Source organism: Methanolobus sp. (genome assembly GCF_016278365.1).
GTDB lineage: Archaea > Halobacteriota > Methanosarcinia > Methanosarcinales > Methanosarcinaceae > Methanolobus.
Genome location: NZ_JADQBZ010000004.1, coordinates 237,723 through 286,541, shown reverse-complemented (window position 1 = coordinate 286,541; position 48,819 = coordinate 237,723). Strand labels below are relative to the sequence as shown.

Below are 48,819 nucleotides of genomic sequence, written 5' to 3'. Positions count from 1 at the left end.
CAGTTTCCTGCGTCGCAGGTATTGCACCTGCAAATCCTAGTAATTGATTATACTATATAAATATATCTATACTATTAAATATAATTATTATCATCATTATGAGAAAACTCATTTATACAGTGCACGTTTCAGGAGATAGAAGAAATAACAGTAGCACCAAAAATATTGCAAGGCATCCCCCATGATCAAATCAGCATATATTGCAGACTAGTATCAAGTGTCTGAAAAAGAGAAATGCCAATCATATTGCTGCAGATACCGAGCGCATCGATTACAGGCAGAGGGCTTTTCAGGAGACCACATACGTTGCTTGCCGTGTGGCGAGGAATATATTACAAAAGACCAGCCTGACTGAACATGTAGGCGAATATTCCTCCAAATGTGACAGTCTCCACCAGGCTCTGACCGCATGGGAGGGGGCTTATTGACGCATATATTACAAAACTGGCTAACACACCAATAGCAATCGTACAAATAATCATATCTTCTATTTCCATTTTGGTACCTGCCTGATCTGTCCCGCGCAATGATCGGATGCTATAAAGCCCTGACCATCAAGTCTCAAGTGCAGACAGTTCTGATATTTTACGATATATTCTATATACTAATAAGCCAATTGTATAGCAATATCCGGTAGAGGTTAATCGGGATGAAGGGATGGATTCTTTACAAATATGCCCAGAAAGAACTGTGGCCTGATGCTTATGAGATTCATCGCCTGATAGAAACAGCACACAAAAGGAACATAGAGATACAGGTTGTAAGACCAGAGCAGATAGACCTTATTGTTACCAGAGAGGATCGGAAGAGCATACTTCTCGATGGCGAGATAGTATCGCTACCGGATTTTCTGCTTCCACGTACAGGAGCAGGGACCACATATTTCGGGATGGCGGTCATCAGGCATCTTGAAAGGCTTGGTGTCCGCACATTTAATTCAGCCCATAGCATAGACACTGTCAAGGACAAACTCTATTCACAGCAGATACTTGCACAGAGTAATATTCCGGTTCCAAAAACCATGCTTGCTAAATACCCTGTAAATGTGGACCTTGTGGAAAAATACCTGGGATTTCCCCTTGTCATAAAAACTATTTCGGGATCCCGCGGGAAAGGTGTATATCTCTCGGAGAACAAGGCAAGTTTTAACGACCTGATGCCTTTGATACACTCAACTGATCCTAAGCTGAATATAATACTCCAGGAGTTCATACAGACGAGTAAAGGCAGGGACCTTCGGGTCTTTGTTCTTGGGGGCCGGCCCATAGCCTGTATAGAAAGGACATCCATGAACGGGAACTTCAAGGCAAACTTCTCAACAGGAGGGCGCGTCAAAAGTTACGGGATGACGCCTGAAATAGAGTGGCTTGCTACCGAGACCGCACGCATCTTCAATCTGGATATAGCTGGTATAGACCTGCTATTTGATGGGAACCACTTCAGGGTATGTGAGGCAAATTCCTCGCCCGGCTTCCAGGGAATCGAGAGCTGTTGCGACATAGACATAGCTGATGAGATATACAATTTCATTAAAATAAGACTCGGAGTTTTCGATGACTGAGCCAACTATAGAAGAAGATAAATTAAAAAAGTAGAAGTTTTCCGGACATATTCCTGCGTACTGCTTAAAGGAAATCACCTGATACATGGTATCCGCAGCCGGGACAGAAATAAAACAGGTTCATGCCAAGCATCTGTCTCCGAAGGATCCTTTTACATTTAGAGCAAGATTTTCGTTCTCGTACTTCCACTTTCCCACCTTATGCAAATATCATTATCGTATCCAGTCTGGCCGTCCCTTTCCGGGTCCAATATCCACATGTCTCACAATGCTGCATATTTTTGTCCGTGTCATGCAAGCGTGCCTTACACTCAGGACATTCTTTTAGCTGCTTCAATTATTCACCCCACTCTGTTCAGGAAATGCACCTGTTCCCCACCCATTAATAAGGATCATTAGGGTGCCCCCGGGAACTTCATCCTGACATTTAAGATATAACCACACGTTTTTATTTAATCTAAACCGTGCTTAAATTCAAGAGCTTGTCTCAAATCATGAGGCTTTGAATATTCTGACAACACTTAATCATAGACTGTCAGGGATTATGGCTTTAGCCTGAAAAGGAACACTGTCAAATAGCTCTAAACAAAATGAGTGTAAGGAGCTAAATAAATGATCCGGAAATTCATGACTAAGATACCCTTGATTTCCAGCACGGCATTCATTACAGATTCCGCAGAGATAATCGGGGATGTGCAGATCGGAGAGTTCTCGAGTGTATGGTTCAATGCAGTCATCAGGGGAGACATGGGAAAGATAAGCATCGGTGACAGGACCAGTATCCAGGATAATGTGGTCATCCACACTGACCCTTCCATGATAACGGAAATAAAAGACAATGTGACAGTAGGTCATGGAGCGGTCCTTCATGGTTGCAGAATAGGTAACAATGTAATAATCGGAATGAACGCTACTGTCCTGAATGGCGCTGTCATCGGGGACTATTCCATTATTGGAGCTAATGCGCTGGTAGCGCCCGGTAAGGTGTTTGCTGAGAGAAGTGTCATTATGGGTATTCCCGGCGATTTCAAAAGACAGATAACAGACAGGGAAAAAGAACACATTGAAGAAAATGCTGCTTCGTATGTGGAGCTTGCAAAGAATTACAGGAGCATGTTGCAGGAGTAATTAATCAATTACTGCATCCCGGACATTATACACATCACTTGAACGGATGTAGAATCAAGCAGCTCCTGCCTGTTATTCTACCTTCCTTCCATATATGAATGCTGCTCCTACTATCATCGTCACTGGAAAGAGTATTGTTGGAAACTCTGGTATCTCTGAAACAGGACCTTCATTGGTTCTGATCCCGAAATAGTGTAGCCTGTGTTCATCATCACATGTCTGGGAGATACTATCATTGAATGCAACTACTTTTCCGATGCTTGAGAACTGTCCTTCCTGAACGCTGACTGAGCTTACGAAACGGATGGTTTCCCCCGCATCGAGTGATTTATATTCTCCAATTTCCCCGAACAACGTGTCTGAGATAATAACATTATCAAATACGGAATTACCAGTATTAGTAACGCAGTACTCTATCGTGACCTGCGAACCTGAAACAAGCTCAGGACCCGGGAAGATACTTTCATCCTGACCATTCAGAAGGATCACCAGATCTACATCAGCATCCAATGATCCATTTCCTGCATGCTCCCTGGCAATGGTTGATACATAACTGTGCCCTTTATGAAGCCACCAGCCGGGTTCTCCGGAGTTATCTTCCGGATTAGCGGGACCGTTATCCGGAACAGATCTTAATGATGCAGGAACTGTGTTATTATCAGTGATATCCGGAATGTATTCATGTTGGAGATTTAAACCTGCAATTGCAAGAAACAGTGCTACAAGAGATAGTAAAAGCAAATAACTTATTTTCATGTTATCCCGACATTAGTTCTTTGCACCATTATTACAAACATCCCTGCAGATAAGGACATGTCGCATACGTCACATTCCTCAAAGTATATCCCTGATTCTTTGTTAAGTAAGAATATTACCTAAAACTATATAGAGTTTTATCGGGATTAGTTATTCAGGGGTAGTGAGTGGGAGAACTCAATATGCATACCCCTGGATAAAGAATATAGGAGGTTTATTGAACATGGGACTCAAGAAAATAGCCATCATGGCCATCGCTTCATCAGTTGTAGCTGCCTTGTTTAAAAGAAAGAAATAAGCAACTTGAACAATTGCTCGTCTTTGGTATCAGTGCGGAACTGGATTCCTTGCCTTCAATCCTTCAATTAATGATGATCAAAGATACCTAAGGTTTTAGGAATCTAATTTTGGAGAACACATGGTTGAGTTCACTGCGTTTGGCCTATCCGTAATAGTAGTGGGAGCTATATTCATGGGGCTGATGTTATGGCTGTGGAACAAAAAGGATGTGGCACTACAAAAGAAAGGATATATCACTTTATTCCTGCTGGCAGGCCTGGCAGGAGTGATATATGCTTCCTTTGCTTTTACACTGATATCCATTGACAATGCATCTTATTATGGCGAGGGGCGGAATCTGGGCACTATTGATTACAATCAGATGATATCAAGTGCAAGGCAAGCGGGATACATAGTTGAGGGTCCCATGTATATTGATTCTGATTTGTTTGAGGCAAGTGGGATCTGGTCTCCCAGAGTCTCTCAGGTCAGGGCATACCTGGGAGATAGCTTCTGGGTCAGTTCCTTAAACTACTATTTTCCAGAAGGAACACCGATAGAAGTAAGATTTGAAAGTGAGGCTACAATCCTCAATTTACATAACGAGACATGGCAAGACCAGTCCTTCCTGCAGTTTGAGACAGAGCACCTGCCAGACAATGAAGTGATGATCGAGCGAATCATGGTTATTTTCGGAGTGAATGATGCAGCAGCACAGACATACCTGAACCTTTTAAAGAAAAACATCGAAAAAGAGGACAGCGCCACTGCCACATTGATAGTCACTCATCCACCGGATTTTAATTCAACATATACGGATATGAAGAACATGAGTGACACATTTGTCTTTACAGAGACTACCGGCACCGGTTCAACAAGACAGGTATTCTATGAGGATAACAGGATAATCGGAAGTATCGGTTATATCCTTCCGAACTCAAAAATAATATATCGGCAAAGTGGAAACGATTATATTATGCAGGCTGACCCTCTGGGAGGAGTCAATCTTCAGGTCCGGCTCGCAGCAGGGGCAGAAATACCGGAGGATGAATACAAAAGTGTTTTCAGGGAAATGTTCTCTGATCTCGGCCTGAATCCAGAGGAAGTGGATCATTTTGATTTTGAGTATTCTCCATCTTCATGGTGACGTGCTCAGGGTTTCCCTTCCCGACGTATGTGTTATCAGTATCAGGCTGCTGTCGTGAAGACTTCTGGATCTCCCTGAACATAACCCTTAGCACCCGGTCCCTGATCATGTTCCGCTCTTTATATGTGCACTTGTAGTGTACCCTTATTTTCATGCCTTCCTTATCGGAATCCAATCTCAGCGCAACTCGTGTTGATACAGTCTTTCCTATTTCGCCGGACATCCGTTCCATCAATCCATCAAGGTCAAGGGATATTTTAGCCATATCAGCCGGCATATTTTTCAGGTAAAGGTCAAACTCATTGCTGAAACGGCTTCTTCCATAGTTATGGATTGGTTTCTCCAGAAATATCTTATTGGGTACTTTGTAGAAATCCTCATAAGTTTCAGGAGAGTCATCCAGCAGCACATAGAACATCCCTATATGCTTGACAAGCCCTTCCACTCCCTCGATACTTATATAATCACCTATCTTGAAGGGTTTTTTAGTGAGGAGGATGAACCATGCAATGTACGAAAGGATAACGTCCCGGATAGCAAATGCAAAACCGCTCGCGATCAAACCAAAGAAGATCGCTATGTTCTGGACTGTTATTCCTAACTGCACAAAGATAAAGACCGTCGCTATGGAATAGAGCAGCCCGATGTATGCTTTTGTGAGCAGGATCTTCTGTTCAGGTTCAAATGTGTCACCAAAGAAGTCTATAATACTATTTACTGTCAGTCTGGCAGCAACAGATGCAAGCGCATAGGATAGAAGAATAGTAATGACCAGTTCCACATATTCCATGATGGCCTGGGGAATATTGATGAGATTTTGCTGGTTGGCAAGCACAATGGATGCCATTACCATGCTCAGGAGTAAAAATAATAATATTGTCCTGTTCAGGAAAGTATGTTTCAGCCGCCCCTTGAACTCACTAAGCGAATTACCGTTTTTCTTCCCATTGGGTGGTTCTGTGACCATACAAGTACCTTTTTTAAAGCCTTTTAGCCTATTCATGGCTTTAGTGCATATATATCTTTGTCAAATATATGGATATATAAGCTGCAGGCTAACTATTCAAGGTACATCTTATGGTTAGTAGCAGAGGTGTGTCGTGGAAACTGGGTGTGGAATGTGGGGGGTGGTACGTTGAGAACAAACACACCTCTTGCTAAAACTCTAACGAATTCTTATAATAGACCATTCCTTTAAAGCCTTGCGGACGACATTACACTATTTCTTATGCATGGCATAAGTTGTTCATGTAGTCGCACATAATCTTGCTGCGAGCTAATACATAAAAAATATAAGTATGTAGTTAAGGCAACATTCCATACATGAAGCAAAAAGCCACATTATTAGTCACACATTGCTTTTTTCCATTGTTCCAGCTTTTCGCTGAATTTCATAACCCTTGCAGAACTTGAAGACGGGACAGTGAAGATCATGACCCCAGCAGGCACCTTACAATACCTTATATATTCCCCGGCCATGCTGCCATTGCAAATGATCCTGCGGATATGGGTCAGGCCTGAAAGATCGTTGTATATCTCATTTTGGATGTTGCTGTCAAGGCTGCCTTTCCTCTGGCAGCCTTTCAAAGTATCCCACAGACCTATCTGGTGTTCCTGTAAAATCCGTAGCCTCTCATCATAATCCAATTCCACAAGATCAACACCAAGGACACAGCCCACCAGCTTCCAGAAATGGTTCCTCGGGTTGCCGTAATACTGGCCAGAACTCAGAGATATCTCTGAAGGATAACTCCCTACGATCAATGTGTCAGTATACCGATCAATTACAGGCTCCATTTCCATCTGTCCAACATTGTCCCATGCTCATATAAGTATGCAGGGCCGGGCAATATACCACGAACCTAGTTTTTGAACATTGGTTCAAAAATGATAAGGGATATCATCCTGATAATCAAATTATACATCAAGATTGGGAAACTGGATAGAAGGGGAAGTATCAAATGATCATTAAAAAGACAGCTATCATCTGTTTTTTGAGTATATTGCTTGTGGTTATCACAGGTAACGTTGCGGCGCAGACTGAAGGCAATGAGACACCGGTAACGATGGGAGAATCAGACCAGAACGATCCTGCGATATATGCAGATACAATCGTGTGGACTGACTGGAGCACTGCTAACAACTCATCCGATGAACTGATTGTATGGAACGCGGACATATACATGTATAACACTTCCCTGGGCGAGGAAGTGCAGATAACCTCAAACGAATCGGTACAGATCGGACCTTCAATATATGAAGACAGAATAGTCTGGACAGACATACGTAACGGAAATGCTGACATATACATGTATAATATCACATCAGGGGAGGAGACACAACTGACAGACAACGAGTCTGATCAGTGGTATCCTGCCATTCATGGTGACCGGGTAGTCTGGGAAGATATACGCAACGGGAATGCAGACATATATATGTATAACATCACATCCGGAGAGGAAATCCAGATAACATCCAATGAGTCATTGCAAATAGATCCCGTGATATATGGGGACATTATAACCTGGACGGATACCCGTAATGCAAACATACCAGAAGATGACCCGGACTTGAAACTGCAGGACCTGCTCCGATCAAATGTAGATATCTACATGTATAATCTGTCCTCAGGGGAAGAAACACAGGTAACTACCAACGAGTCATGGCAGGAAGGACCCGCCATTCATGGTGACAGGATAGTCTGGACAGACATGCGTAATGCAAACCTGACACCCGATGACTGGATGCAGTGGAATGTAGACATCTACATGTATAACCTTACTTCAGGAGAGGAGACACAGGTTACAACCGACGAGTCTAACCAGTTACTTCCTGCAATATACGGTGACAGGATAGTGTGGGAGGATTACAGGAATCATGCCGCATCATCAACGGATATGAACACAACGTTAGTAATGCAATGGAATTCGGACATATATAGTTACAATATTTCCTCCCAAGAAGAGGAACAGATAACTTCAGATCCGTTCCCGCAGGAATATCCGGCAATATACGAGGATACGGTAGTATGGGTGGATATGCGCAGCGGGTACTTTGATATATACATGATTGATCTTGCAGGAGAGACCTAAAGGAATAAGACAGGAACGATCTTAAAAGAACGGTCATAAATCAAAAACTAAATGGCAATAAAAACAAAAGAGTGAAGAAGGAATCTAAAATTCATCTTCACTCGGATATTGCCCGGAGGAAGTCTCTCTCAGTGATTATCCCTACAAGGAAATCACCCTCCATCACAGGCAGCGAACCAATATTGTTGTCTACCATAATGTTAGCTGCCTCACCCATTTCTGTTTTCGGGCTTATCTTTACTGTTTCCTTTGAGATCAGGGATAGGACAGGTTCATCAAATGCTTCGTGGATATTGCCTGTGGTGAGTTTATCAAAGGCACCACCATTACCCAGGAAATGCATTATATCAGAGGCAGTTACCATGCCGAGAATCTTCCCGTTGTTGACTATTGGAATTCTCCTGAAGCCGTTGTCAATCATGATCCTTGCCGCCTGTCCAATGCTTGTATCGGGAGTTGTGGTCTTAACTTTCCTGCTCATATACTGATCTACCTTCTGTGTTGAAGCAATGCCTGCTGCAAATCTTATCAGGTCCTTTTCGGTGCATATAGCCACAACCCTGTTTCCACTGTCAACAATGGGAAGTCCGCTTGTATTATGCTCCAGCATGGTCTTTATTGCTTCATCGACGCCGGCATTATCACTTATAGTGACAACATCAGTCTGCATGATCTCACGCACCTGTGAATTGATTGCTGCCAGCAGGTTTCCCTTGTGCCGCTCTTCAACAAGAAGATTCTTACTGCCGCCCCCCAGAAAGTCGATTATGTCCACAGATGTCACGATACCTTCCAGCCTGTTCGTGCCGGCATCTGTAACCGGGATACGCCTGAAACCATTTTCCGTCATGGTCCTGATGGCATTGATGATGCTTGTGGTAGGCGACATGGTTACTGCATCTCTGCTTGCCAGTGCCATGATGCCACCTTCATGTTGTGATATCTTTTCATCGAAGTCAATAGGTCCGGTCTTTATCATACGGCTATTATTGTACAATGCAGAGCCCTTTTGCTGAATGGTCCTGTCATTAGCGTGCAGCTTTCCACGCACTCTTGCCTCATTTTCTGTAACCCTTATATTATCCCTTGTACTCAATATATCACCACACTTTTTGATACCTTGATGCCCATTGAAAAAAGAAGATGGGAGTGAAAATCTACAATTTATATATACAGTCTGGTCCGGGCAGTCAGCCCGGATATTGTCATAAACCGGTTCCTTCTAAACAAGCCTTCAGCAGATCATGCCTGTCCACAATGCCCAACAGTTCGCCTCCGTTGGTAACGCTGATCCTACCGATATCATTACGAAGCAGTTCACCGATGGCTTCACTTATAGATGTTGCCGGAGGTACCGAATATAAAGGAGTGGACATAACTTTTTCCACTTTCATAGAACCGCCCGAGCTCCTGCCGTGCATATTGGTGGTACCTATCCTGGCATAACCGGCCTTTATTATATCAAGTCGGGTAACGATTCCCATTGTTTCTTTTTTATGGGACACCACGGGTATACCGGTATAATCCCATTGAAGCATGTTTTCCCATATCCTGGAAATGCTATCATCCGGAAATGCTGTCTCGACCTTTGTGGTCATGATCTCTCCAACATTACGGGGAGAACCTTTTGTTGGCTGAATGTGCCGCAGGAGATCCGCATTGCTAAGTATCCCTGCAATGGTCCTGTCGGAAGGTGAAATGACCACCGGTGAGAGGGGCTGTTTTGCGTCAATTAACAATCTAGCGGCTTTCCGGATATCCATTTCCGGTGTGATCAAAGGTGATTCACTTATATAACCACGGACAGTCACATTGGATTTACTGGACCTGATGTTGAGTATGTCCTGATCTGTAAGGATACCCAGTACTCTGTTCCCTTCGTCCACCACAGGAAGACCCCTGAGAAAATTGTCCCGTAAGATCTGCCGGGCATGGGTCATATAGTCGTCCTCCCTTATGGATATAGGGTCCTTTGACATTATTTCTCCAACTGTTATTCTTTCACTCCCTGGGGTACAAAGTCGATGCTACAGTACCTTTCCCCAAAGAAAAAATGAATCCGCAACTATTTAAATGCAACCTCTGTAAGACAAAAAAGATATTTGGAGGCCTGCCAGACAGGCTTCCGGATGACTTTTCCGGGCAGGCATTTCCTGTTCAGGATGAACTTACTGTAAGCCGATTATTTTCCAATGTTCCTTGAGGCAAGGAACATGGAGAGCATCTCAAGATCTTCATAGGGGATCTGCATTTCCAGAAGGACCGGCTTAGAATGGAACTCCAGCAGTTCCAGCTCGTATGATTCCACATTCCTTTGCCACTCCTCGATCAGTCCGGACCTTTCCCCGGGAGAAATATCAGACGTTGAGATGGTATCAATTATCCAGGAGGCAAAGTCCCTGATTATCAAAAAACCCACCGGGCATGGCTGTAACCCGACTGTGGTACCCGAAGTATTGACCTTGAAAGGATACATGCCGCAGACCGTAGGCCTTCTTTCATATACATGGCACCTTCCTATGTCATTAAGGAACGAACATGGAGCCTGCATGAGATACAAGCTGGGCGAATTAATATCCGCGATAATGTTTCCCGCTCTTGCATGATCAAGGGATGACAACACTTTCAGTTCATCCTCGAACATATGTATCTGCCCTTTACTGCAACAGTGCGATTGGCATGAGGAAGGGCATTCATAGTGTCTGAGAATGTTCTGTATAATATCATAACGAATAGCCCTTTTTACGGCCAGGCTGATACCTACACTGTCTCTTATTATCTGTTTTCACCGACTGTATCTTCGTTTACAAGGAGTATAAGGAGCTGGATAATAGACAGGAGGGATATAATGGTTTTGCTGGCAACGATGGATATAAGGATTCCCGAAGATTAAATCTTTACAAGGGTGCTAATACCCTAACATAGGTGAATAAGACTTCTTTTTTCATGATGCTCACTTAGTATTCTTCATTCTTTCATTTTTTTCTCATCGCTAAGTAAACTACCATCTTTGAATGTGATCACCCTGTCAACATAATCAGTGTGCCATGGTTCATGCGTTACCATCACTATTGTCTGGCCATATTTTTCATTCAGCTCTTTGAATACGTCCAGTACTTGTTTTGAGTTGGTGGTGTCCAGGTTGGCACACGGCTCATCGGCAAACAAAATATCCGGTTTTTTTGCAATTGCCCTTGCGATTGCCACCCTTTGCTTTTCACCACCCGACAATTCATCAGGAACCCTATCATGCTTCCCTTTCAGACCAACCTTTTCCAGTGCTTCAAGGGCGGTCTTATACGATTCCTTCTTTGATTTCCCTTCCATCATTGAAAGCAGATACACATTTTCGGCGGCACTCATCTCACTGATAAGTGCATAGTCCTGAAAGATATAACCGACCTGTGTCAGCCTGTAGTAACTTCTTTCTGCTTCAGGCAGGCTTGAAACCTTTAACCCCCTGATCGTATATTCCCCGCCTGTTGCATCATCCAGGAGTGCCAGTATCCTTAACAGGGTCGTCTTCCCGCTTCCGGATGCACCCATTATGGCTACGAATTCTCCTTTGTTGATCTCAAATGAGACACCCTTAAGAGCCCTGACAGCCGTGTCTCCTGTGCCATAACATCTTTTCAGGTCCTTTACTATTATCATTTTTACCGTCCCCATATGGCTTTGAGTATGCTCTCCCTTGATACACTCCAGGCAGGGAGTATCCCGGCTATTACTGACAGCGTAAGCATGGTGACCACGCTCTGGATAAGCAGCACAGGATCAATAGTGGGGCTTATCTCCATGGTCTCATAGAATGTTACCGGATTCGCCTGGAAGTAGAACATAAGTGATAAGTATAGTACCAATCCTGCGGATATTCCCAGGGAAACATAGAACGTGCTGAGGAATGCATAGGACAGCACTATGGACCTTGGAGTGATACCCACTGCTTTCAGGATCCCGATCTCTTTTTTCCTGTTGAGCACATTGATGTAGATTATAATGAGCACCAGTGCCGCACCCACTATCAGGCTCACTATCTTGGACATTATATCTATAGCACCCATGCTTTGCATTGCCTGCCTTATGAGAGACTCCGACTTGTCAGCCCATGTAAATATCTGCTCATTCACGCCTGCTTCTCTTATCTTGTCCTGGATCTGCGCTTCCGTTCCCTGCTCATCAACCCTTACAACTACGCTGGTAGCTTCTTTTCCTTCAAGGCCGTACACATCCTCGATCTCTTTGTAATGGACCAGGGCATTAAGATCGACAACCTCGAATGTGCCTTCCATTATTCCTTTAACCTTATAGGTCCTCTTTACTCCATTGCTATATGTTACGTCAACAAATGCTCCCGGCCTTACTTCACCCAGGTTGTCATATATCTCGGAGCCAAAACCAGTCCCTGCTATCATAGCGCCAATGATGATCTCGTCCCTGGAAAGATCGCTTAAGAAATCTCCTTCAGAGATAATGTATGGATATCGTGAGATCTCGTATTCTTCCGTGGGAAGCATTCCGGTTATCGTTACACCGACAACTTTCTGCTTATGATTGATGGATGCTCCCACGTCCAGTCTTTTTGTACCGGCTCTCACGCCTTCTACAGCCCGGACCTTCTTCAATACGTTATCAGCATTGTTAATGTAGGTGTTATCACCCATTGGTTCAATGACGATATCTCCGTAGGGATAGTCCTGCATGAACCCGGTAAACAGGCCTGAAAGCCCTCCTATCATTGAAGGAAGGAACACTAAGTTCATGAAGATGAGGGAAAGGACAAAAACTATGAAGATGAGGGTTTTCTTGTTCCCTCTCTTTACACTGCAATATGCAATGAGGGCTCCCACCCGGATATCATTGATCATATTGAGCCCTCATTCTTTTTTGTCGTTACCGGAATTATCGTTGCCTTCCATCAGCTGCCTGATAACCGCATCTTTTGATCTTGTGGTCCTGTAATTATAATAGATAAGACCGCCAATAACTGCCAGGATAAGCAATAAGATTATCATTGTTCCTATCCCGCTGTTCTTTTCCATAACAATGAGATTGATGTTGGTTCTGATCTGTTCTTCTCCAAAATCGTCACTGTATGTTATGGTTACCGGCAGCTCATATTCTCCTGCCCGGTCCGCTACAAAAGTAATTACGGCAGGCCCGTCCTCATTGGGGGCAAGGGTTCCTATGAAAGATTCCTTTAATCCTTTGAACGGGTGATCGTAATAAACCCGTATCGAATTTATAGTATTGTCGCCGGAGTTCTCGATCCTCATTGTCAGTTCGACAGTATCCCCGTCATAGGGGAGAACCGGATTGACCTTTACCGATGCAACATTGAGATTCCCTTTCCTGTCAAGCACGGTCAACTGGATGTCATATTCGTCCCTTTGCTTCCCGTAGTCGTCTTCATAGCTTATGATAACAGGTATCACAAATGTGCCGGCCGTGCTTGCCTTGAACTTGAATAATGCGGTCTGGTTGCCACCGGGGGCAAGAGAGCCAATCGTAGAGTTGGTGATTCCCTTGAAATTGTGATCCAGGTTGACTACTGCGGATTTTGCTATTGCCTCCCCGAAGTTCTCTATCTCCAGATTCAGATCAACAGTATCCCCCTCATAGATATATTGGGGATTCGTTCTGACAGAAGATATCCTCGGTTCTGCATGTTCGCCTGTCACCATCACTTCGACATCATAGTATTTTATTACGTATGCATCCTCGCTTCCGTATGTCAGTCTCATTTTTATGATATGAGGGCCGGGGTTTGCATCCGGTGTTGTCTTCATATGGTACCTTAGCTGCCTTTCGCTGTCACGGTACACGAATTGGGGAAAGTAGGCGACCAGATCTTCCGTAACTATGATATCCGGTGGGATGCGTATTATTTCAAAGGTGATGTTTTCAGGAACCCTGGTGCCGCAATTCTCAAGACTGATACCCACGGTGAATTGTTCGTTTATTCCTACAGAACCTGGACTGATGTTCTCTACAACCGCATTTAAACATTCATCACCGGCAGATACTGCCTGAACAGTATTTATTCCTGTTAAAAGGATTGTAAAGATAAACAGGACCAAAAATGCCAGTTTTGTATTGTGATTCATTCTGTGATCATCTCTTTTTGAAGTTTTTCCGTAAATTCGATCAGGTTTTTAAAAATCAGATCCAGTGCAACCATTTGCTGATAATATTGTTCTATTATCCTGAGTGTCCTTTCCGAATCTTCCGCTCTGCTGTTCCTGCATTTTTCAATTATACCGGGAAGATCATTAAGTGCAGGAGCTACCATGAATTCACTCTTGGACCTTATTGCAGCAATGGTGAGCGTCAACATATTCCTCTGAACTGAAAAGTATAACTTTTTTGAACCGGCTTTCTTTGTTTTCTCCACGACCTTTATGCCACTAAGCAGCTTCATTGTTGCACTCACAGCCGAAAAACTATACCCCGTGATCGCAGAAAGCTCTTCCAGTGTCAGTGGATCCGGTTCAGAATACAATATTGCGATCAGCCTGGATGACAATTCGTCAAATCCCTGGGACTTTATCCCCTGATACACAAGATTCTCAAATTCCTTTTTTGTAGTTTTCATCATAACCACATTTACACTATTTCCAGTGATTACAGTAAATAAGAGAAATCAACATATATAATTTCTGGTGGACATTATGGGGGCGAAGATGGAGTTGCATGGAAATGATGGAATGACTTACAAAAGCAATGCTCCTGAAGATGATTTCTGTTTGAGAAGTGAACAATACCAGAGAGCTACAGGAGCAGGAAATCAAGTTAATGCCATGTTAAATCCTGGTTATGCATTGCTTGAAACTGAATGCTTAAGAGCCATAAATACTGTTAGCCTTGATTCTAATGTTGGGTTCCTGCATTAAATGAATCCAAGTAAAGACAGTTTAAAGTATAACCTGCAAGAGCCATTTCAATTCCTTGTAGATCTTACAGTTATTAGCCTAATAGAATCTGGGAAATGAGTAATAAGGGCTTCACCAAGACAGAAAGTTACTCTCTAGGTAAAGCCATCAGAATCAAAGAAGCTTACTGAAGGATTCAAGAAGGGATGAACAAGAAAAAGGCTCTGTAGAAATCCTCAATATTCTAACAAATATCCAAGTTACCAATAATTTAAAATGTACTATCCCAGATTGAAAACATTTGCCATTTTGACCTTATCGATGATGATCTAGCCAGGTTTTCTACAAGGCCCCTCCTTGTATTATGTGAAACCGACGAGTGTTACATTACTACAGATGGCACTTCCACGATTGCAGATATGGAATCTATACTAACATACATTTCCCCAGCAATACTGTCACGGATTCCTCCTACTGTATTGTCATGGAGAACAACATAGAAACCATTTACTTCTGTCAGCTTTCCCATATGTTCAAAACCAGATGCGTAAATCTTTACATTTTTCCCTTTTTTGCTTTCCAAGATCTCAGTAGTCTGATCATGCCATTGCCAATAGGTCTCCACCCGATAGTTTACCGGACCTATCACCTGAACACTCTGTATTCCTCCGTCTGAATCTTGCTGGACAGTTTCAACATTTTCTGCCAGACTTAAATCATTCTGAGGAGTTTGTTGTTCTTCCGTACATCCTGCAACTGCTAAAGCAGCAATTAAGACTAATAGGATTATTACTTTTTTCATATAACTACATCAATTATATCACTATATATTTATTAGTTACTTAAACATCTAGTCATTTGAAAAAAGAATTATGCTGAAGAGACTATTCAGCATGCTATAAAATATTCAACTGAAAGTAAATTACTATTTAGATTAGCGATTCAAATGAGGATTTCTACAAAAATGGAAAATGAACCTTCAAGACAATGAATTCCTGAAGCTTACCAGTAACACAAAAATAATGCGGCTGCCGGGATTCGAACCCGGGTTAAAGGCTTGGGAAGCCTCTGTCATACCGCTAAACCACAGCCGCGTGCATGATACATCCTTAATAATACTTCTGAGATTAAAGGCTTTATGGTATCAGGGCACGCTAAAAGAGGAATGGGGGTCAGAGGGAATACCTGACCTTCCTGGGTTCATGTACCTTGGCGGCCTCGGGGGTCAGGATGCCCATCTCTTCCATGATAATGCAGATCAGATGGTGTCTTGCTTTTTCTTTGGATTCGAATGTGGCCTTGTATTCGGTGATCAGTTTCAGGCCATCCTTGTCGGAATCGAGGTGGAAGCGTGCGTCTCCGTAACCGGCTGACCTTGCTTTCTCCCTGATGCTCTCTACCTTCTCATCGAGATATGCGGGGATATCTTTGATGTAAAAGTCGAATGCCAGTTTGAATTTACCCTTGCCGTGATTGGTGATGGCCTTCTCAAGGAATACCTTGTTGGGTATCTTGTGGTAGTCTTCGTATGTTGAGGGGGTAGGATCCACCACAACGTAGAACAGGCCGATATGCTTGACCATGCCCTGCTCATCCCCGATCTCGATGTAATCGCCTATCTTGAAGGGTTTCTTTGTGAGCAGGATGAACCATGCGAAGTAGGAGAATATAATATCCCTCAGCGCAAAGGCAAAACCCGTGGCAATAAGTCCGAGGAATATGGCTATATCCCTGGTATCGATACCAAGCTGCCAGAAAACGACCAATGTCGACAGAGCGTAGATGAACGCTACATAGGCCTTGCTGAGCAGTATCTTTTCTTCCTGACTGCCTGCACCGCCAAAACGTTCGGGGACCAGGTAGATGGTCAGTTTGAGAAAAACAGTCGCTATTGTATATGACACCATTATGGTTACAATAGCTTCCAGAAAGACCAGGATGAGTTCAGGAACAACTATGTACTCAAGTCTGATCGCTATTATGGCACCCTGAAGGGGAAGGATCACAAACAGGAAAAGAAGTATCAGCTTGTTGAGAGCCTTATTTACTGTCCCTGCCTTGACCTTGACTTTATTTAATGCCTCGTCTGCACGTTTTTTCCTCAGTATCGTACTAATGGGCATGGTCCATTTGAAGTAATTATTAAGCGTGCAATTGGATTATAATTGGGGAATACACATTGGGAGTTTATTAAGCGATCCTATGTTTTTCAATTATCTCTTCAAAGGAATCAGCAACATACTTCAAGTTGTCCCTTCCGACCTGATAGGTACTGAGCTTGAAATACTTTGTCAGCCCGGACTTGATGCCGTGTATGTTCTTTTCCTTCAGCTCCCGATAGAGGAAGTAGCGGCCCTTTTTGGCTGTCTGGGATATTTCATAGAACACAGGCGCCTCAAAGAACATAAGGTCATGGTTATGTGGCATCTCACCCTTTTGTACGATACCAAGGTCTGCCAGCCTTGAAGAGAACCAGCGGGCATCCGCCACTTCATTATACCAGTTCCTTGTGCGCCGCACCACATGGGGGAAAGAGGCTATCATAGTCATTATGGGAGCACCTCTTACACTGCATCCCAGCAATTCGATTTCCTTGGTAGGATGGGTTGGCGATTTACCGAACACGATATCCGCGTAGTCCTCTTTAACACCCAGGACACCGATGGGACCCGAGGATGCCATGGATTTGTGGCCGCTTCCTACGATGAAGTCTGCACCCATGGCCTTTGCGTCAACGGGCATCTTCCCGACGGAATAGGCACCATTGACCATGAGGGGCACATCATAGCTGTGGCAGATGTCGGATATCCTCTTCACATCCGCAAGATTCCCATAGTTGCCGTCGGGGTAGGTCACCTGTGCAAGTGCCGGCGCCTTACCCGTATCCCTTATAACTTCCTCGATAGCAATGGCATATCCTTCTACATAGGTCATGTACTCCGGAGCCTCACTGTGAGGAACGGTCCTGACATTAAGCCTTGCACGCTGTGCCGCAACGAAAGAGGAATAATGAGCAAGCTTATCCAGGACGATATAATCTCCTTCCTTTGCCATGGAATGCATCACAGCGAACTTAGACTCCCGGGCTCCGTGAGTGACCCGTACAACATCAGTATTGAGGAACTCAGGCAATGCACTGTGAACGAAGTTCTCTATTGGCGGTTTCTTGATAAGATCCAGCACCCCTCCACAAAAATCACAGACAGAATAACCATCACCCCATTCCAGAAGAGCCCTGCGGGCCTCCTCGGTAAGTATACCGCCTGTCTGGAGCGGATCGATATTGATCGCATCCTTCGGTTCACGTGGAATAAAACCAAACTTCTGTAGTGCTGCATCATCAAGTGCCATTGTCTTCACCTGTTAAAATTACCTTTTTGGATAGTGAGCCAATACTAATTAAGAATATTCATCAAAGATCCTCTGTCAGAATGAATGTCAGATACAAGTCAGATACAAAGCTGAATCTGAGGTAATCGCTACAGAGAACTGTAAAAAAAAAGAAATGCACCTCAAAGGTGCTCCAGTTAATCTCAGGGTAATCTCAGGCTTCTATTGCTTTTGAGAAAACACCTATGAACTCATCGCATTGGGAAATGAGAACTTTCAGTGCATCCTTGATGACATCTATAGGATCGGTGCCATCTGTTTTGACAAAAAGTATAGGGTCACTGATAGAAACATGTTTCATATCATAGGTTGCTATCTGCACTCTGCTGTCGTCAAGAAGAACTGACTTGAGCATGTTGAGAAGCGTATGTGTCTCACCTTTTATCTCAAGATGCATTTCGTCATCGGCCTTATCAATTATCTTCAATTCCATCTTAATCTCACCTGTTATAGTTATTCAGAGTATTCCGGTTCCGTAATCACAAGACAACTTTCTCTTCTCAATATAGCCACATGACGGGCATTTGAGTTTATTTTCGTCCTTCTCAAGGATAGTTCTGCACTTGGAGCAGCTGGCTCTCATGACACCCAGTGAATCTTCGGCAGTACTCAGACGCATGTTCTGAGTGTTGATGATCTTTGCCTTAACAATGTCAGACATAGCAAACTCCTGAGAAAGATTCTTGACAAAGGAGTCCCTCACGTTGGAAACATGAATCGCAGCCGAGCCGTCCATCTGGAATTCACGCTCTCCCTTACCCTTGATCGCGCCAATCGCAACCAGAACAACGGATTCACGTATATTTACAACGCTGCCAACAACAATATCCCCCTCAGTCAACTGTGGAGGTGTTTTGGTTTTGGGAAGCACGGATATTACTCTTGAGTTCCTGTCAATATGCACATATCCTGTACCTATTGAATGAATATCACCCACATCAACATAGGCACCTTCACCGGCAGTAAACTCTTCGGTAGTACCTATCAGGTCACCGGGCATGACAAAAACACTTTCTTTTGGATCCATTTTGTATTCTTCCACAGAACCGCTCACTGGCGGATTTTTTATTTTTTCTGCCTCACGTTCTTTGGCCTTTATCTCTGCTTTTGCAGCAGGGCTTTTCCGTGCCCCGGATTTCCCAGAGAAGGTCTTTTTGGCCTCCGTTCTTGCATTTCCTGCTTTCTTCGCCTCTGTTTTAGGGGCAAAGGTCTTCTTAGCTTCTGCAGGTTCACTCCGAGTAGGGGGGGCATCGACAGATACCTCAACTTCACTTACCTGCATATCCCCGGAACTGGAAGACTTGATCTTCCTGCGTGAAGTTTTTCTCCTATTTCTTATCCTAATTAGAATCCCTCTTATGACACTGAAATCAAATTAAAAGTTTGAAAACACCAATAATCAAATAAAACAGCATTATGATTTAAGGATTTATCGCATAATACGGTACATTTCTACATTGATATTCTCTACATCTTTTTTATGGAATTTGAATGTTCGCTTTAGCGGAAACGTTGTTGCATACCAGTCGGTAATCCTGGCATCACCTATGAATCTGGCGATAAAATCATGGCTCCCACTATTATGAATGGAATATACCACATCACTGGTTCTCAAGGCACTTAAAAGGAACGGTCGGTCGTTACCTTTTGCCTGGGCCCCAAAAGGAGGATTCATCACAACCGTTTGAGCATGTCCCTGTATCTCGGAGATATCACAATGGACAAACTCAATATCCACACCCATCACCTCCGCATTCCTCGCGGCAACCTCAAGGGCCTTTTTGTCCAGGTCAAACCCGGTAACTTTCTCAGCACCAAGTAATTTTGCACCTATGGCAAGTATGCCGGTCCCGCAGCCAAGGTCAAATATCGTGTCCTCCAGATCACCCTGCATATAGGCAAAGTGCAGCATTTCAGAAGCAATGACCGCAGGAGTTGCGTACTGCTCAAGAGCTGCACTTGGGGAATCAAATCCTTCTATTTTTTCAAGCAACATCTCGAGTTTGCGTTGTTTCAAGGGTCAATCACCTATAATTTCATCAAATACAAGAGCTTCCCATGACCTCTCCCCCAGGACGATCTCAAATTCCTGTGGCGTCAGCATGGGAGCACTGAACCTGCCAACTTCATCCACAGCAAGCCGCGGGCATGCAGTGTTAATAAAAGCATCCACCTTGAACTGAAGCAACTGGTCCGGGGTCACCAGGTCCATGATAAATATATGAGCACTCATGCCATGCCTGACAGCCATATCCTTTAAGTCCTGCGCCAGTTGCATGCGCTCCTGCCCCGGCTTTGAGGATACAATAATCCCGAATACTTTTGCATCAAGGGATTTTGCTATCACGGCACTCCTCTGCCTCAGCACTCTTGAAGGATCAGCACGGCGGATCTCATTCATGAATGGGTCCGCGATAAGCACATTCTTTCCTGTTGCAAGTGAAACACCAAGAGGGTGAAACTCACCGCTGCCGATGTAAAGATACTCATCACATTCCTCCCCGCGGCCGGCAGAGAAATTGCACCCGAGTACCTGACCAGGATAAGCTATCTTACTGTCACCCTTTCCGATGACACATTCCTTGCCCTGGGTTTCAAGTATCCTGCAGGCATCTTCCAGTTTATGAACATGCTGGACTGTGGTAATCAGGCATATCCTGTGTCCTGAGAGTTCAGGCAATGCCTTCCTCACAACCTCTGTCACATCCGCACGGGACCTGACCTCGATAAAGAAAGTCTTTCCAGCCAATGCATTATCATCCAGCGGCGCGTGCCCGAAATGGAAAAGCATGTCCACTTTGTCCAGCAGGGCCACATCTATGTCGCATGCTCCGAAACAGGGATTACCGGATATGATAACATTTACACCGGTCCCGGATTCTATCTGTGCTGCAATTGCAGGTGACCTGCGCTTGAAACCTTCCGGGAACTGCAGGCCAACTACCCCTGCACCACTGTCCTTTATCACGGAAATGATATGATCTACCTGGAAATCGAAACCTTCTTCTCCCATACTATGCCTCTATTGAAACCCCTTTTTCATTAACGCTTATGTGGACAAGGGTCTTTATATTAAAGCCCATTTCCCGTAACCTAGAAGCCCCTTCGCCACGCTCGATCACAACAATTGCATCTGATATCTCCACACCTGCGTCCCGCAGTGCGGTCACCAGCGCCAGGAGCGTGCCTCCCGTACTTATCACATCATCAACTATGAGTACCCGGTCTCCTTTTTTAACAGAGTTCACATACAGTTCCCCTTTGGAATATCCTGTCTTCTGGGAGATAACGATCTCTCCGTCAAGTGCATACTGGCGCTTCCTGATAATGGAGAAAGGGATACCTGTTCTCATGGACAGGGATGTTGCAAGAGGAATGCCCATGGCCTCGATGGTAAGTATTCTGTCAACATCCATATCGGCTATCTGGGTTATATGGGACGTGATCTCCTCAAGGAGTTCCGGTTCCAGAAAGGGCACGCCATCAGAGATAGGATGTATGAAATAATTGTACTCCCCTCTACGTACTATAGGAGCGTTCATTAAAGACTCGTGAAGCTTTTCAAGCATAATTATGGCTTAATGCATGATATAATATAAAACCAGGCTGTTTCACTGCATCATACCAGTGCAAAGTCCGTCCTTGAATCCCTTTCCTGCCTGATGACAGAATAAAGAGCTTCTTTGCTCAGCGAACCGGGATGGTAATAACTGCCGTTGCTCTGCGTAGCCATCTCCTGCACCAGTTTTGAGCCTGTAGGGCTGATATCTATCAGAAGCAGGTTGATGTGATGTTCTGCTATATGCCTGCAGACCTGCAATATTTCCCTCCTTATATTGCCTCCCAGGTGCAGGGCACAGTTGGCGGTCCCATCCGTGACCAGGACCATTATCGGAACAGCCGATGGCTCCTTTTTCACCTCACGCAGTATGGTGTCCATTCCGGTAAGCACACCTGCAGCCATCGGTGTTGTGCCTCCGAAGGGAACCTTCTCCAGATACCTTTTGGCAGCCTCCACAGATGAAGTGAAAGGCAGCACAAGCTGGGAAGACCTGCCGCTGTAAGTTACGAGTGAAACCCTGTCACGCCTCTGGTAAGCATCCTTGAGTAATGCTATAACAACACCCTTGGTGATCATTATCTTATCCTGCTCGTCCATGGAACCGGACGTATCAAAAACAACAGTGATAAGGCTGGAAATGCGTCTCCTGCGAACCTTTTCCCTTATATCGCCACTCATTATCTCAAGTTTACCATCCTTTGCGTGCAGGGCAGCTGCGCGTAAAGTGGGAGCTATGGCTATATCGTTTATCTTTTCCCCGGGCATCCGGTATCTGACATAACGTCCACGCTTGCTTTTTGTCAGCACCTCTGCCCGCCTGCCGGACTTCAGCCTGCCTGAGGCAAGCCTTTTCTTAGGAGAATTTCGGGCGAAATCATTCATGATCTTCCCGACTTTCTTGTCTTCCTGCAGTTCCCTGTGTACTTCAATATCTGAAGCCAGGATAAATGCAGGTTCTGTACCCTCCTCACCTTTATTTCCAGGGAGGTATTCTTTTGGTGTCAGCTCTACAAGGACCTGCCCCCCTGAGTAAAATAAGCTTGACGTATCTTCAATGAACGCATCTTTTTCATCCAGGAATACAGCAGGATTATCTCCTGCCTGTATCAAAGGTAGTTCAAGCTGTGCATTTCCGATACTTCCCAGCAGAGGCTCAAAGAACTGCAAAGGCTCCATTTCCAGATGGTCTGAATCGGCTATGATATAGATCACACTGATCTCATCAGGCCTTACCTGCTCGAAATTATACTGCAGGATCCCGTAGAGCGTGTCAGTGTCCTTTTTAGATATATCCGCCACCGACTCCCGGGGTATGCGTAATCCAAGCACTGCTGCACCTAAATGCATCACTTTTACTCCGTAATTCCGGAGAAGGTTCCTGCGAAGTCGCTGGGCATGGTCGCCGGAGTTCATGTGAATACCCCTGTCACAAGTTACCTTCTACTACAGCACGCAACTGGTCTGCGCTAAACTCTTCTTCCTCGAAAGGCTTCTTGCGCATCCTGTGTGGCAGGACCATTTCGGCAGCCTCGATGATATCATCATTTGTGATGCGCTCCCTCCCTTCATAGGCAGCATTAGTGCGTGCCGTACGCTCGATCATTATGTCAGCCCGGTGGCCGTCCACATTGAAAACGATGCATATCTCCGCAATGGTACGCAGATTATCCCTCGTGGTCGTTACCCTTGGCAACAGCTGCATAGCCTTGAGTATCCTTGAGCGCAGTTTTTCCTGTTCGCTCTCAAACTCGCGCATGAAGTGCTTAGGATCATCATTAAAGCGATTCCTCCTCTCCACGATCTCAATACGCAGTTCAACATCATAGATACCTGTGACCTCCACTTGCAGCGCAATCCTGTCAAGTAACTGAGGTCTTAGCTCTCCTTCTTCCGGGTTCATGCTTCCTACGATAATGAAATTTGCAGGATGGCTTACACTCACACCCTCGCGCTCAACCGTATTCACACCCATGGCTGCCGCATCCAGCAACGCATCTACAACAAAATCATCAAGCAGGTTGATCTCGTCCACATATAATATGCCGCGGTTTGCCATAGCAAGGATACCAGGGTCAAATGCCTGCACACCCTGCCGGACAGCTTTCTCGATGTCAAGGCTGCCCACGACCCTGTCCTCGGTAGCACCCACGGGCAGGTCTACGACCTTCATCTGCCGCTTCTGTATACGCAGAGTCCCCTTAGACCTTTTGTCTATGCATTCCCAGCACATCTTCTCCGTATCTGAAGGGTCACAGTTGAACTTGCATCCTTCCACCACTTCTATTTCAGGCAGTATCTCGGCCAGTCCCCTGACTGCCGTGGACTTGGCGGTTCCTTTCTGCCCCCTTATAAGCACACCGCCGATGGAGGGATTGATGGTGTTCAGGATAAGGGCCCTGAGCATCTTTTCCTGGCCCACCACAGCAGATATGGGATACAGCACTCTTTCAACCTTTGTAACCGGACGGATGATATCCTCCAGAGAGCCGGCTGGTTTTTCTATCTCTTTGGGGACTTCTTTTATTGTTCCACTTATGTTCAAACTCATATTATCGCCTTCCTTGGCAAGGATGACAGAATCATGTTTACAGGTACCTCAGTATTATTGCTGATATCAGCGCCATGAAAAGTAAGACCATTCCAATGACAAACAGTGTAAAAGTAATAGTTGTGTGTACCTTTTTGTCTTCTTTTTTTGCAAGCGTGTTCAGCCCATACAATGAAATGGCCATGGAAAGCAGGAAGAAAAGAGACGATATGAGCAGGAGGGAACCTGCAACGACTATGTATTCCGCTGTCCATGTAAGTGCCTTAGCATTCAGAAGATCGATAAAAAAGTCCTTGCCATTCCTCTCGTAAGCTGAAGTTATCCACATCATCGTGTAAGCGATCTCCGCCGCGCTCAGGATGACTGAACATATCGCAGTTGCCAGAAGTGTGATCATTGTCCCTATATCAGGGATCTTAAGGTCTATTTTCCATTCATCGCCCACAATTTCACCTTGTAGAGATATTAAATAACTTTTTGCAATATATCAGTAGTAATATGATAGTAGGATAATAAAAATCTATTTATTATAATCAAATGCAAAACCAAATGTAAAGCAGGCATTCCTGGGAGTGTTCAGGGGAGAAACTAAAACTCCGGCGGCACATCATACATGAAAAGTAACCAGCTGCCTGAAGTGATATTCAGGCATTGAACTGTTCCATTACCAGGCGGGATAGATCCATACTTATTTCCCGGGTCCTCATGAGAGTATCGGCGCGCACCACTTTGCAGCCCAGGTCCGCAAACATGGATTCATCTGCTGTGTCTCGCTCATCTATAAACAGTACATCCAGGAACTCCCTGTAGCAGGCTGCCACACCCAGAGATGATACAGGGAATCCTTTTGACTGCATCAGTTTTCCGGCAGGGCCACTCACTGGTTCATTTCCAATAATGGGGCTGACTGCAATGACCTTCTTTTTCCTGAGGATGTCCACCATCCCCGGTAATCCGATTATCGGACCGATGCTTGTTATCGGATTGCTTGGACCTATAAGAATATGCTCCTCAGTCCCCAGGGCTTCCAGGACAGCAGGTGATATCGTTGCCGTTCCTATCCCTTCCTGAAACACATCCAGCACTTCAGGCTCCCCATGATCAGATATCCAGAAATCCTGGAAATGCATCTTTCCTGCCGGAGTGACTATTATTGTCGCGACCTGATCATCTGACATAGGCAGCACTTTGGCTTTTATCCCCATGGAGGCTGACAAACTCCTGATGGAATCGGTCAGCGAATAACCATTGCGCAAGTACTCTGTGCGGATGATGTGTGTTGCACGGTCAAGGTCACCCAGCATCATTCTTTCCCTGTGTCCTAGCGACTTCATGAGTTCATATGTGCGAAAAGTATCGTCTGCCACACCCCACCATTTATCAATGTCAATCCTGTCCGAGAACATATAAAGCACCGTGTCGATATCAGGAGTTACCAGATTACCGGAAACCCACAGATCCTCTGCAGTATTCACAATCACAGTAATGTCCTCTTCAGGCATCACTTTCCGAAGGCCATTCAACAATTTTGGAGTTCCTGTCCCGCCTGATAGTACCAGCATATTAATTCCTCTCTGCGCTTATCGTAATAATGAATGGATAGCAATCAAGATAGCATTTATACCATGAAATATATTTAAAATATATGAAAGTCATCCGTGATCCTATACATGGATATATAGAACTTGACGCCCTCACCATGGCTCTGATTGATTCTTCTCCAATGCAGCGCCTCCGCAGAATAAGTCAGCTGGGGCTTTCAAACCTGGTCTATCCGGGAGCTAACCACACCCGTTTTGAACATTCCCTCGGGGTGATGCATCTCGCAGGTATGCTCACATCCAGGATAGACACCGTCACAGGGGAAGAAAAAGAGGAACTGCGGGTTGCTGCCTTGCTGCATGATCTCGGACACGGGCCTTTCTCTCATGTGACCGAAGGGCTGGTGAAGCACTATACCAGACAGGGACACGAAGATATACGAGACATATTGAAAAAGGGAGAAATTGCCGAGATATTGAGCGAACATGGCATCAATCCCGTAAAGGTCGAGAGGCACATCCAGGGGCAGACGGATTTTGGCAAAATACTCAACAGCGAGATAGATGTGGATAAAATGGACTATCTTGTGAGGGATTCACATTATACGGGCGTTGCATTCGGGCTTGTGGACCATGCAAGGCTGATAAACGAGATGCAGTTCTATGAGAACAAACTGGTTGTCGCCGCAGGGGGCGTAAAGGCTGCGGAATCGCTGCTTGTCTCCAGATTCCTGATGCATCCTTCGGTATATTACCATCATGTGTCCAGGATCGCTGAGACAATGTTTGTCAGGGCTGTTGAAGATCTCATCCAGCAGGGAGTACTTGACCCCTTTGAGCTGAGGAGGATGGACGACGCCAGGATATTCGAGACCATCCGTAACAATAACGGCTATGCCGGAGAACTTGCAGCAAGACTTGATGACAGGAAACTGTACAAGAGAGCTCTTTATGTTGGTTTTGAGGACGTAGGGGAAGGCGTACTCAAGCAGCGCAAAAACGTCCGGCGCATCGAAGCCGAGATTGCCGACATTGTGGGCATTGACAGCAAGGAAGTCCTCATCGATATACCCAGGGACCCTGAGATAGTCGAAATGAAAGCGCTTGTCAAGATGAACGGAAGGATGCTGCGCCTGGATGAGGCATCGCATGTTGTGGCAACACTGGAGCAGGCTCACAGGGATAACTGGAAGATGGGAGTCTACACCACACAGGAGAACCGTGAAGCAGTAGGAAGAGCTGCGAGGGACTTCTTTGATATCAAGAGAGAAACAAGACAGTTCCGTTTGACGGACCTGGAGGCATAGCTTGGAAAGCCGCCAATTTCCCTGCCAGCGCATAGAGCGTGTTTTAGGTAGAACAGCCCTTTTACTTGAATGGGAAAAGTTAGGCAGCGACTATAGCGCGCGGCTTACTGGCGGCAAGGCACATGTGGGGGCGGTGGCATTAGGTAGCTTTGACAGCATATCAGGACGTGCTTCATCCTCCGTGATAACCGCACCCGGACACAGGGAAGATGAACTCGCTCTTAAGGGAGCGAGGCAGTTGAGTGAAGCCAGTCGCTCGACGACTGTATTTATAGTTGGTATCCATGTGGACAGTATTACTAAAAAAGAGATAGAGGAGATAATTCACGTTTCAGAAGGGATGATAGAGGAACTATCAAACATCCTGCAGGAGGATAAAAAATGGAAATAGTCATTGGTATAAGCGGTGCATCAGGTTCCATATACGGAATAAGGTTATTGGAGATTCTTTCTAAAATGGATATTGTAACCCACCTTGTCATAACTAAGACCGCAAAGCAGATAATAGAGATTGAAACCGATTATTCTGTCATTGAGATAGAAGACCTGGCAAGCCATGTATATGGGGAAGGAGAGCTTACAGCGCCTATTGCTAGCGGATCTCACCGGTTCGCCGGGATGCTGGTCGCCCCCTGCAGCATGAAAACGCTGGGTGAGATCGCCTGTGGCATGTCCAATAACCTGCTGGGGCGCGCGGCGGATGTGTGCCTGAAAGAGAGGAGAAGGCTTGTCCTGATGCCCAGAGAGACGCCATTCAACCAGATACACCTGGAAAACATGCTCAAAATCGAAAGGGCAGGGGCAATAATACTGCCTGCATGTCCCGGTTTTTACTCCAGGCCGCAGACAATAGACGATCTGGTCAACTCCATGGCAGGCAGGGCACTGGACCTCATGGGCATCGATAACGAAGTGTACAAACGCTGGAGATAATATGGCCCTCACCGGAATGAAGCATAGTATGAACACTGTCTTCACTCTCTGGCTTCGGGAGATGCTCCGATACCGCCGCTCACGCTCAAGGATAATCGGGTCACTTGCCACGCCGTTGTTTTTTCTTGTCATAATGGGGTCTGCCCTGGGAAGCACAATGACAATGCGCAATGGCAGTTACATTGATTATATGGCCCCGGGCATCATTGGCATGTCTGTGCTGTTCGCCTCGCTCATGGGTGGTGTTTCCATCATATGGGACCGGGAGTTCGGTTTTCTCAAAGAGATACTTGTGGCGCCAGTAAGCCGATTCTACACAGCCCTGGGGAAAGCTGCAGGCGGCGTGACAGCAGCTATGGTGCAGGGAACACTGCTTATGATCATCAGCGGACTGTTCATTGTAGACTACACATCTGTCATGGGGCAGATATTAAGCATCCTGATAATGTTCATTACAGGCATGGGCTTCATCGGACTTGGGATCACCCTTGCGTCAAGGATAGAATCCCATGAAGGCTTCCAGATGATGATGACATTCATCACGTTCCCTACACTGATGGCAAGCACGGCATTCTATCCCATGGCCAACCTTCCTTCATGGCTAAGCATACCTGTTCAGCTCAACCCCCTCACCTATGGTGTGGAAGCTCTCAGGTGGGCGCTTCTTGGCGTATCCGAAATACCGATCATGCGTTCCATGACAGTCATAATAGTATTCGCACTTACCATGATACTGCTTGGCAGCTGGTCATTCGACAGGGCAGGCGACCATTAGAGCCCGGGCATTTATATATCATTGATAGGACTGCCCTGCATCAGGGTATTTTCTCACGAAATCTATTTAACCGAGAAAGTATATTGAGGAGCTACCCTTCTGAATCAAAATGGGATAGTAGGGTAGCTTGGTCCATCCTCGAGCGTTTGGGACGCTTGGACCGCGGTTCAAATCCGCGCTATCCCACCATTTATTCAAATTTTCAAATATGTCACACATTTACATGGCACATATTTTTGTCTGAAATTTCCGAACTGGAATAGATTTATTAATTATACGTTTAGAATAAGGTTCCATGGCAACGGTCAAGGTCAAACTATTTGCAAACCTGAGAGAAATCGCAGGTGAGTCCATGATTATGCTCAGCGGGAATAACATAGAGGAAGTACTTTTTTCCCTTACAGACCAGTACCCCGCCTTAAAGGAGATAGTTTTTGAAAGATCAGGAGATGAACTCAATCTTCGTGGATACATCAACGTATTCCTGAACGGAGACAACATCATACACATGGAAAACCTCGCAACAGAAGTTAACGATGGAGATGAGGTCGGGGTTTTCCCGCCTGTATCCGGCGGATGAGCGTTACAGGGGGCAAGCATGGACAGCAGGATAATTAAAGAACGCAGCAGTGTGAATGAAGCAAAAGAGAAGTTCCTTGGCACCATACATCCTCTGGAACGAACCGATACAATCGCAATAGATGAAGGCGTGGGAAGGGTGCTTGCAACCAGCATACTTGCACCGAGAAATGTACCTCACTACCGTCGCTCTGCAATGGATGGCTATGCCGTCCGTTCCGTTGATGCCCTGGGTGCTTCACCCACAAATCCAGTCATGCTACAGGTCCATGATGAAGTGGAAGAAGGCATTTGTTGCAGAATGAATACGGGAGCCTGTGTACCTGATGCTGCCGATGCCGTACTAATGGAAGAGGATACAATATGTATCGGAGATATGATAGAAGTGCGCGCACAGGTCCATCCGGGAAAGAATATAGGCGGCATAGGCGAGGATGTGAGGCAGAATGAGATCATATTCTACAAAGGCCATCTGCTGCGACCCTGCGATATAGCAGTGCTCGCTTCCCTTGGAATAAGGGAGATAAAAATTTATTCCAAGCCACTGGTTGCCATCATTCCCACAGGTAATGACCTTATCCCGCTTGAGAGCAGCAGCGAGGTGCCACCTCCGGGGAAGACATTAGACATCAACAGCCTCATGATAGGCCTGTATATCCATCAGTGGGGTGCACTGCCGCGGTACTGTGCAATCGTTCCCGAGGACAGGGAACTTATAAAGCAGGCTATCTCAGAGAATATGGATGCGGACTTCATAGTTATCTCCGGCGGGACATCTGTTGGTGAAAAAGACTATGTGCCCGAGGTAGTGGCTTCCATGGGCAGGAAGCTTGTGCACGGCGTGGGTTTAAGCCCCGGGAAACCGACAGCACTTGGAATCATCGGCGATGTACCTGTACTGTGCATGCCCGGATATCCTGCCGCAGGGCTTGTAGCACTCTTTGCTTTCGGTAAGCCGGCTATACGCAAAAAAGGAAACATCCCGCAGATGCCTGATATCACCGTAAAGGCAAAACTTACAGGCAAGATAAACTCAAGGGAAGGTTATGTGAGCTACGCAAGGGTGATACTGGAAGGTAATACAGCCCGGCCTCTGATGACCGCAGGAGCGGGAATCCTGAGTTCCATCGCCAAATCCAACGGTTTTGTAATCATACCTGAGAACGTGGAAGGATACGAAGAAGGAAATGAAGTGGATGTTGTATTGATTGAGTAAAGAAGCCACATTTCAGGAGAGGTGCCAGTCCCTGTTTGTAATAGGAGCTGGGGGCGTGCTGGGCGCAACAATCAGGTTTGCATTTTCAGGACATTTCAGCCCGGCCACAGCAACGCTTTTGGTCAATGTGCTCGGCAGCATTCTGCTGGGCTTTTTGCTATATAACTCCGAGTATCTCGGTTATGTCACTCCTAAAGCGAAGATGTTCTTCGGAATAGGATTCCTGGGATCTTTTACAACATTCTCTACTTTTGCAGTGCAAACCTTTCAGATGCCACCCCTGGATGCATCCCTGAACATCATTGAGAACATAGTACTTACGGTTGCAGGGGTTTTCATGGGAAGAGGGATTGTGATATACCTTACCGACCTGAAGGATAAGAGATTTGTTTTCCCCTTGCCAGGCACGCTGACGACTCTTCTTAAGGGCAGGCATGTGGGTCACATGGTATATGGCATAGCCGGACTATCTGTACTGATACTTTTCCCGTCCATGGCTGGAAGTTTGGCGGTCAGCACTCAACTGCTACTTGTGGGAACTGGAGGATTTGCAGGTGCAGTTCTCAGGTTCCTTGTAGCCGGCGCCATTCCAAGGGTCAGAGAAATCCATACCGGCACCCTTACAGTGAATGTCATAGGCAGCTTCGTACTTGCCGCATTGACATTCTCATCAGTGTCCGGTTCAATGACATATCTTGTGAGCATTGGAGTACTCGGTTCTTTCACAACTTTTTCTACATTTGCCTACGAGTCCTTCAGGCTCCTCGAGGAAGGAGAGAAGAAATACTCATTGCTCAATATCGTATTGAACCTGGGTATGTGCATGGCAGGCGTTATAGCCGCACAACTGATATTCGGGTAATGAGTGCCTGCCACAACACAATAATGAGTATATCAGATCACTTTCAATTGCAGCAGTACAGCCAACAGGATAAGCGTCATTCCTGTTATCAGCCGTATCTCAACACGCCTTCTTTCCTTGAAGTCCGAGACCTTTTCAGGATTCAGCCCGAAGGCAAGCATACCCCCCAGCAAGAGTATGGGCAGAACTACGCCAAAATTATAGATCCCAAGATAGACAGCACTCCCCAAAGGGTCGTTACCTGAGATAAGCATATCAAGTATGGCAAGGTACACTGCCCCGACACAGGGAGCTTTTATCAGTGAGAATAAGCCGCCTGCGATGAACGAAAGCATAAGGATGTTCCTGCCTTTTATCTCCCCCATGAACCTTATAAAAAAGCGAGGGGTCCTGAATGTTCCTTTTTGGTGCACCTTCATGTAAAAGGCATCATAGAGGTGCCATATACCCAGAGCGAAAATGAGCACGACCATTAGCATTGTGATGGTTTCCTGTATATCCGGGAAGGAGTTGATGGTATTGAGTATCCCTATCCCCACTACCATATATGTCACAAAGATACCTGTACAAAAACCGCAAACCAAAGTAAGCATGTCCCTGCGGGTCCCGTTGGAAGATATGATCGCTGATGACAGGAAAGCCATGACTGCCAGAAGGCAGGGGTTAAAGCCCGCAAGCAGACCTGCGATAAAAACAAGCAGATGAGACTTCCCCAGAATCAGGCCTTCATTTTGAAACGGATCACTTTTCCAGAACACTTCCGGGCTCTCAGCTGCAGGAGGATTCTCTATGCCTTCAATCAGCAGGTTCTCAAGTAATGCAATGTCACCGTTGTAGTCTTCGTAAGATATTACCACGCTTTTATTTATGACAACAGCCGGTACAAGGGTTATCCCATAGTGCTGTGCATATGTGAAAGAGGAGCGTATATCATAATTGGTGAAATTGACGTGCTCGTATCGGCCTGCAACATCTTCGATCACCGGAGCTGCCTTTGTACATTTGATACATGCAGGATCAGAGAAGTATTCCACCTGCACTTCATCAGGGGTGGCTGTAACTGCCGGGACCTGTACAAGGAAAAATGTGCATAGGACCAGTAAAAGAAGGTTAATGACAGGCTGTTGAAGCACAGGTTTCTTTTTCATAGTTCTTCTCCGGAGCTGTCATCGTTTTAACATGGAGGATATTCCCCGTACTGGCATCAACATAGCCTTCAACTACGTAGAGTTCATTTGGCGCCGGACATGCACAAGTACGCTCCATGATCTCGACCTTCCAGACCTGGTCACCGTTTACTGCACTACTGTCGAGATCTTCCGGAGTGCTATTTAAGAACTCAGCCCTCTGAATAAGCGTAGTCTTTGTCTCCCTCCAGCTGGAGACCCTGAAATTATCAGACATATAGGCAACTGCTGCAGGATAATTCTCCACCAGGTTCACTGCCCCGGAAGAACTCACATTCAATCCAGCGGGATTTTGATCTTTCAAATGGACCATCCCCAGATAGATACCCCCTGCAAGGATAAGAAGCACAAGAGATCCAAGAAGAACTACTGGAAATTTACTTTTGCCCATGGGAGAATATTGTTATCTTAAGATTATATATCTTACCAGGATACAGGAGGAAGAACATGCGGGCATTGATACTCAGGATATACCTCAGTGAAGGTGACATGTACAACGGTAAGAGTGCGCACCACTCAGTGCTTGAGTTCTTAAAAGAAGGAGGTATCGCAGGGGCTACAGCACATCATTGTATTGAAGGATACGGAGTCCATGACAAGATACATACTGCAAGCGTGCTTCGGCTTGGTACGGACCTGCCCGTGATCATCCAGGCAGTTGACAGGGAAGAGAACATAAGGAGAATTATCCCGGAACTTAAAAAGATCCTGCCCGGAAAACTGATCATTATCGGGGACATCGAGATAGTTTCCGGTGAGAGATTCACAGGGATATCCGAAGATCCGTCAGCAGAGTAGAATCACCTATAGAGAACCACAGTACTGCCGCGCACTTCTATCAGGGTTGTGCCTGTAACTTCAGCCAGCTTTTGCGCAGCTTCTTTAACATCCTCACCCTCAGGAGTGGTCTTTAACATTTTTATCTTCACCAGGCGATATGCTTTGACCTGTTTTTTAATCTCTTCAACTACAGCGTCTGTGATACCATTCTTGCCAATATTAAGGATTGGTTTTATGCTTGAAGCTTCCGCCTTAAGCTTGTATAATTTGTCTTTTTCCATGTGATACACCTACATAATAATGATTGTATTTTATGATTGATTTTAATGAAAAACATATGTCCGGTGAAACTGCACTAAATGTTTGCCATGGACATATGGCTGAAAATACCCTTCCGTCTATTTGAAGTAATCTGCCGGACCCTAAGGCTTTTTCGGCTTATTCAGAATTATTTCGGTCCCTGAAATATCATACTCGAACCAGGGAGTTGGCTTTGATGTCATGCCAACAACCCTCATAGCATAAGAATCCCCGATGCCCTTGATCTCGATCAATCCATCGAAGAGTTGCTTTAAGGTTGCTATGGTCTGTGCATCATGCATTTCATCTTCCACTACATACAACCCGAAACCATTTGCAGCTTTCACACGGCCGGTAAAAACGTGCAGGAACCTGAAAACGGTCTGAAGGTTGGAGTACATCAGTATTGTTGAAAGGGAATTAATAGAAAGCCTGATCTTCCCCAGATTTTTTTTTACAAAGAAGTCCTCGAAGAACTGGCTGATCTTCACACCAATGCCAGTCAGGTCCACGGGGCTTGAGGCCCGCTTTATCCTGGCAGTGTCAGATGCACCCATTCCAAGAGTTTTTGTGACACAGTCAACTACACCGATATTAGCTTCTGACAGGTCAATATCATGGCCTGTGAACCATTCAAGTATCCTCTCTCCGGGCTCTCTGGTGGAAACGATTATCACCCCGTTGTCAGGGCCGAGATTGTGGGCCAGGATAGCATCCAGCAGCTCATCCTTCCGGCTCATAGGAGGACCTATCATCATAAGATTAGTGCCTTCCCGGATGCTACCTAAACAATCATCCAGTTCCTTGATACCTAGCGAATAACCGGGCATACTTTCTCCATCACAGAGACAATGTAGCGAATGTTTCTGGCATATCTGTACTCTTTTCGGATTCACAATGAAGTGCAGTGCATATCTTTTGTTAAGAGATGCAATATATAATTATCGGCCTATATTTACAATACTTACTCTGGTATACATATAACAAACAATATAAAACTTTTTTCTTTACTCACGTACATGTTTCATTATATGTCCCGCTTCGGGAATTATTATGCCACCAATAGCTAGCTCCACAGCGGCCGGTGAACCAGGCAGGCAAAAGACAGCCTTGCCTGAGATGACGCCTGCCGATGCACGGGTGAGTATAACAGAAGTACCTATTTGGTCAATGCTCTTATACCTGAAAAGCTCTCCGAAACCCTGCATCTGCTTGCTGAACATGGGCACAACGGACTCGATGGTCACATCTCTTGAGGTAAGCCCGGTACCACCACTTGTTATAACTATGTCGGCCTTCGAGCCTACAGCATCAAGAACTGCGCCGGCAATAGATTCCGGGTCATCGTCCACAAGCCGATAGTGGGATATCCTGTGACCTGACCGGAGAATGAGGGTTTCCATGACCTGGCCGGAACTATCATCTGCTTCATGCGGAGAGGCTACAGAGCCGTGTTTTTCAAATCTGGAACTTGATATCGTAATAATGGCAAAATTGTAAGGACCGTTGCTCCCTTTGTGGTGCTCCTTAACTGCAGGATTATTCATGCCAACTTTTATACGCACCCAGGTATATGAACAACTCGATGAAACCATGAAAATACTGGCAATCGATATAGGTGCAGGTACCCAGGACATAATCCTGTATGATACGGAGAAGGAAGTTGAGAACAGCCTTTTAATGATAATGCCGTCACCTACCGTGGTAATTGCCGGGAGGATACATGCTGCACAATCAAGGAAAAAAGGTATCTTGCTTAAAGGCAGCCTGATGGGAGGCGGACCTTCAACAAAGGCAATAAAGCAGCATATAAAGCAGGGACTTGAGGTATATGCCACCCCGGATGCCGCACTTACTATCAATGATGACCTTGAAAAAGTAAAGGAAATTGGAATAAGGATAATCAGGGATGATGAAATAAACCCGGGAACACTTGAGGAAATAGTCCTGCAGGATGTCGACATGCAGGCTATTGGAAATGCATTGGCCGGTTTTGGGGTGAAAATGCCTGATATGGTCGCTGTTGCAGTCCAGGATCATGGAAATTCACCTGACCTGAGCAATCGTGTTTACAGGTTCAGGATATTCGAAAGGATTATCAGCGAAGGAGGAGAGGCAAAGAGATTTGCATATAGTCAAGGTACTATCCCTGCGGATCTCACTCGCATGAGATCTGCAGCGCATACCCTGGGAGAAAAAGGAGTGGTTTTCATGGATACCGGGCCTGCTGCAATCTTTGGGGCTCTGTTCGACCCTGCGGCGATGCAGCCGTCCCTTGTCGTGAACATAGGCAATGGGCATACACTTGCAGCCATTGTTAAAGATGACAGGGTCAGGGCGCTCTACGAACATCACACATCCAGCCTTACCGGAGAGAAGTTACAGGAGCAGATAATTCTTTTTGCGGATGGCAGGCTCTCATTCGATGATGTGTTCAATGAAGGCGGGCACGGTTGCTATGTAAAGGAAACTGATGGTTTTGATGCCATAAGATCAGTAATGATAACAGGTCCCAGGCTTAATATACTGAAGAACATGCACCCGGATAACAAGGACAGGAGACTATGGGAGAAACTACATTTTGCAACACCTTTCGGGAATATGATGCTCTCTGGCTGTTATGGTTTGCTTGCTTCATACCTGCAGCAAGAACAGGCACGATCACACATATAAACTAAAAGAGTGATACGAAGATATAGTTTTAAGACAATAAGACTTATAAAGTCCTAAGTAATAGGGGATGAACCATCCAGATGAAATCGTATCCAACTGATATTTAACGATATCAACAAATTCATATACGGACATATCAATTAAGAACGGACTAAAAACTAAAATTGATAGTGACTTTATCCCTATAATCGATCCAAGGAGACTTAAACTCATGGTAAGAAAACCAGCAAGTATGTACAGGAACGTAAGACAGCGTTCATTCACAAGAAGAAAATACATGGGTGGTGTGCCTGGAAGCCAGGTCATTCACTACGATATGGGTAACAAGAATTCTGAGTTCCCGATAAAGCTTTCACTGGTAGTCGATGAAAGATGCCAGATACGCCACACTGCACTTGAGGCCGCGCGTATCACTGCTAACAGGGCCATAACTTCTGCAGCAGGACGTACAGGCTTCCACCTCAAACTGAGAGTTTATCCTCATGAAGTGCTCAGAGAGAACAAGCAGGCAACCGGAGCAGGTGCAGACCGTGTATCCAGTGGTATGCGTGGTGCCTATGGTAAGAATGTAAGTACGGCGGCAAGAGTTTCCGCAGGCCAGAAGATATTCACGATCTCAGTTAACAAAGAGAACTTTGCAACAGCAAAGGATGCACTTAGAAAGGCCGGGCACAAGTTGCCTACTCCGGTCAGGATCACTATTGATCAGGGACTGGAGCTTGTACAGTAAGTGTGGACTTAGGGAGTGATGATATGAAAGATTACGAAGCGCTTTTGGACCGTGCAATAGAGAACCTACCTGACAAGGAGACCACGGACATCCGTTTCGTGATCCCCGAACCCAAGATAATGATGGAGGGCAAGACCACTATCTTGGACAACTTCCTCAACATAGCGGACATACTGAACAGGGAACCGGATCACGTGATGAAGTATCTCACACGTGAAATGGGAACTGCAGGCAAAATAGAAGGTATGAGGGCTATTTTCCAGGGTCGGTTCTCAAAGGACCAGATCCGATCCAATATAGAAGCCTATGTGGAAGAGTTCGTCATGTGCTCCGAATGTTCAAGGCCGGACACACAGCTCACCAAGATGGAAAGAGTTCTCGTGTTGAAATGTTCTGCATGTGGAGCTCACAGGCCTGTGAAGAAGAGACGCAGCACTGCACCTGTGAAGCAGGATGCCATTGAGGAAGGAAAGGAATATGAAGTCCATATAGATGCAGTCGGCTCCAAAGGAGACGGCATTGCCAAAGTGGACAAATATACCATCTTTGTACCTGGCGCTGCAAAGGGCCAGGCAGTGAAGATAAAAGTAAAACGCCTCAGTGGTACTCTGGCATTCGCAGAGAAGATATGATATCCACATGGGCCAGATGTGAATCTGACCCCATCTTTTTTTAATTTTGATCTACGCCTTCAGGCATTATTCTTACACTTAGAAGGAATAAGTTATATTATATAAGAGCCGTAAATATAATAAGTCTGCAATTGTGCAACTTTGGATTGAGGTTTTGGATGGCTCGCATACCTACTGGAATACCCGGATTTGACCAGCTTGTAGAAGGTGGCTTCATAGAAAATGATGTAATCCTTCTCATAGGAGGACCCGGTGCCGGAAAGTCAACTTTCGGAGCACAGTACCTGTATGAAGGTATCACACGATATGGAGAGACAGGTGTTTACATCACTTTTGAGGAAGCACCTGCACGCATCATGCGCAATATGTGGAGACACGGCTGGGATCTTGAGAGGCTTGCAAAAGAAGACAAGTTACGTATAATCAGGGTAGATCCCATTGCTTATGAAAGGTACATCAAGAAGAACCAGGATACTGAATCAGGTACTGAGACGGATACGACTACTATTGAGGCTGTTCTGCGGCAAATATACGCCAGTGTACAGGAAATTGGCGCCAAACGTCTGTTCATTGATTCTATGACATCCCTCAAGATAACCCCTGACCCGGTCAATGTCAGGTACATCATCCTTGAATTCATTAAGAACATCGAAAACTTTGATTGTACCACCCTGATAACAAGCGAACTCAATAATGACCCGGACCATTTCAGCGTAGAGGAATATCTTGCCGAAGGAGTTATTTGCCTTAAGGTATTGAGGATTGGCGGAGAAAGGATCAGGTCTATAGAGATACTGAAGATGCGAGGCACCAAACACGATGAGGTGTTGCGTCCTTATGTTATGACCGATCACGGGATCGTTGTCTACCCAACACAGTCCGTCATAGGTAAGGAAGCGGATGTTTTCTCCACGGAGACACTCAATGGAAGGAGAAAACCAGATGAAACCGGATCATGTAGACTCACAGGACGAGAAGATCACGTTACTCTCAATACCGGGACTTTCCATCAGGATGGATAAAAAAGACGATTTCATCCAGTTGAAGGCAACCGGAGGCTTGCACAAAGCATGCACTCCTTTTCTAAGCAGGATCAACGAAAGACTCAAAGAAGAGAGGCCGGCTTTTGTTACAAAAGACTATGTTGTGGCTTCCACATGGCTTCCGCCCATACCGAGTAAGCCATTCAAGAGACTCCTTATGGCTGAAACCCAGATAGCTCTTGGAAGGTACATTCCGGAAACGGTTTCTTTTGAAATTACCCGCCAATGCAAATGCAACTGCGAACACTGTGTTGTAAGCGGAGGAGAAGGGGATCTTGATATAAATACGATCAAGCGCGCCATCGACTTAGTGCTTGACATGGGAGCAGTGGTCATAGTATTCACCGAGGGCGATCCCATGATGCGGGAGGAGATATACGAACTCATAGAGTATGTCGACAAGGAACGCGCCATAGTCAATATGTACACCCCCGGAACCGAGATGACGCCTGAGAACGCACGGCGGCTCAAGGAAGCAGGACTGCATACCCTGCTTGTAAGCCTGTATTCCACCAATCCTGCAAAGCATGATGCCGTACGTCGCCTTGAAGGAGCTTTTGAGATTGCTACCGGCGCAATGAAAATGGGACTTGAAGCCGGTTTGCTTGTCACGATGGCAACTCACGTTTCCCCGAAGAACATAGGAGAACTGCCTGCCATGTACGAACTGGCAAGGCAGATCGGTGTGCACGAGTTTTCACTTTGGGAATCAGTCCCTAAAAAGAAAGGTGATTCCATAATAACGGAAGATGACAGGAGAATTGTCCTTGATATGTACCATCGCGTCAATTCTGCAGGGAAAGGACCTCGCCTTTTTTCAAACTCGTATTTCGAGGGAAAGATGCTTGGTTGCATGGCTGGCCAAAGGTGGCTCCATGTGTGCGTGAATGGTGCTGTCAAGCCCTGCCCCTACATTCCCTTCAGTTATGGAAACATCAGCAGGGACAGCATGAAGGATATATGGGAAAGCATACGCAAAGATAAGGCTTTCAGAGGGCAGCGCAACACCTGTCTTATGCAGGAGAGAGAATACCTGGAACTTGTGGAGAAGATACCTGAAGGTGCATCGAAACCTTACGATATCGAAAAAATAGAACACTAAATTCACTATTTACTTCTTTTTCACTTCAGGGAAACCGTTTGTATCAAGGTTTTCCAGCAGTTTTTTGTTTTGCCAGTAAAATCCAATGAGGGTCATAGTCACGATAAGAGCCATGTAACGAATGCTTGAGAAAATATCAGGCCACAGGTAGCTGAACATTACGAGCAGAAGGATACTGAATACCCACATAAAGACTGTGTTGATGAGTGAAGCTTTTGCAGGACCATACTTTCTGTTCAAATGATGGAGCATTTTCCATCCTGTGAAATAATCAGTAAATTTCAATATCCCTGCGCTCTGAGAATCTCCTATGTATCGCCTCATTTTTTCGTTGTTGATTTCATAGATTTTTTTGTAATTGACTAATGCGAACATCGTTGTGAACAGGAAAGCAACAGAACCGTATTGTAAAGGAAGGACAAGGAACAATGAAGATGAAATGAACATCATGGAAGCCACAATTGCGGGCAGGTAACTCTCTCCATACTTACGGGCCGAATGTAGATTGTAAATGGCCACTGAGCCAAAGAACAATGCCCCTAAATGATAGATAGTTATATACACTGTTGAATCCTCGCATAGATTTGTCACTGATAACTAAAAATGAATAGTAGCATTTATATCCAATTATATAAAATATTTACGACTAGTTTGATGAAAATTAGAATGTATGCCCGGACTCGCAATAAGAACCTTTACATATCACTAAGTGATTTTATTAACAATTTTATGCGACACGCTTATAGGAAAACGAGTGCTCCTATCTGACCATTCGATACAAAGAGGCCTCAAATGAATATGAAGATCGACCCCTGGAGTGCATTGATCATAGAAGATTATTCCAAGCTATTCGAAGAGTTCGGGATATTACCTTTTGATAATGTGCTTCCGGAGATACCGAATCCGCACAGGTACATGCGCAGGAAGGTCATTTTCGGCCACCGTGGTTACGACATGATAGCCGATGCAATGAATAATAATAAACCATTCTCCGTTATGAGCGGATTCATGCCCTCCGGCAAGATACACCTTGGACATAAGATGGTGATGGAAGAGATCATCTGGCACCAGCAGCAGGGCGCCGATGCTTTTGTCGGTATCGCAGACAGGGAAGCACATGCTGTCAGGGGTATCTCATGGGAAAGGTGCAGGGACATCGGCACCGAAGAATATATAATCAGCCTTATTGCCCTTGGTTTCGAACCAGAGGGGCACATATACTTCCAGTCAGACTCGCAGCAGGTGAAGGACCTGGCTTTTGAGCTTGGGTCAAAGGCGAATTTCTCTGAACTGAGCGCTATCTACGGGTTCACGGGGGAGACCAGTGTATCTCACATGCTCAGTGCCGTGACCCAGAGTGCCGATATACTGCACCCGCAGCTTGAAGAATACGGCGGGCCAAAACCCACAGTCGTACCTGTGGGTGCTGACCAGGACCCGCACATTCGCCTTACAAGAGGGCTGGGCAATAAAATGAATATGCTCAAGATAGAGAGACGCAATGACAAGGAAGGCAACGGCTACTTCAGCATACGAAGCAAAACTGCATCGCAGGAGTCAATGAAAGAGCTTCAGGAGCGCATCCCCGGCAGGACTAAACTGTTCGAAGGGCACCTGGATGTTCAGGATTGCGATAACTTTGATGAATTGCTCAGGATCGTACGGGAAGTGGAGCTTAGGTCAGGAGGGTATGCGTTCGTTCCCCCATGTTCTACTTACCACAGGTTCATGTCAGGACTGCAGGGCGGGAAAATGTCAAGCAGTGTTCCTGAAAGTTATATCTCACTAACAGAAGATCCAAAGGAAGCCGCAAAGAAGGTTAAAAGGGCAAAGACTGGCGGCAGGATGACACTTGAGGAGCAAAAGAAGCTCGGCGGCGAGCCTGGAAAGTGTTCTGTCTACGAACTGCTGATGTTCCATCTGGTGGAGGATGAAGAGGAGCTTGCGTTGATATACAGCGAATGCGTGGGCGGACAAAAGGTATGTGGCAACTGCAAGGTCCTTGCTGCGGAGAGGATGGAAAAATTCCTCAGGGAACATCAGGAGCTACGTGAGCATGCAAAGGACAGGCTTGAAGAATATGGTTTAAAGAGAAAATGAAGGTACAATTATGAAATCCCGTTATAACCTTACATCTAATGAGAAGACCTTGCTGATATCACTTGAAAAATTGAAGAAGGCAACCCCGGAAGAGCTTGCGCAAAGTGCAGGAATGAAAATCGAGACTGCGATGCAGGCAGCTTTTTTGCTTGAAGAGAACGGCCTTGCACGAGTAGATGAAAGTGTCATAGAGACATATGAGCTCACCGATGAAGGACGGAAATATGTTTCCGAAGGGCTTCCCGAAAGGAAGGTAATTGATGCTATCTCTGAGCCAACACCACTGCAGGAACTCAAACAGAGATTCTCTCCTGATGTGGCCGGCATAGCTACCGGCTGGCTGCGCCGCAAGGGGTGGGCCAATATAGAGAACGGAATGGTTGCGCCTACCGGTAATGCCGGGAAGGGAGAGGACGAATATGTGCTGGAGAGATTTGAGGGTCAGGCAAGAACTATTGAGGAACTGGGAACAAACACAGGAATTGTTACCGAGCTGCTTAAACGTAAACTTGTGACTAAAAAAGATGATAAACACCGTTCTGTTAGTATCACCGCCGAGGGTCTTGAAGTGGCTGCCTCCGGAATTATCATCGAAGAAGAGGTTGCCCGGATCAACTCTGAAATGCTCAAGAGCGGGCAATGGAAGGATGTGAAGTTCAGGCCTTACAATATCCACACTCCGCCAAAGGCCATATACGGTGCGAAATCCCATCCATACCAGCGCCTGATAGACCAGATGAGACGGATCTTCCTGGATATGGGGTTCACTGAGATCAAGGGAGAGGTCGTGCAGAGTTCGTTCTGGAACTTCGATTCATTGTTCCAGCCTCAGGACCATCCTGCAAGAGAGATGCAGGACACTTTCCACCTTTCCAGTACTTCGGAACTGCCAGTGGAATATAAGGATAATGTCTGTGCCATGCACGAATACGGAGGAGATACCGATTCAACCGGCTGGGGAGGAACCTGGAGCGAAGAAATAGCCTGCAAGAACGTGCTCAGGACACATACTACAGCTCTGACCATCAAGTATCTCGCAGATAACCCAAACCCTCCCGTGAAAGCATTCTCCATTGACAGGGCATACCGCCGCGAAACTATAGATCCAACCCATACACCCGAGTTCGAGCAGCTGGAGGGCGTCGTTATGGATAAAGATATGTCCTTTGCCAATCTGCTGGGATGCCTGAAGGAGTTCTATCACAGGATGGGATTTGAGGACGTGCGCTTCAGGCCCGGTTACTTCCCGTACACAGAGCCCAGCGTCGAGCCGGAAGTATATGTCGAAGGGCTTGGCTGGGTAGAACTCGGAGGAGCAGGCGTGTTCAGGAAAGAAGTGACAGAGCCTCTGGGAATCAAGTACCCCGTACTTGCATGGGGGCTTGGAGTAAGTCGCCTGGCAATGTTAAAACTTGGACTTAAGGACCTGCGCCTTCTGTATCAGTCCGATATAGACTGGCTGCGCAAAAGTGAGATATGCCAGCTCTGAGCTGGCGATTATCTTTTATTTTCAGGCATTTTCCAGTATCTCTGCTTACAGGGGACTTTTCCGTCTCTACGGCATTCTCAAGGTACAGTTCACACAATAGTAGCACAGGATGCATTTTGAGATACCGACCCACGGCCTGCGCGCGGCAAGGATGTTGGGCTTGAGCAGCACACAATCACTTATTTTGATAAATTGATGAGAAGCCATCTATGAGAGAGATAACATCGGGGATACATTCTTTGGATTTGGAATAACCTTTACAGTGTACAATCGAGACTTTGTGGCCCAGAAAGATTAGTTAAGTATAACAGGCTAGAAAAGTGTATAAAATTTGCTTTTCGAATAAAAGGACTAGCTGTGACCAATAAAACTCAATAAAAGAAAATTTCTCATTATAATAATGATGATAGCAGCTGCGAGCGGTCACATAAGATTAAATAGAAACAAAGATAGATATTAAAACGTCTAATCAAAAGACTGGAATAATAATACTGAAAACGGTATGAAAAGAATGGTGGTATGAAATGAGAAGAATATTAGTAGCTTTGCTTGTATTGATGGTAGCTATGCCATTGGCCATGGCAGCAAGTGTTGCCCCGGTCTATTTCGGTAATTGGCAATCTGGCAACGCCGAAGACGAGTGCCAGCAAGCTGGTGGATGTGGAGAATTTGCATATAAATTTGATGACTGGGGTGAATCAATTCCTAGCGGTGAATATGATGTTGGTGGCGGTAATACTATTAATATCTCCAACAGCGATCTGAAGGATTTTGACTGGGAGTCAGAATACCCTGTGTGTGCGGTCATAGTTGTTGGTGGCTCTAGTGCTAACGTTTATTATTATGACAATGCGACCAGTGATTCCGGGCTCATTGCTCCACTCAATCAGGGTGGGCAGCAAGCAGATATCAGCCACGTCACGTTCTGCTTCAATGAGGACAATGGTAACGGTGGCATAGAAGAAATCCCAGAGTTCCCGACCGTTGCGCTCCCAATAGCAGCAATCCTTGGTCTGGCATTCTTCTTCCAGCGAAGAAAGGAGTAAACTAACTCCTTCCTGACTTTTTAGTGTTAAACTTTGTTCGTCCTGTTTTTGTTCCCGTGCATTTTTCCGCGCACCTTGGACTGCTAAGGAGGTCTTCACCAGTACCTATTGTTCAATTATAAGTCAATTATATGCATAAACCGTCCCGGTTGATTTTTACAGCTTAAATAATAAGACAGAATATATCTGCCTTTACAACCCTCCGAAGTTAAGTTTCGCAAGCCCCTTAAGTTAATAAAAGAACTTTTTATATAACACTTTAAGTGGGGTGGTACAACTGTGAAACAAAGAATATTGCTTTTAGCTGTTGCAATTGCAATCCTTTCCATAGGGTCTGCGAATGCGGCATGCTATATAAATGAAGTTGAGGAAAATAAGAGCCAGTATGATGGCGACCTCAACGCAACAATGACCATAAACAACCAGACCACACCATACTCAGCTGAGATCGAGCTGAGCAATGAAACTCTGGAGGTGTTCCCGAACGCTACTATGACCACTATTCTATTGAACGTCCCTGCAGACCAGATAGAGAGTGCAAGCAGTGAAGCCGGGAACTGGTCAATAGCAGAGATAGATGAACAAGGCCAGACAAATACAGTTGTCATGGCTGAGATCGACGAGAATGCAGAGAACATAAGTGGTCCTGTAACCATTAACTTCAATGATAGCTGGAACGGCACATTCCCGGCTAATGATGAAGGATATGTGATAGCAGTCGACATCGAGAACATAGGAGATGCTGGAAATGACAGCGCATGGGTAACCCTTGGATTCTGCGATGAAAATGTCACAGACGATAACGTCACCGATGGAAATGTAACTCCTCCAGTGGATAATGCCACTGACGGTAATGTAACACCAGGAGACAACGATACAGATGGAAATGTAACCCCTCCTGCGGATAATGTCACCAACGTTACCAATGTAACGACATGCTACCTGAACATTGTTGAAGAGAACAAGACACAGTATGATGGTGATCTGAACGCTACAATGATCGTCAATAATGAAACTACGCCCTACACGGCTGAGATCGAACTGACGAATGACACTCAGGAAACATTCCCGAATGCAACATTAACGACCATAGTGCTGAATGTGCCAGCGGATGAGATAGTCAATGCAAACGATACACTTGGGAACGAGTGGGAAATAACGGAGATAGTGGAAGAAGAGCCAAATCCATTCGGTAATTTCACTACAATGCTCACCATGGGTGAGGATATGATGAACCCGTTCGGCCAGTTCACTACAAAAATAACCATCAATGAAACCGACAGCAATGCAACAGGTCCTGTCACAATATACTTCGACGACAGTTGGAATGGTACATTCCCAGCGAATGAGGATGAGTATGTGATAGCTGCAAACATCGAAGATATTGGAGAGATGGGAGATGACAGTGCATGGGTGACACTTGGTTTCTGCGAGGCAGAAGAGCTTGTTGAAGAGCCACCGGTTGAGGAGCCGCCAGTGGAAGAACCACCAGTAGAAGACATGGCGACCCTGTGCTATATCAATGATGTAGAGGACAACAAGAGCGAGTATGAGGGTAACCTCAATGCAACTATGATGGTCAGCAATGAAACAGCACCATATTTCATTGAGATCGAGCTCACAAACGAAACTCTGGAAATGTTCCCGAACACTACCATCGAGACTATCCTGTTCAACATTCCTGTAGACCAGATAGATAATGTGACAGCCTCATACGGGAACTGGTCACTGGTAGACTTGAACGATAATAGAACGGTGATAGAGAGATTCGAAGCGGACGAGAGCAACAATACAACAGACTCAGGTCCCATAACAATCTACCTCAATGAGACATGGAACGGCACACTTCCTGCAAATGAGGAAGGATATGTAATCTCTGTTGATTTCCAGAATATTGGAGAGATGGGAAATGACAGTGCATGGGTAACCCTTGGATTCTGTGAAGCATCAAATGTTACAGAGGACAATGTCACAGAGGACAATGTTACAGAGGACAATGTCACAGAGGACAATGTTACAGAGGACAATGTCACAGAGGACAATGTTACAGAGGACAATGTCACAGAGGACAATGTTACAGAGGACAATGTCACAGAGGACAATGTTACAGAGGACAATGCCACAGAGGACAATGTCACAGAGGACAATGTTACAGAGGACAATGCCACAGAGGACAATGCCATAGTTGAAGAAAATAGTGCATGAGTGTTAGAAGAACATAAAGAGAGACAGATTGCAAATAGAAGCTCAAAGCAGAATAAAGCGAACCGGTATCTTATGAATGATTGGTGATGATCAGAGAGAACATAGCGATTTGATCAAGCCGTTTCATGCACTAATATTGGTTCCTTTTTATCTTTTTTTAATTGTATATTGAATACTTGGTTTGTGGATAAATACAATTGTTCCTTGTATTTTATAATATAGATATCATACTTATTTTCCGCATTATTTTGGAACAATTCCAACTATATCAAAATAGAGGAAATGAAGTTCACAAACAGGGTCCTGTGAAACATTCATATTTTTGAAGATAATACCTGAATTAAAAACTTTGCTAATATGTGTAATCACTATATGAATTATGCATCAATGTTTCGCAAAGAGAATAATACACTAGGAACAAAAGAACTACCGACTACACTTAAATGTAGGTGGTACAATATGAAAATGAATGATTCGAGGTTAAGAATAGCGTTAATAACTGCTGTTATGGTATTCCTGTCAATCGGGATTACCAGTGCGGCATGCTATCTAAATGATGTTCAGGAAGACGAGTACGAGGGACAATTAAATCTAAGTTTGGATGTATCAACATCAGCCCCATATACAGCTGAGATGATGCTGACAGATGAAACCCAGGCCCTTCAACCTGATGCGGTAGTTGAAACCATACTGCTCAATATTCCTGCCGATCAGATAGAAAGCGCAACTGATTCCGAAGGGAATGAATGGGAAGTAAATGAGGTTAGCGAAGAAGCAGAAAACCTTGGAACTTTCAACACCAGCATTGAACCAGGCGACGATGCCGAAATTAATCCTACAACTACAATCACTATAAATCTGGTTGACACGTGGGATCAGTCATTCCCAAGGAATGATGCAGGATATCTCATAGCAACTGAGATTAGTAACATCGGAGAAAATAGTGATGATAATGCATGGGTGACTCTCGGATTCTGTGATGAGGAGACCCCTGTTGATGAAACTCCTGCCGATGGGAACGAGACAGTAACTGACAATGAGACAATCATTGATGATAACGAAACAGTTGACAATGAGACTATAATAATAGTTGATGACAATGAAACGGTTCCAGACAACGAGACCACTGCCGAAGCTGACTGCTATTTGAATATTGTTCAGGAAGACAAGAGTGAATATGAAGGACAGCTCAATGCAAGTGTGATGATTGATAATGAGTCAAAAACTGCCGAAATAGAGCTTACAAATGACACCTTTGAGGCATTCCAGGATGCTCAGATCAGCAAGATCCAGGTCAATGCACCTATGGAACTCATAGAGAACGTGACGGATGCCGAAGGAAATGAGCTTGAATTTACAGAAATAGAGGAAAATGAAACAAATGAGATGCCCTTCGGAGAGTTTCTGATAACGATCATTGCAATGATGAGTGATGAAGTGGAACATGATTTCGGAGATTTCCAGACTGAGATTACAATGTCAGAAACTGGAAATGCAAGCGGTCCGATAACTATCACATATACGGATGAATGGGATGGCACCACTCCGGTGAATGAACAGGGATATGCTATCGCAGCACTTGTCGAGAACATCGGTGATGCGGGAGACGACATGGCCTGGATAACCTGTCAGGGAGAAGGAATTACAGCTTGTTATCTGAATGTCGTCCAGCCAGAGAAGAGCCAATATGACGGCCAGCTGAATGCTACAATGCTCGTGAATAACCAGACTTCACCCTACTTCGCAAATATAGAACTGACAGATAATACTACGGAAACTTTCCCGAATGCTTCAATCAGTAGCGTCATGATCAACGTGCCTGCAGACCAGATAAGCCATGTAAGCGATGAGAATGGCAACTGGACTGAAATAACAGACAACGAGACAGGCCAGACCATGTTCGTAAAAGAAGAGGACATGAACCAGACTGAAGACATGAACCAGACTGAGGACATGAACCAGACTGAGGACATGAACCAGACTGAGG

General features: G+C 45.3%; 52 protein-coding genes, 2 tRNA genes and 1 pseudogene. 26 read left to right on the top strand and 29 right to left on the bottom strand.

The features are described from left to right. Positions 1–200 precede the first annotated feature (200 nt). The 3 genes from QZZ22_RS05055 (at position 201) to QZZ22_RS05045 (ending at position 2,689) form a co-directional block, all read left to right on the top strand. Positions 201–428 (top strand): hypothetical protein, encoded by a 228-nt coding sequence (locus QZZ22_RS05055; protein ID WP_292463163.1) that lies wholly within the window; start codon positions 201–203, stop codon positions 426–428. Positions 429–649: 221 nt separating this feature from the next. Then, on the top strand, positions 650–1,561 hold the full coding sequence (locus QZZ22_RS05050) for a RimK family alpha-L-glutamate ligase (RefSeq protein ID WP_292463162.1): 912 nt from the start codon (positions 650–652) through the stop codon (positions 1,559–1,561). 612 nt (positions 1,562–2,173) lie between these two features. Then, the gene (locus QZZ22_RS05045; RefSeq protein WP_292463161.1) at positions 2,174–2,689 is read left to right on the top strand and encodes a gamma carbonic anhydrase family protein; all 516 of its coding nucleotides are present in this window, start codon (positions 2,174–2,176) and stop codon (positions 2,687–2,689) included. A gap of 72 nt (positions 2,690–2,761) precedes the next feature. Here QZZ22_RS05045 and QZZ22_RS05040 read toward each other — a convergent pair whose 3' ends face one another. After that, a complete protein-coding gene (locus tag QZZ22_RS05040; protein ID WP_292463160.1) occupies positions 2,762–3,445 on the bottom strand; it encodes a PEF-CTERM sorting domain-containing protein in 684 nt (227 codons plus the stop codon). Between the two features lie 418 nt (positions 3,446–3,863). Here QZZ22_RS05040 and QZZ22_RS05035 point away from each other — a divergent pair, with 418 nt between their 5' ends. Next, the gene (locus tag QZZ22_RS05035; protein WP_292463159.1) at positions 3,864–4,871 is read left to right on the top strand and encodes a hypothetical protein; all 1,008 of its coding nucleotides are present in this window, start codon (positions 3,864–3,866) and stop codon (positions 4,869–4,871) included. Here QZZ22_RS05035 and QZZ22_RS05030 read toward each other — a convergent pair. Next, on the bottom strand, positions 4,789–5,838 hold the full coding sequence (locus tag QZZ22_RS05030) for a mechanosensitive ion channel domain-containing protein (protein WP_292463158.1): 1,050 nt from the start codon (positions 5,836–5,838) through the stop codon (positions 4,789–4,791). The two genes, QZZ22_RS05035 and QZZ22_RS05030, sit on opposite strands and share 83 nt — an antisense overlap. 377 nt (positions 5,839–6,215) lie before the next feature. Beyond that, positions 6,216–6,674, bottom strand: coding sequence for a DNA-deoxyinosine glycosylase (locus tag QZZ22_RS05025; RefSeq protein WP_292463157.1), 459 nt, complete (start codon positions 6,672–6,674; stop codon positions 6,216–6,218). A gap of 158 nt (positions 6,675–6,832) precedes the next feature. Between QZZ22_RS05025 and QZZ22_RS05020 the strand changes: the two genes are divergently transcribed. Next, the gene (locus QZZ22_RS05020; protein ID WP_292463156.1) at positions 6,833–7,963 is read left to right on the top strand and encodes a hypothetical protein; all 1,131 of its coding nucleotides are present in this window, start codon (positions 6,833–6,835) and stop codon (positions 7,961–7,963) included. 97 nt (positions 7,964–8,060) lie between these two features. Here the strand turns inward: QZZ22_RS05020 and QZZ22_RS05015 are convergent, their stop codons facing one another. The 7 genes from QZZ22_RS05015 to QZZ22_RS04985 form a co-directional block, all read right to left on the bottom strand. Then, positions 8,061–9,059, bottom strand: coding sequence for a CBS domain-containing protein (locus QZZ22_RS05015; protein ID WP_292463155.1), 999 nt, complete (start codon positions 9,057–9,059; stop codon positions 8,061–8,063). Positions 9,060–9,168: 109 nt separating this feature from the next. Then, positions 9,169–9,942, bottom strand: a complete 774-nt coding sequence (locus QZZ22_RS05010; RefSeq protein ID WP_292463153.1) for a CBS domain-containing protein — start codon at positions 9,940–9,942, stop codon at positions 9,169–9,171. 203 nt (positions 9,943–10,145) lie between these two features. Continuing rightward, a complete protein-coding gene (locus tag QZZ22_RS05005; RefSeq protein WP_292463181.1) occupies positions 10,146–10,673 on the bottom strand; it encodes a YkgJ family cysteine cluster protein in 528 nt (175 codons plus the stop codon). 257 nt (positions 10,674–10,930) lie between these two features. Continuing rightward, positions 10,931–11,617 (bottom strand): ABC transporter ATP-binding protein, encoded by a 687-nt coding sequence (locus QZZ22_RS05000; RefSeq protein ID WP_292463151.1) that lies wholly within the window; start codon positions 11,615–11,617, stop codon positions 10,931–10,933. A gap of 2 nt (positions 11,618–11,619) precedes the next feature. Beyond that, positions 11,620–12,828 carry an FtsX-like permease family protein gene (locus QZZ22_RS04995; protein ID WP_292463150.1) on the bottom strand — a complete coding sequence of 403 codons (1,209 nt, stop codon included), beginning with the start codon at positions 12,826–12,828 and terminating at the stop codon, positions 11,620–11,622. A 9-nt stretch (positions 12,829–12,837) separates the two neighbouring features. After that, on the bottom strand, positions 12,838–14,067 hold the full coding sequence (locus QZZ22_RS04990) for a COG1361 S-layer family protein (protein WP_292463149.1): 1,230 nt from the start codon (positions 14,065–14,067) through the stop codon (positions 12,838–12,840). Beyond that, positions 14,064–14,555 (bottom strand): hypothetical protein, encoded by a 492-nt coding sequence (locus QZZ22_RS04985; RefSeq protein WP_292463148.1) that lies wholly within the window; start codon positions 14,553–14,555, stop codon positions 14,064–14,066. The genes QZZ22_RS04990 and QZZ22_RS04985 overlap by 4 nt, the downstream gene beginning before the upstream one ends. A 76-nt stretch (positions 14,556–14,631) precedes the next feature. On the opposite strand from QZZ22_RS04985, the gene QZZ22_RS04980 reads away from it, so the two are divergent. After that, complete coding sequence (locus QZZ22_RS04980) at positions 14,632–14,853, top strand: CRISPR-associated endonuclease Cas1 (RefSeq protein ID WP_292463146.1); 222 nt, start codon at positions 14,632–14,634, stop codon at positions 14,851–14,853. Positions 14,854–15,214: 361 nt separating this feature from the next. Here QZZ22_RS04980 and QZZ22_RS04975 read toward each other — a convergent pair whose 3' ends face one another. The 13 genes from QZZ22_RS04975 to cofD all read right to left on the bottom strand — a co-directional run bounded on the left by QZZ22_RS04975 (position 15,215) and on the right by cofD (position 25,894). After that, a complete protein-coding gene (locus QZZ22_RS04975; RefSeq protein ID WP_292463144.1) occupies positions 15,215–15,634 on the bottom strand; it encodes a hypothetical protein in 420 nt (139 codons plus the stop codon). Positions 15,635–15,855: 221 nt separating this feature from the next. Continuing rightward, positions 15,856–15,926, bottom strand: a tRNA-Gly gene (locus QZZ22_RS04970). Positions 15,927–16,004: 78 nt separating this feature from the next. Beyond that, complete coding sequence (locus QZZ22_RS04965; protein ID WP_292463143.1) at positions 16,005–16,955, bottom strand: mechanosensitive ion channel domain-containing protein; 951 nt, start codon at positions 16,953–16,955, stop codon at positions 16,005–16,007. A 67-nt stretch (positions 16,956–17,022) separates the two neighbouring features. Next, positions 17,023–18,183 (bottom strand): O-phospho-L-seryl-tRNA:Cys-tRNA synthase, encoded by a 1,161-nt coding sequence (gene pscS / locus QZZ22_RS04960; RefSeq protein ID WP_292463142.1) that lies wholly within the window; start codon positions 18,181–18,183, stop codon positions 17,023–17,025. A gap of 193 nt (positions 18,184–18,376) precedes the next feature. Beyond that, positions 18,377–18,655, bottom strand: coding sequence for a DNA-directed RNA polymerase subunit L (locus tag QZZ22_RS04955; protein ID WP_292463141.1), 279 nt, complete (start codon positions 18,653–18,655; stop codon positions 18,377–18,379). Between the two features lie 24 nt (positions 18,656–18,679). After that, positions 18,680–19,504, bottom strand: coding sequence for an exosome complex RNA-binding protein Csl4 (locus QZZ22_RS04950; RefSeq protein ID WP_292463140.1), 825 nt, complete (start codon positions 19,502–19,504; stop codon positions 18,680–18,682). A gap of 147 nt (positions 19,505–19,651) precedes the next feature. Further along, positions 19,652–20,239, bottom strand: coding sequence for an METTL5 family protein (locus QZZ22_RS04945; protein WP_292463139.1), 588 nt, complete (start codon positions 20,237–20,239; stop codon positions 19,652–19,654). Positions 20,240–20,242: 3 nt separating this feature from the next. Beyond that, entirely contained in the window at positions 20,243–21,235 is a 993-nt protein-coding gene (gene dph2 / locus QZZ22_RS04940) for a diphthamide biosynthesis enzyme Dph2 (RefSeq protein WP_292463138.1), read from the bottom strand. A 1-nt stretch (position 21,236) separates the two neighbouring features. Continuing rightward, positions 21,237–21,791 (bottom strand): hypoxanthine/guanine phosphoribosyltransferase, encoded by a 555-nt coding sequence (hpt, locus tag QZZ22_RS04935; protein WP_292463137.1) that lies wholly within the window; start codon positions 21,789–21,791, stop codon positions 21,237–21,239. Between the two features lie 50 nt (positions 21,792–21,841). After that, the gene (locus QZZ22_RS04930; RefSeq protein WP_292463136.1) at positions 21,842–23,197 is read right to left on the bottom strand and encodes a VWA domain-containing protein; all 1,356 of its coding nucleotides are present in this window, start codon (positions 23,195–23,197) and stop codon (positions 21,842–21,844) included. Between the two features lie 13 nt (positions 23,198–23,210). Beyond that, positions 23,211–24,332, bottom strand: a complete 1,122-nt coding sequence (locus tag QZZ22_RS04925; RefSeq protein ID WP_292463135.1) for an ATP-binding protein — start codon at positions 24,330–24,332, stop codon at positions 23,211–23,213. A 37-nt stretch (positions 24,333–24,369) separates the two neighbouring features. Then, positions 24,370–24,777: a hypothetical protein gene (locus QZZ22_RS04920; RefSeq protein WP_292463134.1), complete on the bottom strand. Its 408-nt coding sequence runs from the start codon at positions 24,775–24,777 to the stop codon at positions 24,370–24,372. 199 nt (positions 24,778–24,976) lie between these two features. Then, positions 24,977–25,894: a 2-phospho-L-lactate transferase gene (gene cofD, locus QZZ22_RS04915; RefSeq protein WP_292463133.1), complete on the bottom strand. Its 918-nt coding sequence runs from the start codon at positions 25,892–25,894 to the stop codon at positions 24,977–24,979. A gap of 83 nt (positions 25,895–25,977) precedes the next feature. On the opposite strand from cofD, the gene QZZ22_RS04910 reads away from it, so the two are divergent. The 9 genes and pseudogenes from QZZ22_RS04910 to QZZ22_RS04870 all read left to right on the top strand — a co-directional run bounded on the left by QZZ22_RS04910 (position 25,978) and on the right by QZZ22_RS04870 (position 31,545). Next, entirely contained in the window at positions 25,978–27,180 is a 1,203-nt protein-coding gene (locus QZZ22_RS04910) for an HD domain-containing protein (RefSeq protein WP_292463132.1), read from the top strand. Position 27,181: 1 nt separating this feature from the next. Next, positions 27,182–27,571 carry a hypothetical protein gene (locus QZZ22_RS04905; protein WP_292463130.1) on the top strand — a complete coding sequence of 130 codons (390 nt, stop codon included), beginning with the start codon at positions 27,182–27,184 and terminating at the stop codon, positions 27,569–27,571. Beyond that, on the top strand, positions 27,562–28,113 hold the full coding sequence (locus QZZ22_RS04900; protein ID WP_292463129.1) for a UbiX family flavin prenyltransferase: 552 nt from the start codon (positions 27,562–27,564) through the stop codon (positions 28,111–28,113). The genes QZZ22_RS04905 and QZZ22_RS04900 overlap by 10 nt, the downstream gene beginning before the upstream one ends. Before the next feature lies 1 nt (position 28,114). Beyond that, on the top strand, positions 28,115–28,888 hold the full coding sequence (locus tag QZZ22_RS04895) for an ABC transporter permease (RefSeq protein WP_292463128.1): 774 nt from the start codon (positions 28,115–28,117) through the stop codon (positions 28,886–28,888). A 111-nt stretch (positions 28,889–28,999) separates the two neighbouring features. Continuing rightward, a tRNA-Pro gene (locus QZZ22_RS04890) sits at positions 29,000–29,077 on the top strand. A 106-nt stretch (positions 29,078–29,183) separates the two neighbouring features. Beyond that, positions 29,184–29,468, top strand: coding sequence for a ubiquitin-like small modifier protein 1 (locus QZZ22_RS04885; protein WP_292463127.1), 285 nt, complete (start codon positions 29,184–29,186; stop codon positions 29,466–29,468). 18 nt (positions 29,469–29,486) lie between these two features. Further along, positions 29,487–30,683 (top strand): gephyrin-like molybdotransferase Glp, encoded by a 1,197-nt coding sequence (glp, locus tag QZZ22_RS04880; RefSeq protein ID WP_292463126.1) that lies wholly within the window; start codon positions 29,487–29,489, stop codon positions 30,681–30,683. Positions 30,684–30,714: 31 nt separating this feature from the next. Further along, positions 30,715–31,047, top strand: a pseudogene (crcB, locus tag QZZ22_RS04875) (fluoride efflux transporter CrcB); the annotation flags it as partial. A gap of 129 nt (positions 31,048–31,176) precedes the next feature. Next, positions 31,177–31,545 carry a CrcB family protein gene (locus QZZ22_RS04870; RefSeq protein ID WP_292463180.1) on the top strand — a complete coding sequence of 123 codons (369 nt, stop codon included), beginning with the start codon at positions 31,177–31,179 and terminating at the stop codon, positions 31,543–31,545. 32 nt (positions 31,546–31,577) lie between these two features. On the opposite strand, the gene QZZ22_RS04865 is transcribed toward QZZ22_RS04870, so the two are convergent. Both QZZ22_RS04865 and QZZ22_RS04860 read right to left on the bottom strand, forming a co-directional pair. Beyond that, the gene (locus QZZ22_RS04865; protein ID WP_292463125.1) at positions 31,578–32,693 is read right to left on the bottom strand and encodes a cytochrome c biogenesis protein CcdA; all 1,116 of its coding nucleotides are present in this window, start codon (positions 32,691–32,693) and stop codon (positions 31,578–31,580) included. Beyond that, positions 32,656–33,123, bottom strand: coding sequence for a hypothetical protein (locus QZZ22_RS04860; protein WP_292463124.1), 468 nt, complete (start codon positions 33,121–33,123; stop codon positions 32,656–32,658). Before QZZ22_RS04860 ends, QZZ22_RS04865 begins: the two co-directional genes overlap by 38 nt. Positions 33,124–33,179: 56 nt before the next feature. Here QZZ22_RS04860 and QZZ22_RS04855 point away from each other — a divergent pair, with 56 nt between their 5' ends. Continuing rightward, positions 33,180–33,530, top strand: a complete 351-nt coding sequence (locus tag QZZ22_RS04855; RefSeq protein WP_292463123.1) for a DUF190 domain-containing protein — start codon at positions 33,180–33,182, stop codon at positions 33,528–33,530. A 2-nt stretch (positions 33,531–33,532) separates the two neighbouring features. Here the strand turns inward: QZZ22_RS04855 and QZZ22_RS04850 are convergent, their stop codons facing one another. The 3 genes from QZZ22_RS04850 to QZZ22_RS04840 form a co-directional block, all read right to left on the bottom strand. Next, entirely contained in the window at positions 33,533–33,793 is a 261-nt protein-coding gene (locus QZZ22_RS04850) for a YhbY family RNA-binding protein (RefSeq protein WP_292463121.1), read from the bottom strand. 141 nt (positions 33,794–33,934) lie between these two features. Then, a complete protein-coding gene (locus QZZ22_RS04845) occupies positions 33,935–34,642 on the bottom strand; it encodes a recombinase RecA (protein ID WP_292463120.1) in 708 nt (235 codons plus the stop codon). A 177-nt stretch (positions 34,643–34,819) separates the two neighbouring features. Beyond that, positions 34,820–35,359: a molybdenum cofactor biosynthesis protein B gene (locus tag QZZ22_RS04840; protein ID WP_292463119.1), complete on the bottom strand. Its 540-nt coding sequence runs from the start codon at positions 35,357–35,359 to the stop codon at positions 34,820–34,822. Here QZZ22_RS04840 and QZZ22_RS04835 point away from each other — a divergent pair. The 5 genes from QZZ22_RS04835 to QZZ22_RS04815 all read left to right on the top strand — a co-directional run bounded on the left by QZZ22_RS04835 (position 35,358) and on the right by QZZ22_RS04815 (position 39,992). Beyond that, positions 35,358–36,485, top strand: a complete 1,128-nt coding sequence (locus QZZ22_RS04835) for a DUF1786 family protein (protein ID WP_342765076.1) — start codon at positions 35,358–35,360, stop codon at positions 36,483–36,485. The genes QZZ22_RS04840 and QZZ22_RS04835 overlap by 2 nt on opposite strands. A gap of 211 nt (positions 36,486–36,696) precedes the next feature. Then, positions 36,697–37,215: a 50S ribosomal protein L16 gene (locus QZZ22_RS04830; protein WP_292463118.1), complete on the top strand. Its 519-nt coding sequence runs from the start codon at positions 36,697–36,699 to the stop codon at positions 37,213–37,215. A 23-nt stretch (positions 37,216–37,238) separates the two neighbouring features. Continuing rightward, on the top strand, positions 37,239–37,847 hold the full coding sequence (locus tag QZZ22_RS04825) for a translation initiation factor IF-2 subunit beta (RefSeq protein WP_292463117.1): 609 nt from the start codon (positions 37,239–37,241) through the stop codon (positions 37,845–37,847). Positions 37,848–38,005: 158 nt separating this feature from the next. Continuing rightward, on the top strand, positions 38,006–38,869 hold the full coding sequence (locus QZZ22_RS04820; RefSeq protein ID WP_292463116.1) for an ATPase domain-containing protein: 864 nt from the start codon (positions 38,006–38,008) through the stop codon (positions 38,867–38,869). Beyond that, positions 38,772–39,992 carry a radical SAM protein gene (locus tag QZZ22_RS04815; protein ID WP_292463114.1) on the top strand — a complete coding sequence of 407 codons (1,221 nt, stop codon included), beginning with the start codon at positions 38,772–38,774 and terminating at the stop codon, positions 39,990–39,992. The genes QZZ22_RS04820 and QZZ22_RS04815 overlap by 98 nt, the downstream gene beginning before the upstream one ends. Before the next feature lie 9 nt (positions 39,993–40,001). Here the strand turns inward: QZZ22_RS04815 and QZZ22_RS04810 are convergent, their stop codons facing one another. Then, the gene (locus QZZ22_RS04810) at positions 40,002–40,583 is read right to left on the bottom strand and encodes a hypothetical protein (RefSeq protein WP_292463113.1); all 582 of its coding nucleotides are present in this window, start codon (positions 40,581–40,583) and stop codon (positions 40,002–40,004) included. A 201-nt stretch (positions 40,584–40,784) separates the two neighbouring features. Between QZZ22_RS04810 and QZZ22_RS04805 the strand changes: the two genes are divergently transcribed. The 5 genes from QZZ22_RS04805 to QZZ22_RS04785 form a co-directional block, all read left to right on the top strand. Beyond that, positions 40,785–42,092, top strand: coding sequence for a tryptophan--tRNA ligase (locus QZZ22_RS04805; protein WP_292463110.1), 1,308 nt, complete (start codon positions 40,785–40,787; stop codon positions 42,090–42,092). 10 nt (positions 42,093–42,102) lie between these two features. Beyond that, on the top strand, positions 42,103–43,581 hold the full coding sequence (locus QZZ22_RS04800) for a phenylalanine--tRNA ligase subunit alpha (RefSeq protein WP_292463108.1): 1,479 nt from the start codon (positions 42,103–42,105) through the stop codon (positions 43,579–43,581). A gap of 524 nt (positions 43,582–44,105) precedes the next feature. Beyond that, positions 44,106–44,627 carry a PEF-CTERM sorting domain-containing protein gene (locus QZZ22_RS04795; RefSeq protein ID WP_292463106.1) on the top strand — a complete coding sequence of 174 codons (522 nt, stop codon included), beginning with the start codon at positions 44,106–44,108 and terminating at the stop codon, positions 44,625–44,627. A 279-nt stretch (positions 44,628–44,906) separates the two neighbouring features. Continuing rightward, the gene (locus QZZ22_RS04790; protein ID WP_292463105.1) at positions 44,907–46,832 is read left to right on the top strand and encodes a hypothetical protein; all 1,926 of its coding nucleotides are present in this window, start codon (positions 44,907–44,909) and stop codon (positions 46,830–46,832) included. A gap of 459 nt (positions 46,833–47,291) precedes the next feature. Beyond that, positions 47,292–48,819, top strand: a 1,528-nt coding sequence (locus QZZ22_RS04785; protein ID WP_292463104.1) for a hypothetical protein, incomplete at its 3' end; no start/stop codon positions are given.

Coding starts and splice junctions, on each gene's coding strand:
- QZZ22_RS05050 (WP_292463162.1), top strand. CDS start 650: ATGAAGGGATGGATTCTTTACAAATATGCCCAGAAAGAACTGTGGCCT.
- QZZ22_RS05045 (WP_292463161.1), top strand. CDS start 2,174: ATGATCCGGAAATTCATGACTAAGATACCCTTGATTTCCAGCACGGCA.
- QZZ22_RS05040 (WP_292463160.1), bottom strand. CDS start 3,445: ATGAAAATAAGTTATTTGCTTTTACTATCTCTTGTAGCACTGTTTCTT.
- QZZ22_RS05035 (WP_292463159.1), top strand. CDS start 3,864: ATGGTTGAGTTCACTGCGTTTGGCCTATCCGTAATAGTAGTGGGAGCT.
- QZZ22_RS05030 (WP_292463158.1), bottom strand. CDS start 5,838: ATGGTCACAGAACCACCCAATGGGAAGAAAAACGGTAATTCGCTTAGT.
- QZZ22_RS05025 (WP_292463157.1), bottom strand. CDS start 6,674: ATGGAAATGGAGCCTGTAATTGATCGGTATACTGACACATTGATCGTA.
- QZZ22_RS05020 (WP_292463156.1), top strand. CDS start 6,833: ATGATCATTAAAAAGACAGCTATCATCTGTTTTTTGAGTATATTGCTT.
- QZZ22_RS05010 (WP_292463153.1), bottom strand. CDS start 9,942: ATGTCAAAGGACCCTATATCCATAAGGGAGGACGACTATATGACCCAT.
- QZZ22_RS05000 (WP_292463151.1), bottom strand. CDS start 11,617: ATGATAATAGTAAAGGACCTGAAAAGATGTTATGGCACAGGAGACACG.
- QZZ22_RS04995 (WP_292463150.1), bottom strand. CDS start 12,828: ATGATCAATGATATCCGGGTGGGAGCCCTCATTGCATATTGCAGTGTA.
- QZZ22_RS04990 (WP_292463149.1), bottom strand. CDS start 14,067: ATGAATCACAATACAAAACTGGCATTTTTGGTCCTGTTTATCTTTACA.
- QZZ22_RS04985 (WP_292463148.1), bottom strand. CDS start 14,555: ATGAAAACTACAAAAAAGGAATTTGAGAATCTTGTGTATCAGGGGATA.
- QZZ22_RS04980 (WP_292463146.1), top strand. CDS start 14,632: ATGGGGGCGAAGATGGAGTTGCATGGAAATGATGGAATGACTTACAAA.
- QZZ22_RS04975 (WP_292463144.1), bottom strand. CDS start 15,634: ATGAAAAAAGTAATAATCCTATTAGTCTTAATTGCTGCTTTAGCAGTT.
- QZZ22_RS04965 (WP_292463143.1), bottom strand. CDS start 16,955: ATGCCCATTAGTACGATACTGAGGAAAAAACGTGCAGACGAGGCATTA.
- pscS (WP_292463142.1), bottom strand. CDS start 18,183: ATGGCACTTGATGATGCAGCACTACAGAAGTTTGGTTTTATTCCACGT.
- QZZ22_RS04955 (WP_292463141.1), bottom strand. CDS start 18,655: ATGGAATTGAAGATAATTGATAAGGCCGATGACGAAATGCATCTTGAG.
- QZZ22_RS04950 (WP_292463140.1), bottom strand. CDS start 19,504: ATGCAGGTAAGTGAAGTTGAGGTATCTGTCGATGCCCCCCCTACTCGG.
- dph2 (WP_292463138.1), bottom strand. CDS start 21,235: ATGGGAGAAGAAGGTTTCGATTTCCAGGTAGATCATATCATTTCCGTG.
- hpt (WP_292463137.1), bottom strand. CDS start 21,791: ATGCTTGAAAAGCTTCACGAGTCTTTAATGAACGCTCCTATAGTACGT.
- QZZ22_RS04930 (WP_292463136.1), bottom strand. CDS start 23,197: ATGAACTCCGGCGACCATGCCCAGCGACTTCGCAGGAACCTTCTCCGG.
- QZZ22_RS04925 (WP_292463135.1), bottom strand. CDS start 24,332: ATGAGTTTGAACATAAGTGGAACAATAAAAGAAGTCCCCAAAGAGATA.
- cofD (WP_292463133.1), bottom strand. CDS start 25,894: ATGCTGGTACTATCAGGCGGGACAGGAACTCCAAAATTGTTGAATGGC.
- QZZ22_RS04910 (WP_292463132.1), top strand. CDS start 25,978: ATGAAAGTCATCCGTGATCCTATACATGGATATATAGAACTTGACGCC.
- QZZ22_RS04900 (WP_292463129.1), top strand. CDS start 27,562: ATGGAAATAGTCATTGGTATAAGCGGTGCATCAGGTTCCATATACGGA.
- QZZ22_RS04895 (WP_292463128.1), top strand. CDS start 28,115: ATGGCCCTCACCGGAATGAAGCATAGTATGAACACTGTCTTCACTCTC.
- QZZ22_RS04885 (WP_292463127.1), top strand. CDS start 29,184: ATGGCAACGGTCAAGGTCAAACTATTTGCAAACCTGAGAGAAATCGCA.
- glp (WP_292463126.1), top strand. CDS start 29,487: ATGGACAGCAGGATAATTAAAGAACGCAGCAGTGTGAATGAAGCAAAA.
- QZZ22_RS04870 (WP_292463180.1), top strand. CDS start 31,177: ATGGCTGGAAGTTTGGCGGTCAGCACTCAACTGCTACTTGTGGGAACT.
- QZZ22_RS04865 (WP_292463125.1), bottom strand. CDS start 32,693: ATGAAAAAGAAACCTGTGCTTCAACAGCCTGTCATTAACCTTCTTTTA.
- QZZ22_RS04860 (WP_292463124.1), bottom strand. CDS start 33,123: ATGGGCAAAAGTAAATTTCCAGTAGTTCTTCTTGGATCTCTTGTGCTT.
- QZZ22_RS04855 (WP_292463123.1), top strand. CDS start 33,180: ATGCGGGCATTGATACTCAGGATATACCTCAGTGAAGGTGACATGTAC.
- QZZ22_RS04850 (WP_292463121.1), bottom strand. CDS start 33,793: ATGGAAAAAGACAAATTATACAAGCTTAAGGCGGAAGCTTCAAGCATA.
- QZZ22_RS04845 (WP_292463120.1), bottom strand. CDS start 34,642: ATGCCCGGTTATTCGCTAGGTATCAAGGAACTGGATGATTGTTTAGGT.
- QZZ22_RS04835 (WP_342765076.1), top strand. CDS start 35,358: ATGCCAACTTTTATACGCACCCAGGTATATGAACAACTCGATGAAACC.
- QZZ22_RS04840 (WP_292463119.1), bottom strand. CDS start 35,359: ATGAATAATCCTGCAGTTAAGGAGCACCACAAAGGGAGCAACGGTCCT.
- QZZ22_RS04830 (WP_292463118.1), top strand. CDS start 36,697: ATGGTAAGAAAACCAGCAAGTATGTACAGGAACGTAAGACAGCGTTCA.
- QZZ22_RS04825 (WP_292463117.1), top strand. CDS start 37,239: ATGAAAGATTACGAAGCGCTTTTGGACCGTGCAATAGAGAACCTACCT.
- QZZ22_RS04820 (WP_292463116.1), top strand. CDS start 38,006: ATGGCTCGCATACCTACTGGAATACCCGGATTTGACCAGCTTGTAGAA.
- QZZ22_RS04815 (WP_292463114.1), top strand. CDS start 38,772: ATGGAAGGAGAAAACCAGATGAAACCGGATCATGTAGACTCACAGGAC.
- QZZ22_RS04805 (WP_292463110.1), top strand. CDS start 40,785: ATGAATATGAAGATCGACCCCTGGAGTGCATTGATCATAGAAGATTAT.
- QZZ22_RS04800 (WP_292463108.1), top strand. CDS start 42,103: ATGAAATCCCGTTATAACCTTACATCTAATGAGAAGACCTTGCTGATA.
- QZZ22_RS04795 (WP_292463106.1), top strand. CDS start 44,106: ATGAGAAGAATATTAGTAGCTTTGCTTGTATTGATGGTAGCTATGCCA.